The organism is Variovorax sp. 38R (genome assembly GCF_014843395.1).
Classification (GTDB): Bacteria; Pseudomonadota; Gammaproteobacteria; order Burkholderiales; family Burkholderiaceae_C; genus Variovorax; species Variovorax paradoxus_H.
In genome coordinates this window covers 1,250,958-1,306,540 of record NZ_CP062121.1, presented here as the reverse complement: position 1 = coordinate 1,306,540, position 55,583 = coordinate 1,250,958, and the positions used below count along the sequence as shown (strand labels likewise).

The following is a 55,583-nucleotide window of genomic DNA, read 5'->3' as shown; positions in this document are numbered from 1 at the left end:
CTCGGCCAGCCTGCAGAAGCTGCGCCTGGCGAGCCTGCGTGACCAGTTCGAGGTGCGCCGCGCGCTCGAGGTCGAAGCCGCCCGGCTCGCCGCCGTGCGCCACACCGCCAAAGACCTGCGCCGGCTCCACGCCCTGCTCGACAAGCGCGGCCAGCCCGACATGGCCGACAACGGCGCGGCCTTCATCGAGCGCGACCTGGCCTTTCACCTGGCCATCGTCGATGTGTCGGGCAACCTGGCGCTGGTCGAAACCTGCCGCTTCATCACCGGCTACATCAAGGAAACCATTGCCAGCACGCTGAGCGCCAGCCTGCCCGAGCCCGACGAGGCAGCGCACCGCGCCATCGTCGAAGGCATAGCCAGCGGCGACCCCGAGCGCGCCGCCGCCGCCGTGCGCGAGCTGATGGCGCCCACGATGCACGTCCTGGCGCTGGGCACGGCATGAACTCCATGACTTTGCCCACGGGTGCGGCCACCACGGCGCGCACCCAGGCGGCGCCGTCGGGCGCCGAAGAACTGCTGATCGACGCCGAGGTCGACAGCCTGCCCGCACCGCGCCCCACACCGACACCCAGCCGGGGCCGCCGGCTGCTGCTCGGCCTCACGGTGGTGCTCATCGCCTTCAACCTGCGGCCGGTGTTCGCCAGCCTGTCGGTGGTGCTGCCGGAAATCATCCGGGCCACCGGCCTGTCGGCCACCGCCGCCAGCCTGCTGACCACGTTGCCCATCGTCTGCCTGGGCGTGTTCGCGCCGATGGCGCCCTGGCTCGGGCGCCGCTTCGGCACCGAGCGCACGCTGCTGGGCTGCATGGTGCTGATCGGCGTGGGCACGTTGCTGCGCGGCACCGGCAACATCCCGCTGCTGTTCCTGGCCTCGGCCATCGCGGGCAGCGGCATCGCGGTGTCGAACGTGCTGCTGTCGGGCCTGGTGAAGCGCGACTTCGCCAAGCAGGCCGCGCTGATGATGGGCCTGTACACCATGGCGGTGTGCGGCGGCGCCGCCAGTGCCGCGGGCCTCACGGTGCCGCTGGAGCACGCACTGGGCGGCGGCTGGACGCTGGCGCTCGCCATGTGGGCCGTGCCGGCCGCGCTGGTCACGTTCATCTGGGCACCGCAGGCGCTGCCGCTCAAGCCGGTGGCGAGCGAGTCGGGCTTCACCGTGCGCGGCCTGTGGCGCGACCGGCTGGCCTGGCAGGTCACCTTCTTCATGGGGCTGCAATCGGCCCTGGCGTACATCGTGATGGGCTGGCTGGCGCCGATCCTGCGCGAGCGCGGGCTCAGCGGCGAAATGGCCGGCTACGTGGTGTCGCTGTCGGTCATGACGCAGGTCGTGACCTGCCTCGTGGTACCCGCGCTGGCCGTGAAGCTGCGCAACCAGCGCGCGCTGGCGGTGGTGCTGTCGGCGATGACGGTGGCGGCCATGCTGGCCATGCTGTTCGCGCCGCTGGACGCCCCCGGCGGCATGTGGACCTGGGCCGTGGTGCTCGGCATTTCGCAGGGCGGCACCTTCGCGCTGGCGCTCACCATGATCGTGCTGCGCTCGCCCGATTCGCACGTGGCGGCGCACCTGTCGGGCATGGCCCAGGGCGTGGGCTACATGGTGGCGGCCTTCGGCCCGCTGCTGGCCGGGCTGCTGCACGGCTGGACCGGCAGCTTCCACGCCTCGGCCTGGCTGTTCGTCGGCCTGGGCGTGGCGCTGGTCATCGCGGGGCTGGGCGCCGGGCGCACGCTGCATGTGGGCGCGGTGACGGTGCCGCGCCACTGAGCCTCACTGCAGGTAGCTCTCGGCCAGCAGCGCCCAGTAGGCGGCGCCGATCGGCAGGTTGCTGTCGTTGAAGTCGTAGCCGGGGTTGTGCACCATGCAGCCGCCGTGCTCGCCCGTGGCGCCGTTGCCGATGAACAGGTAGCAGCCGGGCTTCTTCTCCAGCATGAAGGCGAAGTCTTCGCTGCCCGTGACGGCCGGGCCCTGCGGCTCGACGTGGGCCTCGCCCACCAGTTCGCGGCCGATGCGGCGCGCGAACTCGGTTTCTTCCGGCGTGTTGACCAGCACCGCATAGCCCTTGCGGTAGTCGATGTGCGCCCGCACGCCGAAGCTCTCGGCCTGCGCGTTCACGATAGCCTTCAGCCGCTTCTCCAGCAGCACGCGCACCTCGCGATCGAGCGAGCGCACGCTGATCTCCAGCGTGCAGGTCTCCGGGATCACGTTGTTGGCCTTGCCGGCATGGATGGCGCCGACGGTGACGATCGACATCTCCTGCGGATCGGCGTTGCGCGAGACGATGGTCTGCAGCGCCATGACGATGCTCGACGCCGCCACGATGGGGTCGGCCGTGCGGTGCGGCATGGCGCCGTGGCCGCCCACGCCGGTGAGCGTGACGGTGGCGTAGTCCGACGAGGCCATGGCCGCGCCTTCGCGGAACACCAGGTCGCCCTGCCTGCGGCCCGGGGAGTTGTGCATGGCGTACACCGCGTCGCACGGGTACTTTTCGAACAGGCCGTCGTCCATCATCTTCACGGCGCCGCCCATGCCCTCTTCGGCCGGCTGGAAGATCAGGTTCAGCGTGCCCGAAAACTCGCCGTGCTGTGCCAGGTACTTGGCCGCGCCCAACAGCATGGCCGTGTGGCCGTCGTGGCCGCAGGCGTGCATGATGCCGGGCCGTCCGCTGCGGTAGGCTAGGCCCGTCTTCTCCTCGATGGGCAACGCGTCCATGTCGGCGCGGATGCCGATGGTGCGCGTGCCGCTGCCGCGCTTCAGGCGGCCGACGAGGCCGGTCACGCCCAGCCCACGCTCGACCTCGTAGCCCCAGGCCGCGAGGCGCTCGGCGACCAGGTCGCTGGTGCCGAATTCCTCGAAGCCGAGCTCGGGGTTCTGGTGGATCTGCTGGCGCACCGTCACGAATTCAGCGGCGTGCTTTCTCATGTACTCGAGGTAGTGCTGTGCGTTCTGAGGCATCGTGTGCTCTGTGTGAGGTGGAAGAAAGAAAAGCGAGCGTTGCTCAAGGCCGCAGCGCCATCGTGGCGGGCAACCGCGTCCACGGCAGGTCGGCCGGGTCGGCGGCCATCGGTCCCGGCGCCTTGGCCACGAGGATGGTGCTGGCGATGGGCGCGAAGTCGGCCCGGAAATGCACCGAGCTCTTGTTGACCAGCACCTTCATCGCCTCGGGTTCGATGCCCAGGTAACGGAAGAACTCGCGGTCGAGCATCTGGCTCTTGCCGCTGGCCACGGCGATGCGCACGCCCTCGATCTCCAGGCAGGCGCTCAGGCCCAGCGACACCGTGCCGCCTCGCGACATCGGCCCCTTGCCCTTCACCTGGCCGTCGCTGAGCGCCGTCACGGTGAACACGCCTTCGACCGGCGCGTCGCTGAACTGGCCGCCCCATGTGGGCACCGAGGTGCCGAGCGCGATGCGGATCTGCGCGCCCACGCCCGCGGCGTGTGCCGCGGCCGCGGCGGCCGGATCGAACATCAGCCCGAGCGCGACCTTGCCTGGAAAACGCTTGCCCGCGCCCTCGGCCAGCAGCGCATGCAGCATGCCGGTGGTGTTGCTGTCGGCGCCCGCGCCGGGGTTGTCCTGCGTGTCGGCGACGACGACCGGCTGGCTCGCGCCCTCGGCCAGTTCGAGCGCGCGCGCCACGGCCACGCGCGGCTCGAGCACGTCGAGCCGCCACTGCGAACGCGGCTGGTCGATGCGCTCGTACAGCGTGGCCACGGCCGCGCCGGCATCGTCACCGTAGCCCCAGACCACCGGGCCGCATTCGGCAATGTCGGCAGCCGGAAAACCGGTGGCAAAACTCAGCACCGCGTCGTGCTGCGCGTCGAGCGCTTTCAGCAGCCCGTACACCGACGCGGCGGGTTCGATCATGGTCGACTGCACATTCAACGGCAGCAGAAAGGTGAAGCGCCGCGCATGCAGCGGCTCGCGCGCGCCGCGCGCCATGCGGCGCTCCAGCAGCGTCGCGGCCAGGCGGCCCGTGTCGGCCATGTCGATGTGCGGGTAGGTGCGGTAGGTGGCCAGCGCATCGGCCTCGGCCAGCATCTGGGCGGTGATGTTGCCGTGCAGGTCCAGGCTCGCGACGATGGGCACGTCAGGGCCCACGAGCGTGCGGATGCGCGCGATCAGCTCGCCCTCGGGGTCTTCCAGGTGTTCGGTCACGGCCGCGCCGTGCAGGTCGAGGTAGACCGCATCGATGCCGCCATCGGCCAGCGCGGCCGCCAGGTCTTCGGTAATGGCGCCCGAGATACGCTCGAAAGCGTCCTCGGTCACGTGCGCCGAAGGCGTGGCGCCGGCCCAGGCCGAAGGCACCAGCGACCAGCCCTTCTCGCGCGCCGCATCGATGAAGCCGCCGACGGGAATGTTGCGGCCCGCGTAGGCCTCGACGATCGCTGCGCCGCGCCGGTACGGCGGAAAGCTGGAGCCCGCATTGAACGCGGCCCAGTCGGCCTTGCTGGGTGCGAAGGTGTTGGTCTCGTGCTGGAAACCGGCGATGAAGACTTTCATGGCATCCTTTTTTTCATTGACGTGGGAACGAAGGAATTTCAGCTGCGTGCAAAGGCAAAGTCGCGACCCGGCGCGGCTGCCAGCAGTTTGCGCGTGTAGTCGTGTTGCGGCGCGAAGAACACGTCGCGCACTGAGCCGCGTTCCACGATTTCACCTTGGCTCATGACGATCACGCTGTCGCAGATCTGACTGGCCACGCGCAGGTCGTGGGTGATGAAGAGAATGCCGATCTTCAGCCGCTGCTGGATCTCGTCGAGCAGCCGCAGGATCTGCGCCTGCACCGACACGTCGAGCGCCGACACCGCCTCGTCGGCGATCAACACCTTGGGGTCGCAGGCCAGCGCGCGTGCAATCGAGATGCGCTGGCGCTGGCCGCCCGAGAACTCGCTCGGGTAGCGGCGCAACGCGTCGGGCGACAGGCGCACCAGACGCATCAGCTCTTCCGCCCGCGCCCAGGCCTGGCCGTGCGGCGTGCCGAAGTTCACCGGCCCTTCGACGATGGAGTCGCCCACGGTCTGGCGCGGGTTGAGCGAGCGGTACGGGTCCTGGAAGATCACCTGCACCGTGCGCCGGAACGGCGACAGCGCGCGCCCCTTGGCATGCGCGACCGACCGGCCATCGGCAAAGATGTCGCCCGAGGTCGGGTCGATCAGCCGCGCGATGCAGCGCGCCACCGTCGACTTGCCCGAGCCCGATTCGCCCACGATGCCCACGGTTTCGCCGGGCCGCACCGCGAGCGACACGTCGCGCGCGGCCTTCACCGTGCGGCGCTTGCCGGGCCAGCTGCCCGTGACGTAGGTCTTGCAGATGTTCACCGCGTTGAGCAGCGGATAAGCGTCCACGACCGGCGGGCGCTTGTGCGCGGAAAGCTCGGGCACCGCATCCAGCAGCATCTTCGTGTAGGGCTCGCGCGGCGCCGTGAGCACCGCCATCTTGTCGCCCTTCTCGATCATGGCGCCGAGCTGCAGCACCACCACCTCGTCGGCAATCTCGGCCACCACGCCGAAGTCGTGCGTGATGAAGAGAACGGCCGTGCCGCTCTCGGTCTGCAGTTCGAGGATGAGCTTGAGGATCTCGGCCTGCGTCGTCACGTCGAGCGCGGTGGTCGGCTCGTCGCAGATCAGGAGCGCGGGCTTGAGGATGAGTGCCATCGCGATCACGATGCGCTGGCGCTGTCCGCCCGAGAGCTGGTGCGGGTACGAGGCGTAGATGCGCTCGGGCTCCGGCAGCCGCACGCGCGCCATGATCGCAAGTATCTTCTGCCGCCGCTCGGCCGCGCCCATGTGCACGTGCTGCGCCAGCATTTCATCGATCTGCGCGCCGCAGGTCATGACGGGGTTGAGCGCGGTCATCGGCTCCTGGAACACCATCGCCATCGACGGGCCGCGCAACTGGCGCAGGCGCGACGTCGGCGCGGTGAGCAGGTTCTCGCCCTGCAATTCGATGGTGCCGCGCACCGGCGCGAGCCCCGCGGGCAGCAGGCCCATCACCGCATTGGCGATGACCGACTTGCCCGAGCCCGATTCGCCGAGCAGGCAGACGATCTTGCCGGGCGGCACGTCGAAGGACACCTTGTCGACCGCATGCGGCCGGTCGCCGCCGCGCGGCAATGCGATGGCAAGGTCGCGAACCGAAAGTACGGGGGTTTGTTGCGTCATGGCTCAGCCTCCGCGCTTGTTGAACTTGGGGTCGAGCGTGTCGCGCAGCCCGTCGCCCAGGATGTTCACGGCCAGCACGGTGAGCGCCAGGAAGATGCCCGGGAACAGCACGTTGTGCGGATACTGGTTGAACTGCGCGCGGCCCTCGGCCATGATGTTTCCCCAGGTCGCCATGTCCGCCGGCAGGCCCACGCCGAGGAACGACAGGATGGCCTCCACCAGGATCGCCGAGGCGCACACATAGGTCGCCTGGATGATCAGCGGTGCAATCGCATTCGGCAGGATGTGCCGCGCAAGAATCTTCCAGGTCGGCGTGTCGAGCGCGATGGCCGCCTCGACGTACGGCTCTTCGCGCACCGTGAGCACCACCGAGCGCACCAGCCGCGCCACGCGCGGAATCTCGGGCACCGCGATGGCGACCACCACGGTGAGCAGGCTGCCGCCGAACAACGCCACGAGGCTGATCGCGAACAGGATGCCGGGGATGGCCATGACGCCGTCCATCAGCCGCATGATCACGCTGTCGATGCGGCGAAAGTAGCCGCCCAGCAGGCCCACGAGCATGCCGAGCACCATGGCGAGCGCGGCCACGGCCACGCCCACCGTGAGCGACACGCGCGCGCCGTACAGCGTGCGGCTCCAGATGTCGCGCCCCAGGCTGTCGGTGCCCATCACGAACAGATGCTCGAAGGTGTCGCCGGCCAGGCTGTTGAACTCGCCGCGCGTGCCGGGCATGAGGTTGCCGCTGCCGGGGTCGATGGCCGTGGGGTCGATGGTGCCGAGCCACGGCGCGGCCAGCGACATCAGCACGAGCAGCAGCAGCACGCTGCCGCCCGCGCGCACCGACCAGTCGGCCAGGATGCGCGTGAGCAGCGAGCGGCGTTGCGGCGGTGCCAGCGGTTCGATGGCGATGTCCGGCACAACTGCTGCGGCTCCGGCTGCTGCGGCGGCCGACATGGAAAGGGTCGAATCGGTCATGGTGTTTCCGTTCACTTCGTTCAGTACCGGATGCGGGGGTCGAACACCAGGTAGCTCAGGTCGATCAGCAGATTGATGAGCACGTAGATGACGGAGAAGAACAGCGTGATGCCCTGGATCAACGGGAAGTCGCGCGACAGCACCGCGTCGACCGTGAGCTGCCCGAGCCCCGGAATGGCGAACACCGTTTCGGTGACCACCACGCCGCCGATCAGCAGCGCAATGCCGATGCCGATGACCGTGACGATGGGAATGGCCGCGTTGGCGAGCGCGTGGCGCATCAGCAGCCGCGTCTCGGAGATGCCCTTGGCGCGCGCGGTGCGGATGTAGTCCTCGGTCATCGCCTCGGCCACGGCCGCACGCGTGACGCGCGCGATCAGCGCCACGTAGATGATCGACAGCGTGATCGACGGCAGGATCAGGTGCTTGAGCCACAGCAAAGGCCCCTGGCTCAGTCGCTGGTAGCCCTGCACCGGCAGCCACTGCAGGTGCAGCGCGAAGATCCAGATGAGCACGTAGCCGATCACGAACGCGGGGATCGAAAAGCCCATGACCGAGAAGCCCATCAGCATGCGGTCGAGCCAGCCGCCGTGGCGCCACGCCGCGAGCACGCCGAGCGGCACCGCGATGAGGATGGTGGCCACCAGCGTCACGGCCGCGAGCGACACCGTGGCCTCGATGCGCTGGCCGATCAGTTCGACCACCGTCTTCTTCATGAAGTACGACTCGCCGAGGTTGCCCTGCAGCAGCTGCGCGCTCCAGTGGAAGAACTGCACGGGCAGCGACTCGTTGAGCCCCAGCTGCTCGCGCACCTTGGCGATGTTCTCGCTGGTGCCGCTGTCGCCCACGATGGCGGCCGCGGGGTCGCCGGGCGCGAGCCGCAGCATCAGGAACACGATGAGCGCGACGATGACGAGCACCGGCACGGTCGAGAGAATGCGGCGTGCAAGAAAAAGCAGCATGGTGACTCCCGGGTCCGGCCGCGTCAGTTCTTCTTCAGGTTCCAGAACACGGCGACCGGCGAGCGCACCACGCCGCTCACCACGCCCTTGCGGTAGGCCGTGAGCGGCTTGTACTCGCCGATGGGTGCGTAGATGCCGGTGTCGTACACGCGCTGCTGGATGGCGGTGGCCAGCTCCTTGCGTTGGGGTTCGTCGCTGCTGGCAAGGAAGTCGGACTTGAGCTGCTCCAGCTTGTCGTCGGTGGCCCAGCCGAACCAGCCCTTCTCGCCATTGCCCGTGAGCGGCGCGAAGAACATCGGGTTCATGTTGTCGGCAATGCCCCAGCCGGTGATGAAGAGGTTCCAGCCGCCCTTGTCGACCGGATCTTTCTTCGCGCGGCGCGTGACCAGCGTGGGCCAGTCCATCGACTGCATGTCGACGTTGAAGCCGGCCTGCTTGAGCAGCTGCGCCATCACCGGCGGAAACTTGTTGAGCACCGCGAAGTCGGCCGGGTACATCAGCACCACGGGCTTGCCGTCATACCCTGCCTCCTTGAGCAGCGCCTTGGCTTTTTCGAACTGCGGCTTGCCGGTGAAGTAGCCCGTCTTGTCGGAGGCGAAGGCCGAGCCGCAGGGGTAGATCGATGCGCAGCCGTTGTACAGCTCCTTGTGCACCAGCTGGGCGCGCATCAGCGCCTCCTGGTTGATGGCCATGAAGGCCGCCTGCGCGATCTTCGGGTTGTCGAAGGGCGGGATCAGGTGGTTCAGGTGCAGCGCGAACGAGCCCTTCGACACGGGGCTGTCGAGCGTGATGGCGGGGTTGTTCTTGAGCGCGGTGTACTGCTCGGAGGGCACCCACTCGATCATGTCGACCTCGCCGTTGGCCAGCGCATTGGCCTGCGTCTGCGCGTCCTTCAGGACGATCCACTCCATGCGGTCGACGTACACGTTCTTGCCACCGGCCGTGCCCGACGGCGCCTCGGTGCGCGGCACGTATTTGGTGTTCTTCAGGTAGACGATCTTTTCGCCGGGGCGGTATTCGTCCTTCTTGAAGATGTAGGGGCCGGAGCCGGTGGCGTCGTCGATTTGCTTGTCGGCCGGTGTGGCCGCCACGCGCGCCGGCATGATGAAGGGCGGGTTCGACGACGGCTTGCTCAGCGCGTCGAGCACCATGCCGAAGGGCTCCTTGAAGACGAACCTGAAGCTGTTGGCATCGACCGCCTCGGTCTTGTCCAGGGCGGTGAACATCTTCTGGCCCAGGCCGTCGCGCTGGCCCCATCGCTTGAGCGATGCGAGCACGTCTTCCGGGGTGACGGGTTTGCCGTCATGGAAGGCCAGGCCCTTGCGCAGCGTGAAGGTCCAGGTCTTGCCGTCGGCGCTGGTCGTGTACTTGTCGACCATCTGCGGCAGCACCTTGCCCTGGGCGTCCACGCCGAAGAGCGTGTCGTACACCATGTAGCCGTGGTTGCGCGTGACGAAGGCGGTGGTCCAGATCGGGTCGAGGATCTTCAGGTCGGACTGCGGCACGAGGCGCAGCACCTTGCCGGTGTCCTGCGCGAAGGAGGAGGCCGCTGCCGCGGCCAGCAAGGCACCTGCGAACAGGGCTTTCAGTTGTCGTGTCTTCAGCATGGGTCAGTTCTCCGGTTGAAAAAAGAGGGGCGCGCGCGCGGGCAACGCCGGGGGCGCGGGCGTCGTGCGGCGGTGCGGGAAACAGGTCATGGAAAAGGCTCCGGAGCGAACACGGACACACCGCGCTCATCGCGCGGCGTGCCCCTGCTGTCCTTTTGCCTGAGAGATTCACCCTGCACGCACATCGCGCAGGGCTTGCCCCTTCGGCGGCTGCCCTCGGTCCCTGCAAGGGGGCCGGTCAGCGCTCTCCAGCGTTAGAAAAATCCAGTCTTGGGACCTGAGCGTTATGGGCTATCGCCTTCGGTAATGCACCAGCTCGACGCATCGAGCCAGGCATTTCTCCTGGATGCTTTCTTCAAAGCAGTTTGCGTGCCACGGAGTGGCATGGGCCGCGGCAGCGGGGTCATCGGGGTTTCTCCGACCGCGCCCGGGCTCGACCGGGCGACAATGGGGGGCTCCGGCGAAAGTCCATTTCGCCCAATGAAATTTCAGCCCTCTCGACAACCCAGAACCTACGGAAGCAAGCGCATGAGCACGAAGCAACCCACCATCGTCTACACCCTCACCGACGAGGCGCCGCTGCTGGCGACCTACGCCTTCCTGCCCATCGTGCGCGCCTTCACCGCGCCGGCCGGCATCAACGTGACGACGAGCGACATCTCGGTGGCCGCCCGCGTCCTGGGCGAATTCCCCGAGTTCCTGAGCGACGACCAGAAGGTGCCCGACAACCTGGCCGAACTGGGCAAGCTCACGCTGCGGCCTGACGCCAACATCATCAAGCTGCCCAACATCAGCGCCTCGGTGTCGCAGCTCAAGTCGGCCATCAAGGAACTGCAGGGCAAGGGCTACAAGATTCCCGACTACCCGGAGAACCCGACCTCGGACGAGGACAAGGACATCCGCACGCGCTACAACAAGTGCACCGGCAGCGCCGTGAACCCCGTGCTGCGTGAAGGCAACTCCGACCGCCGCGCGCCCCGCGCCGTGAAGGAATACGCCCGCAAGAACCCGCACAGCATGGCCGAGTGGAGCCAGGCCTCGCGCTCGCACGTCTCGCACATGCACGGCGGCGACTTCTATCACGGCGAAAAGTCCATGACCCTGGACCGCGCGCGCAACGTCAAGATGGAGCTGATCACCAAGAGTGGCAAGACCATCGTGCTCAAGCCCAAGGTCGCCCTGCTCGACCGCGAGATCATCGACTCCATGTTCATGAGCAAGAAGGCCCTGCTGGCCTTCTATGAAAAGGAAATCGAAGACGCGCACAAGACCGGCGTCATGTTCTCGCTGCACGTGAAGGCGACCATGATGAAGGTCTCGCACCCCATCGTGTTCGGCCACTGCGTGAAGATCTTCTACAAGGAAGCCTTCGAGAAACACGGCAAGCTGTTCGACGAGCTGGGCATCAACGTCAACAACGGCATGGTCGACCTGTACAACAAGATCGCCACGCTGCCCCAGAGCACGCAAGACGAGATCAAGCGCGACCTGCACGCCTGCCACGAAGGCCGCCCCGAGCTGGCTATGGTCGACTCGGCCAAGGGCATCACCAACTTCCACTCGCCCAACGACGTGATCGTCGATGCATCCATGCCCGCCATGATCCGCAACGGCGGCAAGATGTGGGGCGCCGACGGCCGCCTGAAGGACGTCAAGGCCGTGATGCCCGAATCGACCTTCGCCCGCATCTACCAGGAGATCATCAACTTCTGCAAGTGGCACGGCGCCTTCGACCCCAAGACCATGGGCACCGTGCCCAACGTCGGCCTCATGGCCCAGAAGGCCGAAGAGTACGGCTCGCACGACAAGACCTTCGAGATCGCCGAAGACGGCATCGCCAACATCACCGACCTGGACACCGGCGAAGTGCTGATGAGCGAAGACGTCGAAAAGGGCGACATCTGGCGCATGTGCCAGGTCAAGGACGCCGCCATTCGCGACTGGGTGAAGCTGGCCGTCAACCGCGCACGCAACTCCGGCATGCCGGTCGTGTTCTGGCTCGACGCCTACCGTCCGCACGAGGCGCAGCTGATCACCAAGGTCAAGATGTACCTGCACGAGCACGACACCACGGGCTTGGACATCCAGATCATGAGCCAGGTGCGTGCCATGCGTTACACGCTGGAGCGCGTCGTGCGCGGCCTGGACACCATCAGCGCCACCGGCAACATCCTGCGCGACTACCTGACCGACCTGTTCCCCATCATGGAACTGGGTACCTCGGCCAAGATGCTGTCGATCGTGCCCCTGATGGCCGGCGGCGGCATGTATGAAACCGGCGCGGGCGGCTCGGCCCCCAAGCACGTGCAGCAGCTGGTGGAAGAAAACCACCTGCGCTGGGACTCGCTCGGCGAATTCCTCGCGCTGGCCGTGAGCCTGGAGGACCTGGGCCTGAAGACCGGCAACGCGCAAGCCAAGATCCTGTCCAAGACGCTCGACGCGGCCACGGGCCAGCTGCTCGACAACAACAAGAACCCGTCGCCCAAGACCGGTCAGTTGGACAACCGCGGCAGCCAGTTCTACCTGGCCATGTACTGGGCCCAGGAACTCGCCGCGCAGACCGAGGACAAGGACCTGCAAGCCAAGTTCAAGAAGCTCGCCGAGGCGCTCACCGCCAACGAGAAGAAGATCGTCGACGAACTCGCGGCCGTGCAGGGCAAGCCCGTGGACATCGGCGGTTACTACCTGGCCGACCCGAAGAAGTACGAAGCCGTGATGCGCCCGAGCGCCACGCTGAACGCGGTGCTGGCACCGGCGGTCTGATCGCGCTGTGCCTGCGCCTTCCGGGTCTGTGCTGACCCGGAAGCCTTCCTACCAACGGCCTGTTGCTCGCGCGGCAGGCCGTTTGTCTTTGCATCTTCCATCGCACAGCGCGAGACTAGACTGCGATTCCCCGCCCCACTCACTGCAAGAGAAAAGAAAGGCAGGCCCCTCATGAAACTCCGTCTGCTTGCTGCAGCTGCCGCCTCGACCCTGCTCGCGGCCGTTGGCGGCGCCCACGCCCAGAGCAACTGCGACACGCTGCGCGCCGAGATCGAGGCCAAGATCGCCGCGTCGGGCGTCACCAATTTCAGCGTCGTCACCGTCGATGCCGCCGCCACGGCGAGCGGCCAGGTCGTGGGCAGCTGCGACCTCGGCACCAAAAAGATCGTCTATCAGCGCGAAGGCGGTGCGGCCTCGCCGCCCCCGGCCTCCACGTCGGCCCCCGCGCCACGCGGCGCGCCCCTGCTCACCGAGTGCAAGGACGGCTCGGTGTCCATGGGCGGCACCTGCAAGCCCTGAGCGCAGGGCAGCATCCCGTGATCTGGCCCGCCCTGCGCCTCTTCTTCGGCCTGTTGACCCTGTTGGCGATCGGCTGGCAGCTGACGATCCATGTCCGCATGGGCTTCAACGTCGTCAACTTCTTCAGCTTCTTCACCAACCTCTCGAACCTGTTCGCGGCGATCGTGCTGGTGCTCGGCGCGCGCCGCCTCTGGCAGCCAGCGTCTACAGGGCCCGACGAAGGGCTGCGCGCCATGTCGGCCGTGAACATGGTGGTGGTCGGCATCGTCTTCTCGCTGCTGCTGCGCGACGTCGACCTCGGCGCGCTGCGACCGTGGATCAACACGCTGCTGCACCACGTGATGCCGTGTGTCGTGCTGCTCGACTGGCTGCTGCAGCCGCCGCGCACGCGGCTCGGCAGCCGGCAGCTGCTGTGGATACTCGTCGTCCCGATGGTCTACCTGGCCTACACGCTGGCGCGCGGCAGCAGCACCGGCTGGTATCCCTACCCCTTCCTCAACCCCGCCAATGTGGGCGGCTACGGCGGCGTGGCCGTCTATGCGGCAGGCATCGCGCTGACCTTCGGGATGGCGGGATGGGGGTTGTTGGCGTTGGGGAACCGGCTGGGGCAGCGCAGCGCGGAAGGCTGACGGCGCTGTCAGCGCGCTGTGCCGAGGCCCTCGCACAGGCCTTCAATGTCGGCGTGCAACATGCCGAGTGAAGCGATCGCGAACCGCTGAAGCGATGCGCGATCGGTCGCACTGAAGAACGATGCAGCACCAGCCGACGGATGCGCTTCATCGCGTCGATCTTCATCCCACGCGAGCAACTGCATCAACGTGTGCGCGCCCTGCACCACGTCGCGCGCATCGCCGAGGAACACGGCGTACTGCCGCTCCTTGGGGTCGAGTCCCTGCACGGGATCCAGACAAAGGGGTTGAATTGCGCACTGTCATGCGCAGTGCTCGATGACTTGGCCATGTGGGCCCTTCCTCGCATTTTTGCTGTTGCTACAACCGCAACCACGCTGCGAAGCGAGGACGGCGGCTCGAATGCCGCGATTCTTCAGGCTGCTAAACCCGGCCCCGCTCATCACGAGGCGACTGGAATGTAAAGGCGGGGTGGGCTCGCGTCAATCGCTCTTCGAGCGCTGCTCCTCGCATCGCACATCTTGGGTCATGCCAGTGCTGATCCGAAGTTCCAGTTTCCTTCGTTCGGCATTCCATTCAACTGCGGTCTGCTCCGTATCGAGCAGCACGCTCGATGCGACCGAATCGTGGATCCAGCGCGTACTGTCGCTCAGGCCCTGTCCACTGATCAGTTGCGCTTTCGACACCGCGTTCACTTCGGCCAATTCACGTGCCGCAGCGGCCGCAGACATCTTCAATGAATCGACCACCCCTGGAAATCTCGGGTCTGTTGTGGTGATCGCCTCCGAATCCTTGATCGTTCGCTCGAGCATTCCCACGCGACCGCTCGTTAGGCTCCGGATCGTTTCAAGGTTGGACATGACCTCCTCTTGCATGGAGGAATCGACGAGCGCGAAGCAAGCCACGCGCAGATCGATGCGATCCAGCACGACGCCATCGATGGGGCGCATCGCGCGAAACTGGACATGCGCTTGCGCAGTGCCTCGTTCCGCATCGTGGCTCATCAGGGCGACCGAGTTGTCGTCAAGAAAGCGAATCAGCTCCCCCGGCCCCAGGTCGTGAAGACTCACGTCGGCGAGGCGGATGGCGATCGTTCGCTTCTGGCCCAATTGATTGTCCGTAGTCTCTTGGCGCACAGGCACGACGACCCATTCGAGCTGCGTGTCTCGCTGCGCGGCCAATTGATAGTCCAAGTACGTGAAGTCGGGCGCGCTGGGGCGCGAGTGCACCTCTTCGAAATGGATCGCCTCGACACCCGACCGCCCATTGGAGAACGAAGACAGATCGATGTGCTGGACGCGGAGCTTGCCGCGCTCGACAGAAAGCCGGACCAGTTGCGCCTCGCCACACGCCGACTCGCTCACCGCGAGCAACGCCAACACCGACTCGTCCTTGAGAGGGCGAACGTCCGAAATTCGATAGAACGGTGAAAAGCAACGACCGCCCCTCTGAAAGAGCTTCTCGCTGATTTCCTGATCGCCCACACCCCACCCGTTGACCTTCAGCGAAAGCCGTCGCCTGTGTTGCGGACCGCTCTCGGTGCCGTAGCGGGTCAGCGTGCTGATCACCTCCATCTTGCTAGAGCGCCACACGCTGTCTTCGGAATCGCGATTGCCGCACGCGTTCAGCAGGAAGGTCGAAAACAAAAGAACTGCAAACAGCAAGGCCGGAATTCGCATGAAGAGATCCTAAGGTCTGCGCCGCTCGATGCTTGCCGGCCCACCGGCATCTTTTCGCAGGATCAGGCAAAAACCTCGTTCGATCCGGATACCGCCTCCGGCCCCTTCGCCCCGAGACTCCTCTGCATGCCCGGCGCACCCTTCGCGCCATGGCGCATCGACCCGCATGAGGAGTTTTGTATGAGTGCAATCCAGGACACAGTGGTTCTCGTCACCGGCGCCAGCAGCGGCATCGGCGAGGCGACGGCGCGGCGGCTCGCGCGGCGCGGCGCCCATGTGGTGCTCGGCGCGCGCCGCACCGAACGGCTGGCCGCGCTGGCGGCCGAGATCAACGCGACCGGCGGCTCGGCGAGCTTCCGGCGGCTGGACGTGACGCACCGGCCCGACATGGAGGCCTTTGCCGAGTTCGCCCTCGACACGCACGACCGCATCGACGTGCTGGTGAACGCCGCCGGCGTGATGCCGCTGTCGCCGCTGTGGCAGCGCAAGATCGAAGAGTGGGAGCTGATGATCGACGTCAACCTGCGCGGCATGCTACTGGGCGTGGCGGCCGTGCTGCCGACGATGCAGGAGCAGGGCTGGGGCCACATCGTCAACGTCGCGCCGGTGGCCATGGGCGGCGCCACGCCCGACTCGGCCGTGTACCACGGCACGCAGTACGCGGTGCAGGCGATTTCCGAAGGGCTGCGGCGGGAACACGCGGGGCGCCTGCACGTCGCGCTCGTGAGCCCCGACGTGGCCGAGGCCGCCGACCCGCTGGCCGAGCGCATCGCCGCGAGCTACACCTTCGAACGCATGTGCACGCGGCGGCGGTTGACGACGCCCGTCGAGGGCGTGGCGCGTGCCATTGCCGGAGCGATCGAAGGCGCGAGCTACGGCATGGCGGGCCCGGGCTGGCGCTCGGCCCCGACGCCGCGGCCGAAGCCTGCGACGCCGGTGTACTGACGCAACCCCGCCTCAGGAGCTCTTGTACGGCAGGAACTTGCCCGACAGCACCACGTTGACGCGGTCGCCCTTCGGGTCGGCCTGGCGCTGGATGTCCATGCTGAAGTCGATGGCGCTCATGATGCCGTCGCCGAACTCCTCGTGGATCAGTTCCTTGATGGTGGTGCCGTACACGCTCACCACCTCGTACCAGCGGTAGATCAGCGGATCGGTCGGCACCGGCGTGGGCAGCGAGCCCTTGTAGGGCACGACCTTGAGCCACTTCTGCTCCTCGGGCGTGAGGCCGAAGATCTTGCCGATGATCTTTGCCTGCTTGTCGTCGAGCGTCATCTGGCCGAGGCAGGCGGCGGTGGTCCATTCTTTCGAGAGGCCGACCTTCTTGGCCACGTCGGCCCACTGGATGCCCTTGGACACCTTCACGGTGATGATCTTCTCGGTGACGTCGTTGCGGTTCATGCGGCTTGGCTCCTGGGGTTGAAATGGATGCAACAGGACAAGCAACAGACATGCCCGTCCCCGTCTTTCTCCCTCCTCCGCTGGGGGAGGGCGAGGGTGGGGGCAGGCGGACTCCGAGAAAGCATGGCGCCTGTTCGAAGGCCTGCCCCCATCCCCGCCTTCCCCCGGAAGGGGAAGGAGCAAGACCGGCTCAGCGCTCCCAGCGGAACTTGCGCTCCGACTCCGCGATGGGCTGGTCGTTGATGCTCGCAAAGCGCCTCTGCATCAACCCGTTCTCCGCAAACTCCCAGTTCTCATTGCCATGGCTGCGAAACCACTGGCCCGCGGCGTCGTGCCATTCGTACTCGAAGCGCACCGCGATGCGGTTGTCCATGAAGGCCCACAGCGTCTTCTTCAGGCGGTAGTCGTGCTCGCGCTCCCACTTGCGCGAGAGGAACTCGACCGCCTGCGCGCGGCCGTTGACGAAGTCGGCACGGTTGCGCCATTCGGTATCGGGCGTGTAGGCCAGGCTCACGCGAACCGGGTCGCGTGAGTTCCAGGCGTCTTCGGCGGCCTGGACTTTCTGGGTCGCAGATTCGAGGGTGAAGGGTGGCAGCGGCGGGCGGGATTCCATGGCGGGCTTTCAGTCAAAGAAATGAAGTGATGAAGGCCCGCAATGTGCCACGAGTAGACAGACCTGTCTACATGCCTACAATCGCCGCATGGACATCTCTGCACTGCCCGCACGCGAGCGCATCCTGCTCACGGCGCACGAGCTCTTCTATGCCGACGGCATCCGCGCCACCGGCATCGACCGCGTGATCGCCGCGTCGGGCGTCACCAAGGTCACCTTCTACCGGCACTTCCCGTCGAAGGACGACCTGGTGCGCGCCTTTCTCGACCACCGACACGGCGTGTGGATGGCCTGGTTCGTCGATGCGCTGGGCCGCCGCGACGCGCAGCAGCGCATCGCGCAGGGGCAGGCGCTGCCGGTGCTGGCTGACGTGATGGCCGAGTGGTTCGCCGACCCGGTCTTTCGGGGCTGTGCCTTCATCAACTCGGTGGTGGAAGTGGGTGCGAGCGTGGCCGGCGCCGCCGACATCGCGCGCGAGCACAAGCGCGAGATGGTCGAGGTGATCGCCGGCCTGCTCCCCGACGGCCCGCAGCGCATGGCCATCGCGCAGGCGGCCGCGCTGGGCGTCGATGGCACCATCGTCAAGGCGCAGATGGGCGATGCGGCCCTGGCGCGCGAGGCGGTCGACGACCTGCGGCGGCTGCTCGATGCGCTCGTCGCCCTTCGATAACATCGCATCGCTCACTCTCTTCCCCAAAAAACACATGGCATCGACGCGACTCCCCTCGACCCAGGGCCTGCAGGCCTTCGAGGCCGTTGCGCGGCTGCGCAGCGTGAACGTCGCGGCCGAGGAGCTCAGCGTCACGCCCAGCGCGGTCAGCCACCGCATCCGGCAGCTCGAGACGCAGCTCGAGCTCAAGCTCTTCACGGGCAACGACTTCGGCCTGAGCGCCGACGGCGTGGCCTACCTGGCGCGCGTGCGCGAGGCCATTGCGGCGCTGCAGCAGGTGCCGGGGCGCGAGCCCGCGTCGCAGGTGCGGCGGCTGCGCGTGGCGGTCACGCCCACCTTCTCGCGCCAGATGCTGCTGCCCCGGCTGGCCGAGTTCCGCGACGCCTACCCGACCATCGAGCTGATGCTGCAGGTGACCATGCCGGTGCGCAACTTCACCGCCGAAGACGCCGACATCGAGCTGCGCTTCGGCACCGGCCCGTTCCACGACCGCGAGTTCTGCCAGCTGCTGGCCGACGACGTCTCGCCCGTGTGCAGCCCGGCCTACCTGGAACGCCACGGTCCCTTCGACGAGCACTTCTCGACCGACGCCGAGGTGGCGCGCGTGCAGCTGCTGCGCACGCCGCTGGAGTCGTGGCGCATCTGGTTCAAGGCCTGCGGCATCGGCCTGCCCGAGCCGGCCGTGGGCCATCAGTTCAACGACCTGGGCCTGGCGCTCGACGCCGCGGCCGAAGACTTCGGCGTGGTGCTCATGCACCTGCGGCTGGGCCGCGCCTGGATCGACAACGGCCGGCTCGTGCGCCTGTCGCCGCACAGCGCGCCCTCGCCCAACGCCTACTTCCTGTGCTGGCGCCCGGGCACCATGGAGCGCTGGGAATGCGCCACCTTCGTCGAATGGCTGCGCCAGGCGCTGCGCGAGCCGGGCTGAATAATTTTCAGACGGGGTGCGGGCTTTTTTCAGGTGGCCGGCGCGTTTCCCCTGCAGACTCGACCCCCGGCGCCGCCGTGGCCTGCGTAGCCGGCCCGCCTTGACCCCCATAACACCAGCCTGGAGACTTCCCCTTGCCCGACCTTTCCAAGATCACCTGCATCGAAGACCTGCGGGCGATCGCCCAGCGGCGCGTGCCGAAGATGTTCTACGACTACGCCGACTCCGGCGCCTGGACCGAGGGCACCTACCGCGCCAACGAGAGCGACTTCCAGAAGATCAAGCTGCGCCAGCGCGTGGCCGTGAACATGGAAGGCCGCTCCACCCGCACCACCATGATCGGCCAGGAAGTCGCCATGCCCGTGGCCATCGCGCCCACGGGCCTGACCGGCATGCAACACGCCGACGGCGAAATCCTCGGGGCCCGCGCGGCCAAGGCCTTCGGCATCCCGTTCACGCTCTCGACCATGAGCATCTGCTCGCTGGAAGACATTGCCGAGAACACCGACCGCCACCCCTTCTGGTTCCAGCTCTACGTGATGAAGGACCGCGACTTCATCGAGCGCCTGATCGACCGCGCCAAGGCCGCCAACGTGTCGGCGCTGCAGCTCACGCTCGACCTGCAGATCCTCGGCCAGCGCCACAAGGACATCAAGAACGGCTTGTCCACGCCGCCCAAGCCCACCATCAAGAACCTCATCAACCTGGCGACCAAGCCGCGCTGGTGCATGGGCATGCTGGGCACCAAGCGCCGCACCTTCGGCAACATCGCCGGCCACGCCAAGGGCGTGAAAGACCTGTCATCGCTGTCGTCGTGGACCGCCGAGCAGTTCGACCCGGCCCTGAGCTGGGCGGACGTCGAATGGATCAAGAAGCGCTGGGGCGGCAAGCTGATCCTCAAGGGCATCATGGACGCCGAAGACGCACGCCTGGCAGTGAACAGCGGCGCCGACGCGCTCATCGTCTCCAACCACGGCGGTCGCCAGCTCGACGGCGCGCCCTCCTCCATCGCGGCCCTGCCGGCCATCGCCGACGCCGTGGGCAGCCAGATCGAGGTGTGGATGGACGGCGGCGTGCGCAGCGGGCAAGACGTGCTCAAGGCCCGTGCGCTCGGCGCACGCGGCACGCTCATCGGCCGCAGCTTCCTGTACGGCCTGGGCGCCTACGGCCAGGAAGGCGTGACGCGCGCGCTGCAGATCATCCACAAGGAACTGGACATCACGATGGCCTTCTGCGGTCGCACGCAGATCGACGACGTGAAGTCGGACATCCTGTTGCCGGGGACGTTCTGAGGGGCGGCTGAAGACCTCGCCGGGAGCAGGTTGCGGCGGTTGAAAACCTCGTTCCCGGGCACTGAAGCGTGCTGGTGAACAGCGTGTTCTCGAACTCCGGCTTCGATGGCGCTCATGGCGCCCTCCTCGATGCACGCAAACCTTCGCAAGCCTCGCTCTTTCCCTTGCCGCGGGTGTAGTACGCGGTGAGGTCCTTGCGGGTTTCCCAAGGGGCCTTGTCAGCCTCGGGAAAAACACTGCAAGGGCTCTCGATGCCGAATCTGGAAACCAGCAACTTGACACGGTGGTTCGCGTAGAAGTGGACTTGCACGGTGCCGAAACTCTCGCGGGAGTATTTCGGTACTTCCACTTCTGCCTCCTGCGGCGGCGGCGCAGGCCGCGAGCCCGGCGGGCCGCTGCCATAGGCCCACGTCACGCGCGCCTTCATTCCAGGCTGCCAGTCCTTTGGGATCTTGACGCAGCAATTGAAACTGGTGCCCCCGGATTGGGGCGCCATGTTGGGACCGCTGGCACCATTGACCGTGAACCCGATGATGCTTTCGTCGCTCATGTGGTTGTAGCCGGTCACCTCTACGGGGATCTTGTCCTCGCCGCAGGCGGACATCAGCACGCAACCGCTCAACCCCAAAAGCACCCGCAGGCGCGTCCACGGCAGCCCTGAGGCAGTCAACAGGCGCACGATCGCACGCACGATATCCAACGAATGCCGACGGGCATGTTCCGGCCCGGGCGTTGCGTCCGGGTCAAAGGTCGATTCATTCGTGCTCATGGCTCTTTCACTCGTGGGCCGCTGTGGCCGATAGACACTGGCCCCGAGGGCTGCCAACGGGGCCTTCGCGCGCTTGTGTGACTTATTCCCCAACCAAGAAAGGTCAACTGCAAACCAAATACACACCTCGTTCGAACGAACAAGATCGCCCGCCAATATTCGGCCCTCAACAACAGGGAGGAATCTTGAAAAAAGCACGTTCTAACAACATCTCGCGCGCGCGAATGCTTGCCATTGTTGCCGCAGTCGCAGCGATCTCCGCGTGCGGCGGTGGCGGAGACGGTGGTGGCGCTCCCGCCTTTCCCATCTTGCCCATCGCGGAGCCCGCCCCGCCGCCGCCCGCACCAGCGCCCGTGTCGGACAGTTCGGGCCCTTGCTTCAATGAGGCCGACTTCCGCGAAGGCACGGTTGTGGAATTCGAGGCAGCCAAGCCAGGAACAGATCCAGCGACTCCCTCCTTCCGCAGAAAAGCAGTGACCGAGGGCCGCGAGGCATTCGGCGGCGCGAACCCGATCGCGGTGAACGTGGGCTCGGAAAGCATCACCTATCCGGCGTTTCAGCAAATCACCGTCAAGAAGGAATACAAGGACCTCGTGAACGGCAGCTTCCTGCTCTACGGGAAATCGGCCACGTACAAGAACACGATCGATCCGACGTTCGCGCCTTCGCTTCCTCCGGGCTATCCGCTGGTGAATGTCAGCACGGTGTCCCAGGTCTTCACGCCGCCGTTCGCATTCCCGGTCGACATGACGCCGGGCCAGGTCGTCAGCCAACAATCCACAGTGGCGAAGACGCCGGTTCTCAACGGCAGCAGTGGCACAACGGTTTCGCTGCCCGCGAGTGGCGAGCTCACCTACCACGGCCGCGAGCAGTTGGACACGCCACTGGGCACGTTCAACACCTGCAAGCTCTCGCTCAAGATCACTGTGGGTGCATCGGTGATCACCAAGGAAGCCACGAGAGAGTTCTGGCTCGCCGCCGAAGGCCCGTATCGCGGCCAGCTGCTGAAGGGCGGCGATACGAAGACGTCGATGGTTGTGACGAAGATGACCTACTCGCCCAAGTAACGCGGGTTTCAGTCTCTGGCCACGGACCCTTCGGGGTCCGTTTTCATTGCAGCGAACCCTTGTTGCACCGCAGCGCCTCTCGATCGGCTCAGCGCGACGCCAGGCGTTCCATGTAGACGCAGAACATGTCCGCCATCGCATCCGCCCACGCCTCGATCTCGGCGTCGGTGCGGGGGCTTTCGGAAAACTCTTTTCCCACGGCGCTGAGCGTCGCCACGATCAGGTCGCCCGCCATCTCACGCGTGGCATCGGATGCCGCGGGCAGCGCCTGCTGCATGAACACGCGGACGATGTCGTCGCCGGCAGCGCGCACTTCCTGTGCCTCGGGTGCGTCGCGATAGAACGGCGCGGCGTCGCCAAGCGCCGTTCGCACGTCAGCCTCTTCGCACTCGGAGCGGACGAAGGCATGCGTGAGCAGGCGAAGGCGTTCAAGCGCGGGCCGCTGCGTGTCCCCGAGGATGCCGCGCATCATCTCCGTCGTCCGCCGCCATTCATCGCTCTGCAGACGGAACAAAATCGACGCCTTGTTCGGGAAGTATTGGTAGACCGATCCGACGCTCACGCCCGCTCTTTCGGCGACACGCGTCGTCGTGAAACGGCGCACGCCTTCTTTCGCCAAAACCTGAATAGCTGCCTGAAGAATGGCCCCAAGAAGGTCGGCCGAGCGCGCCTGTTGGGGCTTCTTGCGAGAGGAGATCGGGGTGTTTCGACGGTCGGTCATGGGAGCGCTGCGGAACGCGAATGGAAAACATGAAGGGTTCTTCATAGTATTTCGCATCTGCTTTTCACACGAAAGAACCCCGTGACAACCTTGACCACTGCACCCCTCGCGCCCTTGCTGGACCGCCTGTTCCAGGAGGCCAGCGCAGCCACCAGTCCCGCCGTCGCCAGCATCAGCCCGGAAGAGCGCCAACGGCTGATGCACAGCAAGACTGAATACCTCGACCTCTACAGCCGACTCAAGGACCTGTGGCTGCCCGTGTCGCGCAACACCGGCGTACTGCTGTACCAGCTGGCGCGCAGCACCAACGCGCGCCACATCATCGAGTTCGGCACCTCCTTCGGCCTGTCCACGCTGTACATGGCCGCGGCGCTGCGCGACAACGGCGACGGGCGCCTGATCAGCAGCGAGTTCGAGCCCTCGAAAGTCGCCAGGGCCCGCGAGCACTTGAACGAAGGCGGCTTGGCCGACCTCGTCGAGATCCGCGAAGGCGATGCGCTGAAGACGCTGTCGGCCGACCTGCCGCAGTCCATCGACCTGCTGCTGCTCGATGGCGCCAAGGCGCTCTACCCCGACGTGCTGGCGCTGGTCGAAAGCCGCCTGCGGCCGGGCGCGTTGATCGTGGCGGACAACGCCGACCACAGCCCGGAGTACCTGGCGCGCGTGCGCGCTGCGGACAGTGGGTATCTGTCGGTGCCGTTTGCCGATGACGTGGAGTTGTCGATACGGCTGGGTTGAAGCGTTCACGATCGGTTTGCGATTGCAACGGCTCGCAAGCCACTTGCGTCACGGTCATTGCTGATTCCCGCGCGACCTGCCGCATGTGCATGAGACAGCTCTCCCTATGATTTTGAGGAGGCCACAACGGTCCAACAGGGAGAGAAAAATGACAGTACAGAACTCAGCCAGCGCAGCGGGCGCGGCAAAAGCAACACGCGGGCATCCGTCAAACATCAGCGATCCTTCGGTCGCCCAGGCACAGCACTCGGAGCCAACCGTCACGCTGTATGGGCGGATCGCCGCAGGTGGGGTCGGGTATGTCAGTTGGCCTGATCCGCCTGATCTGCACTTCTCGATCATCATCGACGACGCCTACAGCGGCATCACACTTCTCGACGGCCAGCCGACGATGATGGAAGCTGGTATTCGCAACATGGCCTTGATCAAGACCAACAGGCAGGACAACACACTTCCAAGCGGGATCAGAGTCAGAATTCCATTGCAGCCACCGCAAGGAATGAGTCGACAGGAATTCGCGCATCGGATCATCGTCAGCTCGCAAAGATTTGTGAGCTACGTCGCCCCCTACTCGGCGCCGAAGAACATCCGTGGGTCGCAGATGCGGCCCGGCGAATACAACAGCAGCTCGTATGTCGCGGGTCTGCTGCAGAGCGTGATGGGCTGCGTGCCTTCGATCTCCGCCCCCGGATTCCAGACACCAGAATGGGAGAACCCCATTCCTGGGCACTTCTTCAAGGGCGAGGCCATCCGATGAGTGCCGGCTCGCGGCTGGTGCTGAGCGTGCTGTCGTGGGCCGCTTCGATCCCGGTCCTCAATGTCCTGCTCGGCGGCCTTGAGCGACGGCGGGTCCTGACATTGACGGGGCCCATGGTCGCACTCGTTGCCGGCGCCCTGCTCTTGTGGGCCGGGTTGATCTACTGGCGGCAGGTTCCAGCCACCCGCAGCATCGCAAGGCGCATCACGTACTTCATTGCATACCTCACCGTCATGGCCCTGCTGGGCCTGATTGGCGTGTGGGCCGCCTTTTGGGCCACGGTCGCCATCCACGGGCTCTGAGTGCGATGGACGCGGAATCTACAAACAGAAGATCCGCTCCATCCCCACCCACTTCTCCCCTTCCGGCGTCCAAGGCGTAGGCGCCTGGAACTTCCACATCAGTTCCTCCCACGCCCGAATCTTCGGGTCGCTGTGCGATGCCGCCGCCATCGCCTCCGCGTCATACCGCGCATCGTCCGTCTCCATCAGCATCACCATCCGCGTACCGAGCCGGTAGATCTCCATGCCCGTCACGCCGTGCGCGTGCAGGTGCGCGCGCACCTCGGGCCAGATGTCGCGGTGGTACGCCTCGTATTCCGCGATCAGTGCGGGGTCGTCTTTCAGGTCGAGGGCAAGGCAGTGGCGCATGGGTCGTCGTCCGATCAGGTCAAGGCCCGGTCCAGGTGGGTGTAGCCGCCGTCGACGAACACCCACTGCCCGGTCGTGTGCGAGGCCTGGTCGGACAACAGGAACACGACGCTGTTGGCGATTTCCTGCGAGGTGGTCATCCGGCGGCCCAGGGGGATCTTGTCGGTGATGGTCGCAAGCTTTTTGTCGGGTTCGTCGAAGCCGGAGATCCAGCGCTGGTACAGCGGTGTCATCACTTCGGCGGGGATCACGGCGTTGACGCGCACGCCGTCTTCGAGCAGCGACGCGGCCCACTCGCGCGTGAGCGACAGCTGCGCGCCCTTGGCAGCGGTGTAGCCGCTGGTGTTGCCCTGCCCCGTCACCGCCGTCTTCGACGAGATGTTGACGATGGCGCCTTTGCTGGCCTTCAGGTGCGGCAGGCAGAAATGCGCCATGACGTAGCAGTGCACGAGGTTGCGCTCCAGCGAGGTCACGAAAGCCTCGCGGCCCGCTTCGAGCCCGACGCTGTCGTTCACGCCCGCGTTGTTGACGAGCCCGTCGATGCGGCCGAACTCGGCCACCGTGGCATCGATGGCTTTCGCGCACGCGGCCTCTTCCATGAGGTCGAGCTGCATGAAGCGCGCACGCGGCTGCAGCGCGCGCAGCTCGTGCTCGAACGGCGCGTCGAGCGGGCTCTTGCCGAAGATCACCGGCACTGCGCCTTCGCGTGCGAGGGTGAGTGAAATGGCCGCGCCGATGCCGCTGCCGCCGCCGGTCACGATGACCACCTTGTCTTTCAGATGCAGGTCCATGAGGGGCCGATGCCTTTGCTGGGGGTGTTTCTGTTCATGCGCGGAAGCGATAGCGTTCGAGCGACGCCGGCTTCATGGTGATGGAGAAGCCCGCGCCTTTCGGCGGCATGTAGGCCGCGCCGCGGATCTCGCAGGGTTCGACGAAGTGTTCGTGCAGGTGGTCGACGTACTCGATCACACGCCCTTCGCGCGTGCCCGAGATGCACAGGTAGTCGATCATCGACAGGTGCTGCACGTACTCGCACAGCCCCACCCCGCCGGCGTGCGGGCACACGGGCAGCTTGTACTTCGCGGCCATCAGCATCACCGCCAGAATTTCGTTCACGCCGCCGAGGCGGCACGAATCGATCTGCACCACGTCGATGGCGCCGCGCATGATGAACTGCTTGAACATGATGCGGTTCTGGCACATCTCGCCCGTGGCCACCTTCACCACCGGCGCAATGCCTTCGCGGATCTTGCGGTGGCCCTCCACGTCGTCGGGGCTGGTCGGCTCTTCGATGAACCAGGGCTTGGCAAAGGCGAGCTGCTTCACCCAGTCGATCGCCTGGTCGACCTCCCAGACCTGATTGGCGTCGATCATCAAGTGGCGGTCGGGCCCGAGCACCTCGCGCGCCACGGTCAGGCGGCGGATGTCGTCCTGCAGGTCGCGCCCCACCTTGAGCTTGATGTGGTTGAAGCCCGCATCGACCGCCTCTTGCGCAAGCCGGCGCAGCTTCTCGTCGGAGTAGCCAAGCCAGCCGGCCGAGGTGGTGTAGCAGGGGTAGCCCTCGGCCTTCAGCGTGGCGATGCGTTCGGCCTTGCCGACAGCCGCATCGCGCAGCAACACCAGCGCTTCTTCGGGCGTGATGCAGTCGGTGATGTAGCGAAAGTCGATGCAGCGCACCAACTCTTCCGGGCTCATGTCCGCCACGAGTTGCCACACCGGCTTGCCTTCGGACTTGGCCCACAGGTCCCACATCGCATTGACCACCGCACCGGTCGCCAGGTGAATGGCGCCCTTGTCGGGGCCGATCCAGCGCAGCTGGCTGTCGGAGGTGATGTGCCGCCAGAAGCGGCCCATGTCCTGCGCCACCCACTGCAGGTCGAGCCCGACGACCAGGTGCCGCATCGCCTCGATGGCCGCGCAGCAGATCTCGTTGCCGCGCCCGATGGTGAAGGTCAGGCCGTGGCCTTCGAGCCCCGGCTGGTCGGTCTCCAGCACGACGTACGCCGCGGAGTAGTCCGGGTCGGGGTTCATCGCGTCGGAGCCGTCGAGCTGCTGCGAAGTGGGAAAGCGCACGTCCAGTACGCGCATGGATCGAACGATGGTCATGAACGGGGTCTTCGCAAAGAGATGAATCAGTCGTAGAGCACAGCGGCGATCTTGGGATCGGTGATGTTGGTCTTGTCGTACCAGAAGAACCCGGTGTCGACCACCTTGGGCAGCTTCTCGCCCTTGATCGCCTTCACCGCCATCTCCACGGTCTTGTAGCCCATGCCCACGGGGTTCTGCGTGATGGCGCCGGCCATGCTGCCGTCGACGATGGCGTTCTTCTGCTGCTTGCCGGAGTCGTAGCCGATGATCACGACCTTGCCGTTGCGCTTCATCTCCTTCACGCCGTTGACCACGCCGATGGCGGAGCCCTCGTTGGCGCCGAAGATGCCCTTGATGTTGGGCGAGGCCTGCAGGATCGACTTGGTGATCTCGGTCGACTTCAGCTGGTCGCCGCCGCCGTACTGCACGCTCACGATCTTGATGTTCGGGTAGGTCGACTTGATGCGGTTCACGAAGCCATCGCGCCGGTCCACGCCGGTGCGGCTGGTCTGGTCGTGCACCACGAGCGCGACCTCGCCGGCCTTGCCGATCAGCTCGGCCATCTTGTCGGCGGCCAACGCCGCAGCGGCCTTGTTGTCGGTGGTGGTCGTGGTCACGGGAATGTCGCTGTCCACGCCCGAGTCGAAAGCCACCACGGGAATCTTCGCGGCCTGCGCCTTCTTCAGCAGCGGAATGGCGGCCTGGCTGTCGAGCGCGGCAAAGCCGATGGCCTGCGGCTTCTTGGCGAGCGCGGCCGAGAGCATGTCGATCTGCTTGTCGACCATCGATTCCGACTCGGGGCCCTCGAAGCTGACCTTCACCTTCAGGTCTTTCGCGGCCTGGTCGGCGCCCGACTTCACGGCCTGCCAGAACTGGTGCTGGAAGCCCTTGGACACGAGCGGAATGTAGATTTCCGTGGGCTGCTGCGCCTGCGCAAGGCCCGACAGGCCGATGAGCGCCGCGCCGAACGTGGCCGTGAGGGTTCTTCTGTGGATCATGCAAGTCTCCTGTTGTGTGTGGAAAGAAAAAGGGGAAGTCGCTCAGTGCGTGGCGGCACTGCGGCGGCGCAGGATGTCCGCGTACACGGCAAGAATGATGATCACGCCGGTGATCACCGTCTGCCACTCCTGCGCCACCGACAGAATGCGCAGCCCGTTGATGAGCACGCTCATGATGAAGGCGCCGATGATCGTGCCGACGATGGTGCCGGTGCCGCCGCTGAGCGACGTACCGCCGATGACCACGGCCGCAATCGCATCGAGCTCATAGCCCTGCCCCAGCGCAGGCTGCGCGGAGTTCAGGCGCGAGGCAATGAGCAAACCTGCGATGCCGCAGATGCCGCCGCTCACCGTGTAGACCACGACCTTCCAGAAGTCGGTGTTCACGCCCGACAGGCGCACGGCCTCTTCGTTGCTGCCGAGCGCGAAGGTGTAGCGCCCGAGAATGGTCTTGTTGAGCAAGATGCTCGCGGCCACCGCCACCAGGAACAGGATCAGCACCGCGTTGGGAATCGGCAGCGACGGAATGAAGTAGCCGATCAGCGAGTCTTGCGAAATGGCCGGGAAGTTCGGCGTGTCGTTGAAGTAGATCGGCTTGGTGCCCGAGATCACGAGCGACAGGCCCTTGAGCAGCATCATCATCCCGAGCGTGGCGATGAAAGGTGGAATCTTGAGCTTGGCGATCAGCACGCCCGACACAAACCCGGCCAGCGCGCCGAAGAGAATCGCCGCCGCAATGCCCAGCGCCAGCGGCATGCCCATGTAGGTGAGCACCACGCCAGCCATGACGGCGCAGAAGGTCATGAGCGTGCCCACCGACAGGTCGATGCCCGCGGTGATGATGACGAAGGTGCAGGCAATCGCCAGCACGCCGTTCACCGCGGTCGACTGCAGGATGCTCACGAGGTTGTCGGTCTGCAAGAACTGCGGCGAGGCAAAACTGAAGAACACCATCAGCGCGATGAGGCTGGCAAAAGCCAGCAGTTTCTGCCGCGTGGCGGGGCGAAAGAGCCGTGCCTTCAGCGAGAAGCCAGGCGTGGCGGCGGTTGCAGCGGTAGGGGTGGTCAAGGGGGTGTCTCCAATCGTCATGCGGTGGCAGCTGCTTCGCGCCGGGTGGCGAGCTGCATGATCTTTTCCTGCGAGGCCTCGCGCCCCGTCAGTTCGCCGGTGATGCGGCCTTCGCACATCACCAGCACGCGGTGGCTCACGCGCAATATCTCGGGCAGTTCCGACGAGATGATCACGATGGCCTTGCCCTGCGCGGCCAGCTCGTTGAGCAGGCGATAGATCTCGGCCTTGGCGCCCACGTCGATGCCGCGCGTGGGCTCGTCGAAGAAGAGCACGCTGCAGTCGCGCAGCAGCCACTTGGCGATCACGATCTTCTGCTGGTTGCCGCCCGAGAGCAGCCGCACCTGCTGGCGCACCGAGGGCGTCTTGATGCTGAGCTGCTTCACGTAGTGCTTGCCGGCCGCCTCGATGGCGGCCTGGTCGATGAACACGCCCATCGACACGAACTTCTTCATGCTCGGCAGCGCGATGTTGGTTTCCACGTCCATGCCGGTGGCCAGGCCGAAGTGCTTGCGGTCTTCGGAGAGGTAGCCGATGCCGTGTCGCACGGCGTCTTCGGGCGACCGGATCGACACCTTCTTGCCGTGCACGAAGACCTCGCCCGCATCGATGGGGTCGGCACCGAACACCGCGCGCGCCAGCTCGGTGCGGCCCGCGCCCATGAGGCCGGCAAAGCCCAGGATCTCGCCCTTGCGCAGCACGAAGCTGGCATTGCGCACCATCGCGCCGCGCGTGATGCCGCGTGCTTCGAGCACGATGGCGTTGCCCGCGGTGTCGGGAAAATCGTTCTCCACCTCGGTGAGCTGGCGGCCCACCATCATGGCGATGAGCGAGTCCATCGGCGTGTCGGCCATCGACACGGTGGCGATGTACTGGCCGTCGCGCATCACGGTCACGCGGTCTGCGATGCGCTTGAGCTCGTCCATCTTGTGCGAGATGTAGACGATGGCCACGCCCTGCGACTTCAGCTGTCCGATGATGCGGAACAGGTCGGCCACCTCCTCGTTGTTGAGCGCGGCGGTGGGCTCGTCCATGATGAGCACGCGCGAGTCGAACGAGAGCGCCTTGGCGATCTCGACCATCTGTTGCTTGGCCACCGTGAGTTCGCCGACCGGCGTGTGCGGGTCGAGCCGCAGGTTCATGCGATCGAAGATGCGCTGTGTGTCGACGCGCATCGCCTCCTCGTCGATGAACAGGCCCAGGCGCCCGCGCGGCTCGCGGCCGATGAAGATGTTCTGCGCGGCGCTCAGGTGGTTCATCAGGTTGAGTTCCTGGTGAATGATCCCGATGCCCAGCGCCTGCGCGGCGCGGGGGCTCGCGATGTCCACGGACTGGCCGTCGAACAGCACCTCGCCCGAATCCTTGGTGTAGACGCCGGCGAGCACCTTCATGAGCGTGGACTTGCCCGCGCCGTTCTCGCCCATGAGCGCATGCACCTCGCCGGGCTGCAGCTCGAACTGCGCCTTGTCGAGGGCACGCACACCGGCAAAGGATTTGCACAGGTCGCGGAGGGAGACGATGGGTTGCATGGGGGCGCGTTCAGTTCGTCGGGAGGCCATAGAAGCGTTGCGCGGTGCCGCGCCAGAGGTGGGCCTGTTCGCCGGCCGACAGGCTGCCGATGCAGGCCTCGCTGACCGCGATCCAGCCCGCGTAGTCGCCGGTCAGGGTGAGCACCGGCCAGTCGCTGCCCCACATGAGGCGCGCGGGGCCGAAGCTCTCGAGCAGGTGCTCCCACACGGGGCGCACGGCCTGCACCGCGGCATCGACGTCGTGGTGCACCGCCCGCGGCGCCTCGCCCCAGAGGCCGGAGAACTTGCAGCAGACCTGCGGCAATGCGGCAAGCATGGTCATGTGTCGGCGCCAGGTGGCGAAGGCCTCGCTGTCGTGCGCGCCCACTGGTGGCTTCGCGGCGTGGTCGATCACCACGGAAAGCTGCGGCCAGTCTTGGAGAAAGCGCAGCAGCGACGGCAGGTGCCGGGGCATCACCAGCGCATCGAAGCACAGGCCCCGGCGCACGAGCGCCTGGAGGGCATCGGGGCGCGGCATGCGGGCGATCCAGTTGTCGTCGGGCAGGTCTTGCAGCATCGGCCGCACGCCCTTGAACTTCGGATGCCGCGCCATGCGCTCGATCGAGGCCACGGCGTCGGGGCTGGCGAGGTCGACCCAGCCGACCACGCCACCGATCACGTCGTGCGCGGTGGCCAGCTCGAGCATGAAGTCGGTTTCGGCTTCCGCGTCGGCGGCCTGCACGAGCACGGTCTGCTGCACGCCATGCGCTTGCAGCAGCGGTGCGAGGTGTTCAGGAAGAAAGTCGCGCACCAGCGGCGCCAGCGCGGGCACGTCGGCGCGCAGCCACGTGTAGTCGCCGCGCGCGGGCCGCCAGAAATGCTGATGCGAGTCGATGCGTGGGGTCATGCGGGGAGGCACCATCCGTCGCGTCAGATCGTCACGCCGCCATCGACGAGCACCACCTGACCCGTGACGAAGCGCGACTCGTCGCTGAGCAGGTAGACCACCTGCGGCGCGATGTCGTCGGCCACCGCGAGGCGGCCCATGGGCTGGCGCGCAATGAAGTCGCGCTCGGCCTGCGCCGGATCGGGGGCGGCGGCAATGCGTTCGCGCAGCGAAGGCGTGTCCACGGTGCCGGGGCACAGCGCATTGCAGCGCAGCCCCTGCTTGACGTGGTCGGCCGCCAGCGCCTTCGTCATGCCGATCACCGCGGCCTTGGAGGCGCCATATGCGAAGCGGTTCGGGAAGCCCTTCACCGACGACGCCATCGACGCCATGTTGACGATCGAAGCGCCGCTGCCTTCACGCGCCGCCTTGTCGAGCATGCCCGGCAGGAAGGCACGCACCATGCGGTACATGCTCTTCACGTTGAGGTCGAAGCTGAAGTCCCACGCGGCCTCGTCGCATTCGAGCACGCTGCCGTGGTGCACGTAGCCCGCGCAGTTGAAGAGGCCGTCGAGCGGCGGCAACTCGGCAGCGAGTGCGGCAATGGCGTCCGCACTGCGCACGTCGAGCACCGCGGTGCGGATGCCGGGCGATGCATGCCCGAGCTTCTCAAGCAGCGCGGCGTTGATGTCGGTCGCGATCACCTGCGCGCCTTCGCGTGCGCAGGCCAGCGCGGTGGCCAGGCCGATGCCCTGCGCCGCCGCGGTGATGAGGATCGTCTTGTTCTGCAGTCGTGTCGAAGTCATTCGAAATGTTCAATGGTTCGCGTGGCGGGCCAGGCTTAGAACGTATGGCTGATGCCGAAGTACGTGCCCGACTGCTTGCCGCCCATGGGCGGGTTGTTGTTGGTGGCTTCCACCGAGAAGTTGGCGTTGGCGCTGTTGTAGACCTTGCCCACCGATGCGTAAAGCAGCGTGCGCTTCGAGAGCACGTAGTTCGCGCCCAGCATGTACAGGTTGGCGCTGCCGGCGTTGCGGTTCTGCTCGACGCGGAACATCGAGCCGATGAGCGTGAGCCAGGGCGTGAGCTTGTAGTTGGCGCCGACCCAGTAGTGGTTGGCCTTGCTCGGTGCGTTGAGCGGCGCGTCGGGTGCCGACAGGCGCTGGTAGCCGACGAACATCTTCAGGTCTTCAAAGAGCGTGGCGGTGCCGCCGAGCGTGAGTTCCTTCGACGTGTTGAACAGCTCGGTGTACTTGCCGTTCTTGTCGCGCGCCACGTCGTAGATGGCGCGCACCTCGAACGAAGGCGCGGTGTACGACAGCGAGATGCCATCCTTGCGCAGCTTGGTGAAACCGTCGAGCTGCTCGCCCAGGCCGGTCTGCACAGTGGCGCTGAAGCCGCCCCAGTTGGGCGTCGTGTACTCGATGCCGTTGTCGTTGCCCTGCCAGCTGCGCCCGCGCACCAGCGTGGCGGTGCCGATGAACTGCTGGCCCGTGGGGTCGAGGTACCAGACGTCGTTGGCGATCGACAGATTCTTGCCGAGCACGAGCTTGCCCCAGTAGTCTTCCAGGCCCACGTACGAGCGCCGGTTGACCAAGAGGTCTGCGCCGTTGGGCTTGGCCGCGGGCAGGTCGAAGCCGCCTTCGAGCACGAAGAACGCGCGCATGCCGCCGCCCAGGTCTTCGCTGCCCTTCACGCCCAGCAGGCTGGTACCCCACTGGTTGCCCGCATGGCGCCACAAGTGGCCGCGGCCCTTGCCGTCGGGGTTAGCGATGTTGTTCTGGTAATCGGCGCCCGCCACGGCCCGGCCGTAGAGGGTGACGCTGCTCTGGGCCTGCGCGCCCGCTGCAGCAATGCAGAGGCAGAAGGTGGCCGTGGCAGCCTGGAAACCGTACTTCATCTTTCTTCCTTGTCTCTTGTGTTGTTGTCGATGCGAAGGGCGGCCGATCCGGGCCGTGCGGCTGGGGAAACGGGGCGGCCTACGTGGGCACGACGGTGGTGTCGACGCCGTTCACGCGCACGACGATCGGGTTCTTGTTCGGCGCGCGGTCGGCCGTGATGGCGTACGCGCTCACCTGCCCGTTGGCCCAGGTGCAGTCGACGCGGTAGCCGCCGCGTGCGCGCAGCCCGCTGAAGGAGCCGCTGGCGCGCCAGTGCACGGGCAGCGCCGGCAGCAGCACGATCTTTCCCTCGTGGCTGTGCAGCAGCAGCTCCGCGATGGCGCCCGAGATGCCGAAGTTGCCATCGAGCTGGAACGGCGGGTGGTCGCAGAACAGGTTGTCGAGCGTGTTGAACGCGAGCAGGCCCTTGAGCATTTCGCCGGCGCGGGCGCCGTCGCCCAGGCGGCCGAACAGCGCGCAGCGCCAGGGCCAGGTCCACGAGCGGCGGCTGTCGCCCACCACGTCGGAGGCGACGAAGGCGTGCGCCGTGCTTTCGTTGCAGCGCGCCTTGAGCGAGACCAGCGCGGCATCGGCAAAGGCTGGCGTGGCGGTGCGCGTGATCTGGCGGCCCGGGTACACGGCGAACAGGTGCGAGGTGTGGCGGTGCCGGTCGCCCGCGTCGTCCCTGTCGGTCTGCCACTCCTGCAGCTGGCCCCAGCTGCCGATCTTGTTGGGCGCGAGCGCGGCCTGCCGGGCCTGCACGTCGGCCGCATAGGCGGTGTCCTGCCCGAGCCGGGCCGCGGCGTCGCGGTAGTTCTGGAACAGGTCCCAGATGATCTGCTGGTCGTACATCACGCCGTCTTCGACCGGTCCGTGCTCCGGCGACCAGCCGTTGGGCGACACGTACAGGCCGTCGGTCCGGCGCTTGAGGCGGGCCATCCAGAACTGCACGACCTCCTTGATGAGCGGGTAGGCCACGTCGCGCAGGTAAGGCACGTCTTGCGTGAACGCGAAGTGCTCCCACAGGTGCTGCGCATACCAGGCGCTGGAGACGACGTTCCAGTCCCATGCGGAGCTGCCGAAAATGTTCTGGCTGGTGCGGGCGGTCCACCCCGGCGTGCTGGCGCCGAACGCGGCGCGCGTCGCGATGCGCAGCGGCGCCGCCTGTGCCTGCACGTAGGCCACCAGCGCCTGGTGCGAGTCGCCGAGATCGGTGGTCTCGGCGCCCCAGTAGTTCATCTGGACGTTGATGTTGTTGTGATAGTCGCTGGCCCACGCGGGGTCGTTGCTGTCGTTCCACAGCCCCTGCAGGTTGGCCGGCAGGCCGCCCGGACGCGACGAACTGGCGAGCAGGTAGCGGCTGTAGTCGAACATGACCTGCTCGAGCCCCGCATCGGCCATGGCGGTCTTGAACGACTTCAGCCGCAGGTTGATCGGCAGCGCGCGCAGCGACGACGCGGCCTCGGCGCCCCAGGTCGCCTGAACGCGCACCATGCGCGCCGCGAAATCGTCCGCGTGCCGGGCCACCAGCGTCTCCAGGCTGCGGGCCGCGGCGGCGGCCACGCGCTGGCGGATGGCGGGCATCGGGTCACTGCCGGTGCGCCAGCCGGCGTCGTACGACGGCGCGTAGTCGGTGCCCGCATCGAGCACCAGCAGCAGGCCGTTGCAGTTGGCGAAGCGCAGTTCGTTGCCGACGCTCGACAGCGTGCCGCCGGTAGGGATAGCGCGCAGCACCGCGCCGCTGCGCAGCCCGTTGCCCAGCGTTGATGTGAGTTCCAGCGAACTGCCCGTGGGCGCGGTGATGCTGCCCGCCGACTGCCCGCTCGTGAGCGCGATGCGCCCCGAGAGGCCGCCCGCCTGCGTGGCCTCGTAGAAGCACACCACCACGTCGTCGATGCGCGACGCGAAGGCCAGGCGCGCCTGGCGCTGGCCCTGGCGCCGGAAGCCGACGCCGTGCACGCCGCGGCGCAGGTCGAGGCTGCGCTCGTAGTTGGCGAGCACGTCGAGGCCGTCGCTGGTGTAGCCCGGCCCGCGCAGCACGATGTTGGCCACCTGGAAGTGCGACACGGCCACGTCGCGCGCAAACACGAAGCGGAAGTAGCGGAAGGCCGTGCCGTTGCTGAACGAGAAGTCGCGCACCTGGTTGCGCTGCGCGAAGGGCCCGCCGAGGTTGCGCGTGTCGAGCGTGGTCCAGCCGATACCGTCGGCGGAGCCCTGCAGTTGCCAGCTCTGCGGATCGCGCGCCGGCACGTCGCCGGCGCTCGTGAGCGCGCAGGCGTTGACGACCACCGGCGTGCGGTTGTCCAGCAGCCAGACGACCTCGGCATCGCGCGTCTCGACGCACCACTTGGTGTCGACCCGGCCGTCGACGGAGCGCGAGATGTCTTCGTTGGCCGACACGTTGTCTTCGCCGCCATGGCCGCTCGGCGACGACAGGCAGGGCTGCACCGACGGACTGGCGAAGACCACGCCGTCGAGCGCAATTTCCGAGAGCTGGAAATGCGGCGTGGCCGTGTCGTGCGTGAACGCCAGCCGGTAGCGGCTGTACGACGCGCTGTTGGCAAAGCTGAAGCTCTTGGTCTGCAGGCGCGACTCGAAGGAACCGGGCAGGCTCACGGTGTCGAGCAGCACCCAGGTCGTGCCGTCGTTGGAGCCCGAGAGCGTCCACTGGCGCGGATCGCGCGCGGGCACGTCGTTGGCGCTCGTGATCGTGTAGCGCGACACCACGGCCGGCGCCGCCAGCGTCGCCTGCCACTCGATGCGGCTGCTGACCGGCGTCACGCACCACTTGGTGGCCGAGGTGCCGTCGACCGATTTTTCGACCTCTTCCCCGCTGCTGCCCAGATGGCCGGTGGGGCTGCTCACGCGGTTGCCGCTGTCGAATTCGACCAGCAGCTCGCCGAACTTCTTGTAGGTGCCAAAGGCCTGGTCGGACAGGTCGTAATTGCCGCTGTCGAAGTTGTTGCCGCCGGTCCACAGGCTGTTCTCGTTGAACTGGAGGCGGTCGGACGACACGCCCGCATAGAGCATGGCGCCGAGCCGCCCGTTGCCCAGCGGCAGGGCTTCCAGCCAGGTCGACGCGGGGGCCGCGTACCACATGCGCCGGCCACCGCTGGTGGCCACGTCGGGCACCGCGGTCTTGGCGGCGGCAGGCGCCGGTGCGGGCGGCTGCGCGCCGGCCACCGAGGGAAACGCCGAGCCCGTACCGTCGCTGGCGCCACCGCAGGCGGACAGCAGGGGCAAGGTGGCGAAGGCGCCCAGCGCGCCGAACAGCGTGCGGCGGCGGATGTCGATCGCGGGCGATGCCTCGCCGGCGATGGACACGGTCTCCCCGGTGGATTTCAAGCGCATGTGTACCCTTTCTGGATGGCAGGACCTCGATGCAGGCAGGTGCCATCTGGTCAAGCCAATTCGCTTAAAACCATCTGGTCGGGCCAATTTGAGCAGCACTTGGAATTGGCCTTACCAGAACAAACCCTATGACAGCCTTTGTTTTCATAGGCCACGCTTCCCTCTGGAATGCCGCTGGCTTAGGATGCTTAAATTGGCCTGACCAAGCCCCCTCGCCTCTTTTTTCCGCCGGAGCCGCATGCTTCTTTCCGCCAAGTCCCCGCCCGCCCGCCGGCTCTACCAGCAGGTCGCCGACCGCATCCGCGCCTTCATCCGCGATGGCCGGTTGAGCGCGGGCACGCGCCTGCCGCCCGAGCGCGAGCTGGCGCTGCAACTGGGCGTGTCGCGCCCTTCCCTGCGCGAGGCGCTGATCGCGCTGGAAATTGATGGCACGGTGGAAATCCGCATGGGCTCGGGCGTGTACGTCTGCTCGCCGCAGGCCATGCTGGAGGGCGAGACGCCCGCGCTGGGCGAGAGCCCGTCAGAGCTGATGCAGGTGCGCTCGATGCTCGAGAGCTCGGCCGCCACGCTGGCCGCGGCCCGGGTCGGCCGCCAGCAGCTGGAGCGCGTGAAGGAGTGCCTGGAAGCGATGCGCCAGGACGGCCTGAGCGGACGCACCATGGTCGAGAACGACCGCCGCTTTCACCTCGCGATTGCCGAGATGACGGGCAACTCGATCCTGATCCGGCTCATCGGCGATCTGTTCGACGACCGGCACAGCCCGATCTCGTCGCGCATGAGCGAACGCACCGAAAACCCGCAGGCCTGGAAGGCCGCGTTCGTGGAGCACGAGGCGATTTATCTCGCGCTGGTGGCGCGCGATCCGCAGGTGGCAGCCGCGGCCATGCTGCACCATCTGCAGGCGTCGCACGCACGGTGGAGCGGAGAGTCCGTCGCACCGGGCGGCTGACGCCGGATTGCAAGGTCAGTCGGCGTAGACGCCCGCCGCCTTGATGATCGGGCTCCACTTCGCAATCTCCGCCGCCACGAACTTCTTGTGGCCTTCGGGTTCGATGCGCCCGTCAGTGGCGACCACGGCGCCCAGCGCTTCCTCGCGCTTGATGAAGTCGGCGTCTTTCAGTGCCTGCTTCAGCGCATCGCTGATCTTCTTGAGCACCGGCGCGGGCGTGCCCTTGGGCGCGTACAGGCCGTGCCAGATCGTCACCTGGAAGTTCTTCAGGCCGGCCTCGTCGAGCGTGGGCAGGTCTTTCAAGAGCGGGGTGGTCAGGCGCTTGGGCGTGGTCACGGCATAGGCCTTGACCTTCTTGGCCTCGATCTGCGGCGAGGTGTTGGTGCTCTGATCGCACAGCAGGTCGATCTGGCCGCCGATGAGGTCGGTGATGGCCGGTGCCGTGCCCTTGTAGGGCACGGGCGTCATCTCGGTCTTCATGGCGCTCTGGTAGAGCAAACCGCACAGGTGCGAGGCCGAGCCGATGCCCGCGTTGCCCAGGTTGATCTTGCCCTTGTTGGCAGCAATCCAGGCCGTCAGTTCCTTGTAGTTGGTGGCCGGCAGGCTGGGCTTGGCGATGAGCGTCATGGGCACGTCGTTGACGATGCCCAGGTACTCGAAGTCGGTCTCGACCTTGAACGGCACGTTGCGCACCAGCGTCGGCACGGTCGCCATCGCGATGTGGTTGAGCAGCAGCGTGTAGCCGTCGGGGTTGGCGCGCGCCACCTTGGCCGCGCCGATGGAGCTGCCCGCGCCGGGCACGTTGTCGATGATGACGCTGGCGCCGCCCAGCGGCTTGCGCAGCGCCTCGGCGAGGTCGCGCGCCACGCGGTCGGTCGGGCCGCCGGCCGCGAAGGGCACGACGATGGTCACGGGCTTGCCCGCGGGAAAGTCTTGCGCGTGGGCGCACACGGCAAGAGTCACCGCCGCGAGGGCGAACAGTTTTTTCATCAGAGTCTCCGTCAAGGTCAAAAGGAAAATTCAGGGCGCGCGCGAAGGCACGCGGCTTTCGAGCGTCGGGGGTTGCCACTCGGGCTGGATGTGGCAGCCGTTCTTGCCGTCGGTGTCGTAGCGCGGCTTGAGCGATGCGCAGCGTTGCGCGAGGCTCTGGGGCGTGGGCTTCTCGCCGGTGTCGATCCAGTCGAGCAGCGCGCCGAAGAGCGCGGGGTATTCCGAATCGCTGAGGTAGCTGTGCTCGCGCTCGGCGCTGAAGCTCTGCACCAGATGCCCGCCGGTGCCGGCCGCGTCGCGGATGCGGCGGTAGGCGTTCTCGAGTTCGACGAACGCGGTGGGGTCGTCGATGGCATGCAGGCCGACGGTGGGCAGTGACGTGCGGCCCGTGGGCTGGCTGTCGGCCGCGAGCGCGCCTTGCGCCTGCGGGTCGGCTGCGTAGCGCAGCACGCCCGCGTTGAGCGCTGCATCGTCGGTCGAGCCGCTGTAGACCACGCCGATGTTGCCGAAGGGGTTGCGGCCGTTCAGACGCTGCTGCACGAGGTCCTGGAACAGCCACGTCGCCCAGTTGAGATGGCCGACCAGCGAGCGCTCGGGGATCTTCACGACCGACAGGATGGTCTTCAGCCGCGCCGCCTGTTCGGGCGTGCGCTGCGCGGCCGGCGTGCCGACGCCGGTGCAGTCCTTGACGCGCGCGGCGAGATCGGCGCGTGTGAGCTTCGCGTCCATCGGCAGGCCCATCCACAGCGGGTACTGCGGCTCGTCGGGCTTCGGGTGGTTGCGGCAGACGTACTGGTAGACCACGCGCAGGTCCAGCCGGAAGTCGTAGGCGCTGTTGCCGCCACCGAGCACGCCGCTGGTGAGCAGCAGGCCGTCGTAGGGCGACTTCGCATCGCCCACCGGCGCATAGAGTTCGGCCGCCTTCGCCGCCACGCCCGCGCCGTAGCTCTGCCCGTGCAGCAGCGTGCGCTTGGGCGTGCCGAAGTGGCGCACGACGATCTGGCGCAGCCGCTCGGTGTCTTCGGCCGCCATCGTCACGCCGTAGCCGCCGCGCCGGTAGGTGGAGCCGGCCCAGGCGTAGCCGGCCTTCACGGTGATGGCCCAGCGCTTCAGGTCTTCCTCGCTGCGCGCGAGCTTGGGCGCGCCCGTCTCGGGCCCGCCGTGCGCATGCATCACGAGCACGCCGCGCTGCCAGTCTTTGGGGATGGCGATCCAGTAGAACGCGCCCGTGCCGTCTTCACCGGTGTAGCAGCGTGCGGTCTCCGGCACGGGCGACGGGCAGGCCGTGGACTTGGGCGCAGTGGCGGGCGCCGCGTGCGCGGACAGCAGCGGCGCCGCCCCCAGCAAAGCGAAGGCGGCAAGTTGCGAGAGGTATTTTTTCAATGGCGTACTCCGAGGTCCAGCGCGGCGTTCGTTCCGTCGGTGGAGACGAACGCCATCACGCCGCTGTTGAAGATGAAATGGCCCGGGCGGCCGGCGCCGGCCTGCACCACGCCGAGCACCGGCGTGTCGTAGCCCAGCGTGGTGGCCGCGCCGCCGAGGTTGAAGGCGGTGCCGACCACGGTGGCTTCGCGACTCTCGCCCTTCACGCTGGCCATGGCATAGCTGCCGTCGGCCGCGCCAGGCATGAGCGTCTGCTGCACCGCCAGCAGGCGCAGGCCCGGCTGGATGACGGTCGCCACGCCGGCGCTGGTGTCGGCCGCCGGCACGGCGGTGGCCACGCGGCGCAGGTACAGCGGCGTGGACACGCCGTTGACCAGCCCGATCACCACCGAGCCGGTGAGCGTGCCGCCCGTGGTCTCGGCGGTGCCGCTCGACGAGGTCGAGGTCGTGTACATGTCGAAGGCGCCGCGCGCCGTGCTGTAGCTGAGGTAGCCCTTCTCGGTGTTCTTGCAGGTCTGGTCGTAGGTCATGAAGCTGTTCGACGCCGGGCTGCGACAGAACTGGAAGGTGCCCGCATTGCGCAGGCGCCCCGCCGACGAGAACGCCGCCGTGGCCCCCGCGCCGAGCTGTTCCACGCCGGCCGCATTGAAGATCAACGACACCGTGCGGAAGTCCGTCGACGGCGACACGTTCTGGAAGGTGTTCTGGAACGCCATCAGCGGCGAGAAGCCGGTGCCGCTCGGCGGATTCACGCCGCCCAGCAGCACGCCGCCGGCGCCGAAGCTGAACACCGCCCCGCTCTCGCCGCTCGTGTAGCTGCAACTGCCCTGCGACACGAGCGAACCACTGCGCTGCGTGCCGACCCGCGTGGGTTCATGGCTCGCATCGATGGTCACGGTGTAGGCCATGGTGGCCGGGTCGATCTGCACCTGCAGTTCCTCGCCGAAGCTGTTGCCGCCTTTGTAGCGCGTTGCGCTCGCCGGCAGGTTCGGACAAGCGAGGGGGTCGCCGACCTCGGTCACGCAGCTGTAGTTGACGGCCGCATCGAGGCTGCCGCTGCCGCGGTACTTGGGCCACGACGGAAACTGGCACAGCGGGCGCGTGCGGCCGTAGCTGCCGGCCACGGCGTCCACCGCCACCGGCGTGGCGGGCGCCAGGCCACCCTCGACCCAGCCTTCGAGCGCCGCGAGCGAGTCCCAGTTGGGAATGAAGCTGCCGGTGCCGTGGCCCATGCCGGGCACGGTGTAGAAGCGCACGCTCTGCGTGACCGCGGCCTGGCCCAGCGTGGCGACGAGCTGCTGGTAGTAGTCGATGGTCGAGTTGGGGCTGATCACCTCGTCGGCCAGGCCGTGCAGCATGAGCAGCTTGCCGCCGCGCGCGAAGAACGGCGCGAGGTTCGGGTCGGTCGCATCGGTGAGCTTCGACACCTCGGTCACGCGCGCGACATACGTGCCCGGGTTCTGCGGATCGAAGGTCAGCGTGTTGAAGTCGGCATCGCGCGTGACGAAGAACTTCACCCACTGGTCACCGGTGACGTACATGTTGGCGTCGGCCGAAGTGGCGGGGTTGCCCGGCACCTTGCGCGTGCCGAGGTCGCGCGTGGTGTACGGGCCCGCCACCAGAGCACCTTCGAGCAGGTTGTAGCCGCCCGCGCGCTTCACGCCGTTGGCGAGTGAATAGCGCGTGAACTCCAGTGGCGACTCGATGGCGTGCACCGTGTCGATCTGCGCGTCCGACAGGCAGGTGTCCGCCGTGTCGGCGCCGTTGGGGCAGCGCAGCGAGGCGAGGATCTGCGTGTTCAGCTGGCGGCAGCTTTCGACGTTGCTCACGAGGTTGTCGAGGGCGCCGTCGAGCTTGTCGCAGGCCTGCATCGCGGCCTTCTGCACCAGCAGCGTCTCGGTGAGGTTGAGCCAGCCTGCCGCTCCGTTGTTGTACAGCGCACGCCCCACCGCCACGTTCAACAGCCGCGTGCCGGTGTAGTTGAGCGCGGGCTCGTTGGCGATCACGCCGTCGTAGTCCTGCGGCCAGCGCTGGATGTAGCCGAGCGCGTCGCGCCCGCCGGTCGAGGTGCCGAGAAAGTAGGCGTGCTTGGGCTTCTCGGCATAGCGCGCGAACACGAGCGCCTGCGCCACGTCGCGCGTCTTCTTGAGCGACTGGCCGCCGTAGTTGGCCAGCTGCTCGTCGTTGGCCGCGAACTTGCCGTCGGTGATGCTGCTCGACTGGTGGCCCGAATCGTCGCCGTAGGTGGCGTAGCCCAGCGCCAGCGGCGCGGGCTTGCCCGCAGGGCCGAAGCGGATGACTTCGGTGCCGTCGATCAGCACGCCGTCGAAGCCGCCGCCGCCGAAGTGGATGGTCTTCTGGTTCCACTGCTCGGGCAGGTTGACCGCGAAGTTGATGAGCTGCGAGGCCGGATCGACCGGCGCGATGGTGCCGCGCACGCGGCAGTAGTCGCCCAGCGTGTTGCCCGCGTCGCCGGCGGCCACGGGCGTGGCGCTGGTGACGGTGGCGCCCTGCGTGGGCAGGCTGATGAGCGCGGCGGGCAGGCTTTTACCGGCGAGGTCGGCGCAGGCCACGACGGGCACCACGGGCGGGGGCGCCGTGCCGGGCGGGTCCTCGGCGGGCGGGGTGTTGCCGCTGGCAGGCGGCGGGGTCGGCAGGAAGAAGCCGGGCCCCCCTCCTCCACCTCCGCTGCCGCCACCACAGGCGGCCAGGACCAACGAGGCGCCGATCAGCGCAACGACGACACGAAACTTCGAGGCAGGGCGCGGTGTGCGCATGGATTTGTCTCCGGCATGCAGCCTCGGTGGGCTGCTTTTTGAATAGGCGGCCGGACGATAGATTCCGTGTGACCTAGGGTCAAATAAAATAACAAGGCCTATTCAATACAAAAAACATATGGACATACGCGCCCTGAGGTACTTCGTGGCCGTGGCCGGCACCGGCCACATGACGCGCGCCGCCGAGCAGCTGGGCATCCAGCAGCCGCCGCTGAGCCTGCAGATCAAGGCGCTGGAGCGCGAGCTGGGCGTGCTGCTGTTCAAGCGCCACCCGCGCGGCGTGGCGCTCACCGACGCCGGCCGGCTGTTCCAGGCCGAGGCGCTGCGCATGCTGCAGGACATGGAGGCCATGAAGCAGCGCATGGCGCGCGTGGCCCAGGGCCAGACCGGCACGCTCGCGGTCGGCTTCACCAGCTCGGCCGCGGCGCACCGCTTCATGCCCGAGGCGCTGCGCGCGTTCCGCCGCGCTCACCCCGGCGTGGAGCTGCAGCTGCGCGAAGACAACGCCGCCGAACTCACCGAGGCGTTGGCCGCGGGCCGGCTGCACTGCGGCCTGCTGCGCGTGCCGGTGGCGCGACCTGAAGGGCTGGTGTTCGAGACGCTGCTGCGCGAGCCGGTGTGGGTCGCGATGCCGAGCGATCACCGCTTCGCACCTACAAGTGGCAAGAAGCCGGCGAAGCCACTGTCGCTGTCGAAGCTCTGCGAAGAAGGCATCATCCTCGTGCGCCGCCCGGGCGCGCCCGGCCTCTATGCAGAGCTGCTCGCGCTGTGCCACGCGCAGGGCCTGCGCCCGCGCGTGGTGGCCGAAGTCGATCGCATGATGACCAACCTGAACCTCGTGGCCGCGGGCGTCGGCCTGTCGGTGGTGCCGACCTCGATGACCGGCGTGCACGCGCACGCCATCGCCTACACGCGGCTGGCCGATGGCGGCCAGCTCGACGCGCCGCTCACGCTGGTGTCGCGTGCGGACGAAGACAACCTGCCGGCGCGGCACTTCGCGGCGCTGCTGCGCGGACTGGCCGAGGGGAAGCCCGTCGCATGACCCAGCCGCTGTTGCGCCGCCATTTCCTGCAACGCATCGGCTTCACGGCTGCGTGCGCGTTGCCGCATCTGTCGCACTCGGGCTCGTCGCCCTGGCCCAGCCGCCCCGTGCGCCTGATCGTGGTCTACCCACCGGGCGGCGTGAGCGACGGCATGGCGCGCGCGCTGGCCGAGCCGCTGGCGCAGTCGCTGGGCGTGCCGGTGCTCATCGAACACCGCGCCGGCGCGGGCGGCAGCCTGGGCATGGACGCGCTCGCACGCGCCACGCCCGACGGCCACACGCTGGCCTTTTCCGCCATCAGCCCGCTGACCCTGCACCCGCTGCTCGCGCGCGCGCCCTACGACCCGCTGCGCGCCTTCGCGCCCGTGGCGAGCGTCATGCGCACGCCGGTGCTCGTGGTCGGCACGCCGGCCTTCGCGGGCCGCGGCTTTGCAGAGCTGATCGCACTGGCGCGCCGCCAGCCCGGCGCGGTGCGCTGGGCCACCTCGGGCGTCGCGACCATCGGCCACATGGTGCTGGCGCAGGTGCGCATGCAAAGCCGCACCGACATCACGCACATCCCCTACCAGGGCGGCGGCCCGCAGCTCAACGACGCGCTCGGCGGGCAGTTCGAAGTGCTGTCGACCAACGTCGCGGCGCAGCAGCTGCAGTACATCGAGAGCGGTCGCCTGCAGGCGCTGGCCGTCGGCGCACCCGCGCGCATCGAGGCGCTGCCTGCGGTGCCCACGCTCGCGGAGCTGGGCTACGAGAAGGCGAACCGCGATTCGCTGTTCGGCATCTTCGCGCCCGCGCGCACACCGGCAGCGGTGGTGCAGCGCCTCAACGCCGAGATCAACCGGCTGCTGCAAGGTGACGCGCTGCGTGCGCGCCTGCGCGAGGCCTACAACCTGCCGGCCGGAGGGAGCATCGACGACTTCGCGCAGGAGATTGCGGCCGACCGGCGGCGCAACCGCGCGCTGGTGGCGGGGGCGCGGGCGCAGTTCGATTAGGGCGGTGCCGCCGTCCAGCCAAAGCCCGCGTACCAGGGGCTGAAGCGCGACGGGTGCTGTTCGATGTCGACCTGCCTCACCGCGCTGGCCAGCGCCGGCGACACGTTGCGCAACGCCGTCACGGTCCATGCGCGGTCGAGCTGCTTGAGCAGGCGGGCCTCGCAGCCGGGGCTCTCTCGCAGGCCGACCGGCGCCAGGCCCAGCTGCACTGCGACGTGCCCCTGGGCGGCCGCCCGTTCCCAGAGCACGCGCCGGCGCTCGGAGCCCAGCAGTGTCAGCTGGCGCAGTTCGTACTCGCCGGCCGGCAGCACGCCGGGCACGGCGTTCACCTGCAGGCGCACGTCCTTGCCCAGGCCGTTCCGGTCGGCGTCGAAGAGCCACTCGAAGTGATCGGTGGGCACCTGCGCCTGGATCGCCATCAGGCAGGGCGCGGGCAAGGGTTGCGTGCCCTGCAGCGTCTGGCGCGTGAGCACCATCAGCTCGGCGGTCTTCGACACCAGCGACAGCGGGACCGGTTCGTGGTCGCCCGCCACGATCTGCGCGTCGACCGCGGCAGGCAGCGCCGGCACGGTGGCGGCGTTGGCCGCATGCGCCAGCACCTGCGGGAACAGCGGGGGCAGCGTCTTGCCGTTGCCGAAGCTCTCGCCCGTGGCGATCTCCAGGCGATCGGCGGTCAGGCGGTAGTAGCTCGGCAGCGTCGCCTTCACGCCGTAGCCGCCGCGGCGCGTGGTGACGCGTTGGTAGAACTCGCGCGATGTGCTCGTCAGCAGCGGCTGCAGTGCGCGCACCAGTTCCTGGCGCTGCGCGTCGCTGACATCGTTCAGGTCGATGCGGATGCGGTTCGACGGGTAGGTGAAGAGCTTGGCCATGCCCCGCTCGAGTTCCGCGGGGTCCGGCGCGCGCGTCACGTAGAGAACGAAGCCGCCCACGAGCGCGGCCACGCAGGTCGCCAGCGTGAAGTAGCCCGTGAACTTGAAGAAACGCCCGGCCGCCCGGGAGCTCATCCGCCGCTCCAGCGCCCCGAAGACCCGCAGCAGGACGACGCCGACGATCACGACGCCGACCATCAGCAGCACCACGGTGGCTGCGTTGAAGACGAAACTCAGAAAGCCCATGCCGCTGCGTTCAGGCGCAGCGCCCGATGACTCCCAACAACGCGTCAGTCCTCCGCGCGCCAGAGCCGCGGATAGTCGCTCACGAAGCCGTCCGCCGTGACGGCCAGCACCTCCGCATAGTCGAAGCGCTTGGCCTCGTACGCGTACGTGCTCTCGCTGCGCCGCTCGTAGCGCTGCATCAGCTCGCTGAGCCCGCCGTCTTCGATATCGACCCAGGCCGCCGGCGCATCGGCGCTTTCGCCGGCCGCGAGGTTCAGCCGGCGCAGTTGCAGCAGGTTGGTGGCGGGCGTGAAGCCCAGGTCGAGGTCGACGCAGTGCGACATGTCGGACACAGCTTCGTCGTTGAGCTTCCAGTGGCCGCGCGCGTCGCGCGTGATCGACAGGTCGATGGCCGACTCGCCGAGCCAGCCGCGCACGGTGCCCCATTGCGTGTGCCAGAGCAGGTCGCAGCGCACGCGGTAGTGCAGTTGCGCGATGCGCCCGCCTTCGGTGCGGAACACCGCCGCGCCGTCGAGCTGCCAGGCCGAGGCGTTGCGTTCGAGGCGACAGGCATCGTGGCCCGGTGCATCGAGCCTGCGCCAGAGGATGGAGGCGACGGTTTGCATATGCCGCGGATCATGGCACCGGCATGCCGCGGGGCGCAAGCGGCATCCAGCAAAATGCCCTGCATGTCGAAAGCCCTTTATCCGTTGCTGTCTACCCTTCTTGCCCTTCTGACAGCGAGCGCCGGCCACGCGGCCACCGCCTTGAAAGACGGCGACATCATCTTCCACACCTCGCGCTCGGCGCAAAGCGTCGCCGTGCAGCGCGCCACCGGCTCGCGCTACAGCCACATGGGCATCGTGCTGCTGCGAGAGGGCAAACCCTACGTATTCGAGGCCGTCTCGACGGTGCGCTACACGCCGCTGGCGCAATGGACGGCGCGCGGCAACGGCGGGCGCTACGTGGTCAAGCGGCTGCGCGACGCCGACACGCGGCTCACGCCCGGCGCCGTGGCGCGCCTGCATGCGCGCACCTCCGACTTCGCGGGCCGCCCGTACGACCTGACCTTCGAGTGGTCGGATTCGCGCATCTACTGCTCGGAACTGGTGTGGAAGCTCTACGACCGCGCACTGGGCGTGCGCATCGGCGAGCTGCAGAAGATCCGCAGCTTCAACCTCGCCGACCCGGCCGTGCGCGCCAAGATGCGCGAGCGCTACGGCGACACCGTACCGATGGACGAGCCGGTGATCTCGCCGGTGGCGATGTTCGACTCGCCGCTGCTGGTGACGGTCGAATCGCGCTGAACCGCTGCGTCTTTTCGCTACGGCGCCTGCGAACCCCAGGCCGGGCTGAACGGCGCGGCCCGCTCTTCCAGCACCGCATAGCCGATCGCGCACAGGTGCGAGTGAACGCGCTGCAGCTCGCTGATCAGGTCCAGGTGCAGCCCGCTCGTGTCCACGCTTTCGCGGGTGTTGCCCGCGTAGCGCACGAGGTGCGTGTTCGCAAAGGCGCGCTCGAGTTCGCGAAAACGCTGCTCTTCATCGACCAGTTCGCGCGCATCGCGTTGCTGCCGGCCGAGGAACACGCCCAGGCTCAGGCTGAGGGTGGTCATCAACCGCGCATGCAGTTCGTTCACCTCGGTGAGGCCGGCTGCGGACATGCGCCGGCCCGGCCGGATCTTGCGCTCCTCGACATCCAGCAGCACGCGTTCCGCGATGTCGGCCACCTGTTCCATGTTGATCGCGAACGCCAAAATTTCTCCGCGCCGGCGCTGCTCGTCGAGGCTGAGGGCTTCCGGCGCCAGGCGGGCCAGGTAAGCCTTGATCGCCGAGCAGAGGGTGTCGACCGTGTCGTCCAGTGCCCGCAGGCGCTCTGGCAGCCCGAGGTCGTTGTCCTGCAGCGCGGCCGGAATGCCGCGCAGCATGGTCTCCACCACATCGGCCTGGTACACCGCCTCGCGCACCGCGCACGACAGTGCCAGGTGCGGCGTCGGCAGCGCGCTCGCGGCAAGGTGCGGGGTGCGCGCGCCTTCCTTCGGCGCGGTGGGAGAAGGCAGGCACCGCTCGACGAATGCCGACACCTGCGTGGTGAGGCCGATGAACACCAGCGCCACCACGACGTTGAACGCGAGGTGAAAGCCCAGGATGTGCGCCGCGGCATCGGAGCCCGCGGCCTCGGCCCACGCCAGCAGCGCGGGCACGAAGGGCGTGACCAGCGCCACGCCGCCCAGCTTGAACACCAGGTTGCCCAGCGGCACGCGGCGCGCTTCGAGCTTGGCCGTGGCCGTGGTCAGCACGCCCAGCAGCCCGCTGCCCACGTTGGCACCGAGCACCAGGCCCAGCGCGGCGCTCGCCGGCAGCAGATCGGCGGTCGCGAGCACGGCGGTGAGCAGCACGATGGCCAGGCTGGAATAGGCCACCAGCGCCAACGCGGCGCCGACCGTGAGGGCCAGTGCCACGTCGCCGCCCAGGCCGGTGAGCATGCCTTGCAGCGCGCTCATGTGCGTGAGCTCCATCGTCGAGGCGCGCACCAGCTTGAGCGCCAGCATGACGAGCCCCAGGCCCACGAAGATGCGCCCCATCTCGCTCTGGCGCCGGGCCACCGTCATCACCACGCCCACCAGGATGCACAGCGGCGACAGCCACGACAGGTCGAGCGACAGCGCGAGCGCGACCAGGCTGGTGCCGATGTCGGCGCCCAGCATCATCGCCAGTGCCAGCGGCAGCGCGAGCACGCGTTCGGCCACGAAGGACGCGGCCATCAGCGAGGTCGCCGTGCTCGACTGCACGACCGCCGTCACGCCCAGGCCCGCCGTCAGGGCGGCAAAGCGGTTGCCGACGGCGCGCGCGAGCAGGTAGCGCAGGTTCGCGCCGAACGCCAGCAGCACGCCGGCGCGCACGAGCTGGGTGCCCCACACCAGCAACGCGATGGCTGCAACGAGCTCAAGCAGTCGGGTCATCGTGCGTTGCGCCCCTCAATCGACCTTGACACCGGCGTTCTTGACGACCGCGCCCCAGGCCTTGAGCTCGTCGCTCATGAAGCTGGCGAACTCGGCCGGTGTGCCGCCACCGGGTTCGGCGCCGTCGGCGGCGAGCGTGGCACGCAGCGCGGGACTGGCGAGCGCAGACTTCGTGGCCTCCGAAAGCTTGGCCAGCACGTCCTTCGGCGTGCCTGCCGGCGCGAGCAACCCAGCCCATGAGGTCACCGGAAAGCCCTTGATGCCGGCGTCCTGCATGGTGGGGAGTTCGGGCGATGCCGACGAGCGTGCGCCCGAGGTCACGGCCAGCCCCTTGAGCTTGCCGCTGCGCGCATGGCCGATGGCGCTGGGAATGGTCTCGAAGCCGAACTGCACTTCGTTGGACATGAGCGCCAGCATGGCGGGCCCGCCGCCCTTGTAGGGCACATGGCTGGCGTCGATCGATGCGCCGGCGCGAAAGATCTCGCCGGCCAGGTGCGCCGGCGAACCGCTGCCCGACGACGCGAAATAGGTCTTGCCCGGGTTGGCCTTGGCATAGGCCACCAGCTCCTGCACGGTCGACACCTGCAGCTGCGGCGCCACGACCAGCAGCAAGGGGTACTTGGCGACCAGCGCGACCGGCTCGAAGCTCTTGACCGGATCGAACCTCAGCTTGGGATACAGGTGCGGGTTGATCGCCTGGCTGCTCACCGTGCCGAGAAACAGCGTGTAGCCGTCCGGCGCCGCGGCGGCGACGGTCTCCGCCGCGATGTTGCCTGCCGCGCCGGGCCGGTTGTCGATGACGACCGACTGCCCCAGCAGCTCGGTCATGCGCTGCGCCAGCACGCGTGCCAGCTTGTCGGTCGATCCGCCGGGCGCGAATCCCACCACCAGCCGCACGGGCTTGGTCGGATAGGACTGGGCCGCCGCGGGCAACGCGGCCCCCGCCAACAACGCGACCGGCAGGAACGCGAGGGTGCGCCGACGAATGAAATTGAGCATGCGTGTCTCCTTGTATTTATGTGAGCGATCCGGCTCTCGGTGCTGTCGTGGGTCAGCACCGCGGATGGGGGCGGCGCGCCGGCTAGCGCACGTGGTTCAGCGCGAGCGAGAACACGTCGAAATTGCGCAGGCGGCCCGGGGGCACGTCGTGCAACACGCGGTTGAACAACAGCGGCACGCGCTGCTCGGACAACCCGCCGTGCGAACGCAGCGGCACGGTGAGACCCGACAAGTCGTGCTTGGCGGCGGACGTGCCGAGCACCGAGAGCCGGTGCCCGAGCACCACGAGGTCGCCGATGCGGTCGGACGGCAGCTCGAAGCGCTCGCACGCGGCCTGGCGGTCGAGCACCTCCTCGACGCCGTTCAGCGCCGCAATGAGGCGCGCCACCTGCGCGGGGTCGGCACCGTCGCCCAGGTAGACCGTGGCGAACGAGCCCAGCGCACCGTGATGCACGACGTAGGGGTCGGTGATGGGCAACAGCACCCGCGCCGCGCCGGCGCCCAGCTCGCGGTCGAGTTCGTCCTGCAGGAACACGATGTTCGGCACGCCGAGCGAATCGGTCTTGGCGTTCATGCCGTGGTCGGCCGTGATGCCGATCACCGCGCCGCCCTCGTCCAGGCGAGACAGGTAGCGGTCCATCATGGCGTAGAAGCTGTTGGCGCCCTCGGTGCCGGGGGCGAACTTGTGCTGGATGTAGTCGGTGGTCGACAGGTACATCAGGTCGGGACGCTCCGACTCCATGAGCACGACGCCGGCGGCGAACACGAACTCCGACAGTTCGGCGCTGTACATCGACGGCAGCGGCATGCCCACCTTGCGCAGCAGGTCGTCGATGCCGTTGTCGGCCAGGGTCGCGGTGTCGGCCTTCTCGGCCGAGAAGCAGATGCCCTGCAGGCGATGGCCGAGCAGGGAACGCAGCTTGTCCTTCGCGGTGACCACGGCCACCTTGGCGCCCGCGATGGCGGCCTCGGCGAGCAGGGTCGGGGCGCGCAGGTAGCGCGCGTCGTTCATCAGCACTTCGGCGTTCTGCTGGGCATCGAAGAAGTAGTTGCCGCAGATGCCGTGCACGCTGGGCGGCGCGCCGGTCACGATCGACAGGTTGTTCGGGTTGGTGAAGGACGGCATCACGCAGTCGCCCGACAGCACGGTGCCCTTGCGGGCCAGCGACGCAAAGAACGGCGCCACGCCGGCCTGCACGGCCTGGTTGAGGTAGTCCTGCTCGCACCCGACGATGCAGACGATGACGGTGGGCGTGCGGGGCAGCGTGTAGCTGCGTTGGTTGACGGTGATGATGGGTTGGCGGATCATGGATTGCAGCGTATCGTGTGAAAACTGCTGACACAATCGATAAAAAGTCGCGGATACGTGACGAAAGCTCACACCAATGCCCCATCACCTGCCCCCGCTCAACGCCCTGCGCGTCTTCGAAGTCACGGCCCGCGCGGGCAGCTTCACGGAGGCGGCCAAGGAACTCAACCTGACACACGGCGCCGTGAGCCGCCAGATCCAGCGCCTCGAAGCGGCGCTTGGCCAGACGCTGTTCCGCAAGGAGGGCCAGCGCATGGTGGCCACGGTGCATGCCAAGGCCTTCGCGCGCGAGATCAGCGCGGCCTTCGATCACATCGGCGACGCGGCGCGCCGCTACGGCCGGGCCGCAACGAGCAAGGTGATCCGCATCAACGCGCCGGCCACCTTCGCCATGCGGTGGCTGATCCCGCGCCTCGCGGCGTTTCGCGAGCGCCAGCCCGGCACCGAGGTGCGGGTGTCCACGGCGCTGAGCAGCGACCCGATGTTCCAGGGCGGCTTCGACCTGTCGATCCGGCGCGCACCGGGCGACCAGACCCAGTTCGAGGTGATGCCGCTGTTCGCGGAAACGAGCACCGTCATCGCCAGCCCGACGCTGCTCGCGAAGAACAGGCCGCGCCGGCCGGCCGATCTGCTGAAGACCGTGCTGCTGTCCACCGAGACGCGGCCGGGCGACTGGGAAGCGTGGCTGGCGGCGGCCGGGTGCGGCGACCTGCGGCCCCTGCAGCAGTTGCGCTTCGACCACTTCTTCGTCACGCTGCAGGCGGTGGTCGATGGCATGGGCATGGGCATCGGCACCTTTCCGACGCTGTCATCGGACGAGCGGCTGGGCCGCATCGCGCGCGTCTTTCCCGAGCTGGAGATTCCGGGCGGCACCTACTTCGCGCTCTTGCCGCTGGACTCCGACAAGCCGAAGCACCTGCTCGAGTTCCTGAAGTGGCTGCTCGAGTGCGCGGCGCAGGACCCGTGAGTCTGCAGCGCGGACCCGCCCGCTACTGCACCGCAGCCAGCACGCTGTCGAGAAACTGCTTCGCCGGCGTGCCGAAATCTTCAGGCACGTAGTCGCGCGAAAAGTCGCGCGCAAACGCCGTTTCAATGTCCTCGTGGGAACCGAGGTAGTCCGCAATCTCGGCACGCAGCGCGGCCAGTTCGGCCGGGGTGCTCGACTCGCGGTAGGACGCCATGATCTCGGCGCCGGTTTCGCCGAAGAGGATGTCGGCGTCCTGGCCGAAATAAACCTTGGTGAGGTGGTCGATCAGTTCGAATCGCATCGTGGGTCGTTGTGGGGGAGAAATGGTCAGAACGGATGGGCGGTGAGGATGTAGAACGGCTTGCCGTTGTACGTGCGCATGTTCAGCGTCACGCGCACCTTGGTGAGCTGGCTCACGGCGGTGCTGCCGCGTTGCACGCCGATGCCGACCACAGCGCCGATGTCGTGCTCGAAGGCCACGGGCTTGGAGCCCACCGCCGCGGAGCGCGACCACGCGCGAATGGCCCGGGCGTTGGCACGCACGGTCTGGCTGATGGCCGACTCGGCCGTGGCGAGGTCGAAGAACGACGACGAGCGCTGCAGGCTGGGCTTCTTCGCGAAGCGGTCGAACAGCTCTTGCGCCGACTTGCCCACGTGCTCGCGGATGGTGTGGCCGCCGGCCTTGGAGCCCGCGATGCCCTCGTGCTCGATGAGGCGCACGGGCTCGAGCTTGAAGCGGCTCGCGCGCACCGCAATCACGCGCGACACCGCCACCCCGCCCGCCACGAAGAGCGGCACCGCCACATCGACCGCGAGCCCGACCTGCGCGCCCGTTTCGGGCGAGGCGCCCAGCGCCTGCGCGGTGGCATCGGCCGTGAGTGCGGTGGCAGTGCGTTGGGTCTGGCCGGTCCAGATCTGGCGCGCGGCCGTGGCGGTGACGTCGCTGCCATGCGCGCCCAGCACCACGCAGCCGACCTTGCTGGCCATGGTGGGCTCGGGTGCGACGCACAGCACGCCGGCGCCGACCAGTTCGATCACGCCACCGATCAGCGCCGCCGTGCCCCAGAGCCGGTTGCTGAGGCTGGCCGACTCGGGCACGTCTTCGCCGCCGAGCACCGCCGCCATCTGCACCGGCGTCAGCGCGACCGACAGGCCGCCTTCCACCTCGTCGTCGTCACCCATCGTGCATTCCTTTCCGTTCGCCACCTGCGTGGGGATTGAAATTCCGCCGCATTCTTGCACGCGACACGGGCGCGGGCGAACATGCGGCGAGAGCGAGACAATTGTCACCGTGAGTTCCCAGCCAGCGCCCCCCGCCCCTCCGATCCGCCGCATCGCCCACCTCGACATGGACGCGTTCTACGCGTCGGTCGAGCTGCTGCGCTATCCGCAGCTCAAGGGGCTGCCGGTGGTGATCGGCGGCGGCCGGCGCCGCGTCGACGAGGCGATCCGCGAGCTGCCCGAGGGCGCCACGCTGGCCGACATTCCCATCGAGGCCTTTCCGCGCCTGAAGGACTACACGGGGCGCGGCGTGATCACCACCGCCACCTACCCCGCACGGCAGTTCGGCATCGGCTCGGCCATGGGGCTCATGAAGGCCGCCAAGCTGTGCCCGCAGGCACTCATCCTGCCGGTCGATTTCGACGAGTACCGGCGCTTCTCGCGCACCTTCAAGCAGGTCATTCTGGAGGTCGCGCCGCTCATGGAAGACCGCGGCGTGGACGAGGTGTACATCGACTTCACCGACGTGCCCGGCGGCCAGCGCGACGGCGGGCGCTCGCTGGCGCGGCTGATCCAGAAAGCCATCTTCGACGCCACAGGCCTGACCTGTTCGATCGGCGTGGCGCCCAACAAGCTCATCGCAAAAATGGCCAGCGAGTTCGAGAAGCCCAACGGCATCTCGGTGGTCTACGAGCACGACCTCGAAACCCGCATCTGGCCCCTGCCCTGCCGCAAGGTGAACGGCATCGGGCCGAAGGCCGACGAAAAGCTCAAGCGCTTCGGCATCGAGACGGTGGGGCAGCTCGCGGCGCGCGAGCGCGGCTGGCTCATCGACACCTTCGGCAAGGCCACCGGTGCGTGGATGCACGAAGTGGCCTGGGGCCGCGACAACCGCCCCGTGGTGACCGAGAGCGAGCCCGTGTCGATGAGCCGCGAGACCACCTTCGAACGCGACCTGCACGCGGTGCGCGACCGCGCCGAGCTGGGCGCGATCTTCACGCACCTGTGCGAGAAGCTGGCCGAAGACCTGCAGCGCAAGGGCTACGTCGGCAAGACCATCGGCATCAAGCTGCGCTACGACGACTTCAAGATCGCCACGCGCGACCAGACCATCGACCGCTTCACCGACGACGGCAAGACCATCCGCCAGATCGGCGGCCAGTGCCTCAAGCGCGTGCCGCTGGAAAGGCCGCTGCGCCTCTTGGGCGTGCGCGTGGGCGCACTGGCCAAGGCGGGCAGCCCCGAGGCGCTGGCGCCCGCCGGAAGCGCACGCAGCGCGGAGCCGGTGGCGACCACGGCGTCGCTCTTCTGATCGCTTCCCCGATGATCCGACGCTGGCTGCGACGCATCGCCCTCACCCTGCTGGGGCTGCTGCTCGCGATCACGCTGTATGTGGCCGTGGCCTGCGCGCTGGTCTTCTTGCCGGCGAACGCGAAACCACCGGTCGAGCCTGCGGCCGTCGAGGCCTGGGTGCTGAGCAATGGCGTGCACACCGACCTGGTGTTTCCGGTCCGTTCGGCCACGGTCGACTGGCTGCAGCTCTTTCCGCTGTCCGACTTCAAGTCGCCGCCGCCCGATGCCGAGTTCGTCGCCATCGGCTGGGGCGACCGCGAGTTCTATCTGCACACACCGACCTGGGCCGACCTCACGGCCGCGCGCGCCTTCGGGGCGCTGTCAGGCGGCAATCGCTCGCTGCTGCACGTGACTTACCTGCAGCGCACGCAGCTGCGGCGCGGGGCCTACAAGTTGCCGCTCACGCAGGCGCAGTACGCGCAGCTCGTAGCCCACGTGCGCGCCACGCTGCCCTCAGGCCGCGCGGTGCCGATCGCGGGCGCGCACTACGCGAGCGACGATGCCTTCTACGAAGCGAAAGGCAGCTACCACCTGTTCGAGACCTGCAACACCTGGACTGGGCGCGGCCTGCGGCAGGCGGGCGTCACGGTGAGCCGCTGGACGCCGTTCGACTTCAACGTGACGTGGCATCTGCAGCCGGTGCTGCAGCGCTGACGATCTTCAGGGCTTGGGCACGCCCGTCGACCACGTGGGCCAGTTCTTCACGATGTGATCGACCACGCGCGTGCCCACCAGCGCGATGTTCTCCACCGTCTCGGCAAAGCCGCCCGCCGTCTCGCCTGGTGCCGGGTCCAGGTGCTGCAGCGTGGTTTCCTTCGGGTTGCCCTGGTCGAAGTTGACCGCGCCGCGCAGGCTCATCACGCGGTCGGT

The 55,583-nt window shown here is 67.5% G+C and carries 53 protein-coding genes and 1 riboswitch (2 of these 54 cut by a window edge); of the genes, 20 read left to right on the top strand and 33 right to left on the bottom strand.

Annotated elements, in window-relative coordinates; genetic code table 11:
* Together IG196_RS05825 and IG196_RS05820 are read left to right on the top strand one after the other, a co-directional pair.
* Positions 1–445, top strand: partial view of a FadR/GntR family transcriptional regulator gene (locus IG196_RS05825; RefSeq protein WP_192195384.1) — the 3' portion only. The gene continues 236 nt to the left of window position 1, outside the view; the window shows 445 of its 681 coding nt (coding positions 237–681); its start codon lies beyond the left edge, outside the window; it ends in the stop codon at positions 443–445.
* 5 nt (positions 446–450) lie between these two features.
* Positions 451–1,764 carry a CynX/NimT family MFS transporter gene (locus tag IG196_RS05820; RefSeq protein ID WP_192196927.1) on the top strand — a complete coding sequence of 438 codons (1,314 nt, stop codon included), beginning with the start codon at positions 451–453 and terminating at the stop codon, positions 1,762–1,764.
* Between the two features lie 3 nt (positions 1,765–1,767).
* On the opposite strand, the gene IG196_RS05815 is transcribed toward IG196_RS05820, so the two are convergent.
* From IG196_RS05815 to IG196_RS05790, 6 genes are read right to left on the bottom strand one after another with little or no spacing between them, the layout of a single operon-like run.
* A complete protein-coding gene (locus IG196_RS05815; RefSeq protein ID WP_101493243.1) occupies positions 1,768–2,952 on the bottom strand; it encodes a M20 aminoacylase family protein in 1,185 nt (394 codons plus the stop codon).
* A 43-nt stretch (positions 2,953–2,995) separates the two neighbouring features.
* Positions 2,996–4,498 (bottom strand): M81 family metallopeptidase, encoded by a 1,503-nt coding sequence (locus IG196_RS05810; protein WP_192195383.1) that lies wholly within the window; start codon positions 4,496–4,498, stop codon positions 2,996–2,998.
* A gap of 38 nt (positions 4,499–4,536) precedes the next feature.
* Complete coding sequence (locus IG196_RS05805; protein WP_192195382.1) at positions 4,537–6,156, bottom strand: dipeptide ABC transporter ATP-binding protein; 1,620 nt, start codon at positions 6,154–6,156, stop codon at positions 4,537–4,539.
* 3 nt (positions 6,157–6,159) lie between these two features.
* Positions 6,160–7,134, bottom strand: coding sequence for an ABC transporter permease (locus IG196_RS05800; protein ID WP_192195381.1), 975 nt, complete (start codon positions 7,132–7,134; stop codon positions 6,160–6,162).
* A gap of 20 nt (positions 7,135–7,154) precedes the next feature.
* Positions 7,155–8,096, bottom strand: a complete 942-nt coding sequence (locus tag IG196_RS05795; RefSeq protein WP_192195380.1) for an ABC transporter permease — start codon at positions 8,094–8,096, stop codon at positions 7,155–7,157.
* 23 nt (positions 8,097–8,119) lie between these two features.
* Entirely contained in the window at positions 8,120–9,703 is a 1,584-nt protein-coding gene (locus IG196_RS05790; RefSeq protein WP_192195379.1) for an ABC transporter substrate-binding protein, read from the bottom strand.
* 137 nt (positions 9,704–9,840) lie between these two features.
* Positions 9,841–9,965, bottom strand: a riboswitch (glycine riboswitch).
* A gap of 266 nt (positions 9,966–10,231) precedes the next feature.
* Between IG196_RS05790 and IG196_RS05785 the strand changes: the two genes are divergently transcribed.
* From IG196_RS05785 to IG196_RS05775, 3 genes are all read left to right on the top strand, one after another.
* A complete protein-coding gene (locus IG196_RS05785; RefSeq protein WP_192195378.1) occupies positions 10,232–12,466 on the top strand; it encodes an NADP-dependent isocitrate dehydrogenase in 2,235 nt (744 codons plus the stop codon).
* Positions 12,467–12,637: 171 nt separating this feature from the next.
* The gene (locus IG196_RS05780; protein ID WP_192195377.1) at positions 12,638–12,985 is read left to right on the top strand and encodes a DUF1161 domain-containing protein; all 348 of its coding nucleotides are present in this window, start codon (positions 12,638–12,640) and stop codon (positions 12,983–12,985) included.
* Between the two features lie 17 nt (positions 12,986–13,002).
* Complete coding sequence (locus tag IG196_RS05775; RefSeq protein WP_225616936.1) at positions 13,003–13,614, top strand: Pr6Pr family membrane protein; 612 nt, start codon at positions 13,003–13,005, stop codon at positions 13,612–13,614.
* Between the two features lie 8 nt (positions 13,615–13,622).
* On the opposite strand, the gene IG196_RS05770 is transcribed toward IG196_RS05775, so the two are convergent.
* Entirely contained in the window at positions 13,623–13,883 is a 261-nt protein-coding gene (locus IG196_RS05770) for a hypothetical protein (protein ID WP_225616935.1), read from the bottom strand.
* Positions 13,884–14,096: 213 nt separating this feature from the next.
* The gene (locus IG196_RS05765; RefSeq protein ID WP_192195376.1) at positions 14,097–15,293 is read right to left on the bottom strand and encodes a hypothetical protein; all 1,197 of its coding nucleotides are present in this window, start codon (positions 15,291–15,293) and stop codon (positions 14,097–14,099) included.
* Positions 15,294–15,473: 180 nt separating this feature from the next.
* Between IG196_RS05765 and IG196_RS05760 the strand changes: the two genes are divergently transcribed.
* Positions 15,474–16,238 carry an SDR family oxidoreductase gene (locus tag IG196_RS05760; RefSeq protein WP_192195375.1) on the top strand — a complete coding sequence of 255 codons (765 nt, stop codon included), beginning with the start codon at positions 15,474–15,476 and terminating at the stop codon, positions 16,236–16,238.
* A 12-nt stretch (positions 16,239–16,250) separates the two neighbouring features.
* Here IG196_RS05760 and cynS read toward each other — a convergent pair whose 3' ends face one another.
* Positions 16,251–16,694, bottom strand: coding sequence for a cyanase (cynS, locus tag IG196_RS05755; protein ID WP_192195374.1), 444 nt, complete (start codon positions 16,692–16,694; stop codon positions 16,251–16,253).
* Positions 16,695–16,884: 190 nt separating this feature from the next.
* The gene (locus tag IG196_RS05750; protein ID WP_192195373.1) at positions 16,885–17,307 is read right to left on the bottom strand and encodes a DUF1348 family protein; all 423 of its coding nucleotides are present in this window, start codon (positions 17,305–17,307) and stop codon (positions 16,885–16,887) included.
* Between the two features lie 88 nt (positions 17,308–17,395).
* Between IG196_RS05750 and IG196_RS05745 the strand changes: the two genes are divergently transcribed.
* From IG196_RS05745 to IG196_RS05735, 3 genes are all read left to right on the top strand, one after another.
* A complete protein-coding gene (locus tag IG196_RS05745; RefSeq protein ID WP_101493232.1) occupies positions 17,396–17,977 on the top strand; it encodes a TetR/AcrR family transcriptional regulator in 582 nt (193 codons plus the stop codon).
* 34 nt (positions 17,978–18,011) lie between these two features.
* On the top strand, positions 18,012–18,905 hold the full coding sequence (locus tag IG196_RS05740; RefSeq protein WP_099795492.1) for a LysR substrate-binding domain-containing protein: 894 nt from the start codon (positions 18,012–18,014) through the stop codon (positions 18,903–18,905).
* A 134-nt stretch (positions 18,906–19,039) separates the two neighbouring features.
* Positions 19,040–20,197, top strand: coding sequence for an alpha-hydroxy acid oxidase (locus tag IG196_RS05735; protein ID WP_192195372.1), 1,158 nt, complete (start codon positions 19,040–19,042; stop codon positions 20,195–20,197).
* Positions 20,198–20,309: 112 nt separating this feature from the next.
* Here the strand turns inward: IG196_RS05735 and IG196_RS05730 are convergent, their stop codons facing one another.
* Positions 20,310–20,966 carry a DUF3304 domain-containing protein gene (locus IG196_RS05730; RefSeq protein ID WP_192195371.1) on the bottom strand — a complete coding sequence of 219 codons (657 nt, stop codon included), beginning with the start codon at positions 20,964–20,966 and terminating at the stop codon, positions 20,310–20,312.
* 185 nt (positions 20,967–21,151) lie between these two features.
* Here IG196_RS05730 and IG196_RS05725 point away from each other — a divergent pair, with 185 nt between their 5' ends.
* Positions 21,152–22,033: a hypothetical protein gene (locus IG196_RS05725; protein WP_192195370.1), complete on the top strand. Its 882-nt coding sequence runs from the start codon at positions 21,152–21,154 to the stop codon at positions 22,031–22,033.
* A gap of 88 nt (positions 22,034–22,121) precedes the next feature.
* Here IG196_RS05725 and IG196_RS05720 read toward each other — a convergent pair whose 3' ends face one another.
* The gene (locus IG196_RS05720; RefSeq protein ID WP_192195369.1) at positions 22,122–22,754 is read right to left on the bottom strand and encodes a TetR family transcriptional regulator; all 633 of its coding nucleotides are present in this window, start codon (positions 22,752–22,754) and stop codon (positions 22,122–22,124) included.
* A gap of 81 nt (positions 22,755–22,835) precedes the next feature.
* Between IG196_RS05720 and IG196_RS05715 the strand changes: the two genes are divergently transcribed.
* The 3 genes from IG196_RS05715 to IG196_RS05705 all read left to right on the top strand — a co-directional run bounded on the left by IG196_RS05715 (position 22,836) and on the right by IG196_RS05705 (position 24,551).
* Positions 22,836–23,492, top strand: coding sequence for an O-methyltransferase (locus IG196_RS05715; protein ID WP_192195368.1), 657 nt, complete (start codon positions 22,836–22,838; stop codon positions 23,490–23,492).
* 148 nt (positions 23,493–23,640) lie between these two features.
* Positions 23,641–24,249: a hypothetical protein gene (locus IG196_RS05710; RefSeq protein ID WP_192195367.1), complete on the top strand. Its 609-nt coding sequence runs from the start codon at positions 23,641–23,643 to the stop codon at positions 24,247–24,249.
* On the top strand, positions 24,246–24,551 hold the full coding sequence (locus IG196_RS05705; RefSeq protein ID WP_192195366.1) for a hypothetical protein: 306 nt from the start codon (positions 24,246–24,248) through the stop codon (positions 24,549–24,551). Before IG196_RS05710 ends, IG196_RS05705 begins: the two co-directional genes overlap by 4 nt.
* Positions 24,552–24,569: 18 nt before the next feature.
* Here IG196_RS05705 and IG196_RS05700 read toward each other — a convergent pair whose 3' ends face one another.
* From IG196_RS05700 to IG196_RS05655, 10 genes are all read right to left on the bottom strand, one after another.
* Complete coding sequence (locus IG196_RS05700; RefSeq protein WP_192195365.1) at positions 24,570–24,899, bottom strand: L-rhamnose mutarotase; 330 nt, start codon at positions 24,897–24,899, stop codon at positions 24,570–24,572.
* Positions 24,900–24,913: 14 nt separating this feature from the next.
* Entirely contained in the window at positions 24,914–25,690 is a 777-nt protein-coding gene (locus IG196_RS05695; protein ID WP_101493224.1) for an SDR family oxidoreductase, read from the bottom strand.
* A gap of 34 nt (positions 25,691–25,724) precedes the next feature.
* Positions 25,725–27,005: an L-fuconate dehydratase gene (locus tag IG196_RS05690; protein ID WP_192195364.1), complete on the bottom strand. Its 1,281-nt coding sequence runs from the start codon at positions 27,003–27,005 to the stop codon at positions 25,725–25,727.
* Positions 27,006–27,031: 26 nt separating this feature from the next.
* The gene (locus tag IG196_RS05685; RefSeq protein ID WP_192195363.1) at positions 27,032–27,985 is read right to left on the bottom strand and encodes an ABC transporter substrate-binding protein; all 954 of its coding nucleotides are present in this window, start codon (positions 27,983–27,985) and stop codon (positions 27,032–27,034) included.
* A gap of 42 nt (positions 27,986–28,027) precedes the next feature.
* A complete protein-coding gene (locus IG196_RS05680) occupies positions 28,028–29,053 on the bottom strand; it encodes an ABC transporter permease (protein ID WP_192195362.1) in 1,026 nt (341 codons plus the stop codon).
* Between the two features lie 17 nt (positions 29,054–29,070).
* Positions 29,071–30,582 (bottom strand): sugar ABC transporter ATP-binding protein, encoded by a 1,512-nt coding sequence (locus tag IG196_RS05675; protein WP_192195361.1) that lies wholly within the window; start codon positions 30,580–30,582, stop codon positions 29,071–29,073.
* Between the two features lie 10 nt (positions 30,583–30,592).
* Positions 30,593–31,468 carry an amidohydrolase family protein gene (locus IG196_RS05670; RefSeq protein WP_192195360.1) on the bottom strand — a complete coding sequence of 292 codons (876 nt, stop codon included), beginning with the start codon at positions 31,466–31,468 and terminating at the stop codon, positions 30,593–30,595.
* A 23-nt stretch (positions 31,469–31,491) separates the two neighbouring features.
* Positions 31,492–32,253 (bottom strand): SDR family oxidoreductase, encoded by a 762-nt coding sequence (locus IG196_RS05665; RefSeq protein ID WP_192195359.1) that lies wholly within the window; start codon positions 32,251–32,253, stop codon positions 31,492–31,494.
* 35 nt (positions 32,254–32,288) lie between these two features.
* Positions 32,289–33,347, bottom strand: coding sequence for a porin (locus tag IG196_RS05660; protein ID WP_192195358.1), 1,059 nt, complete (start codon positions 33,345–33,347; stop codon positions 32,289–32,291).
* A 79-nt stretch (positions 33,348–33,426) separates the two neighbouring features.
* A complete protein-coding gene (locus tag IG196_RS05655; protein ID WP_192195357.1) occupies positions 33,427–36,678 on the bottom strand; it encodes a glycosyl hydrolase family 95 catalytic domain-containing protein in 3,252 nt (1,083 codons plus the stop codon).
* A gap of 238 nt (positions 36,679–36,916) precedes the next feature.
* Between IG196_RS05655 and IG196_RS05650 the strand changes: the two genes are divergently transcribed.
* On the top strand, positions 36,917–37,627 hold the full coding sequence (locus IG196_RS05650; RefSeq protein ID WP_101493215.1) for a FadR/GntR family transcriptional regulator: 711 nt from the start codon (positions 36,917–36,919) through the stop codon (positions 37,625–37,627).
* A gap of 15 nt (positions 37,628–37,642) precedes the next feature.
* On the opposite strand, the gene IG196_RS05645 is transcribed toward IG196_RS05650, so the two are convergent.
* From IG196_RS05645 to IG196_RS05635, 3 genes are read right to left on the bottom strand one after another with little or no spacing between them, the layout of a single operon-like run.
* Positions 37,643–38,617: a tripartite tricarboxylate transporter substrate-binding protein gene (locus IG196_RS05645; RefSeq protein ID WP_192195356.1), complete on the bottom strand. Its 975-nt coding sequence runs from the start codon at positions 38,615–38,617 to the stop codon at positions 37,643–37,645.
* A 30-nt stretch (positions 38,618–38,647) separates the two neighbouring features.
* Positions 38,648–40,000 carry an alpha/beta hydrolase family protein gene (locus IG196_RS05640; protein WP_192195355.1) on the bottom strand — a complete coding sequence of 451 codons (1,353 nt, stop codon included), beginning with the start codon at positions 39,998–40,000 and terminating at the stop codon, positions 38,648–38,650.
* Positions 39,997–42,777, bottom strand: a complete 2,781-nt coding sequence (locus IG196_RS05635) for a tannase/feruloyl esterase family alpha/beta hydrolase (RefSeq protein WP_192195354.1) — start codon at positions 42,775–42,777, stop codon at positions 39,997–39,999. Before IG196_RS05635 ends, IG196_RS05640 begins: the two co-directional genes overlap by 4 nt.
* 118 nt (positions 42,778–42,895) lie before the next feature.
* On the opposite strand from IG196_RS05635, the gene IG196_RS05630 reads away from it, so the two are divergent.
* Positions 42,896–43,819: a LysR family transcriptional regulator gene (locus tag IG196_RS05630; protein ID WP_192195353.1), complete on the top strand. Its 924-nt coding sequence runs from the start codon at positions 42,896–42,898 to the stop codon at positions 43,817–43,819.
* Positions 43,816–44,808, top strand: a complete 993-nt coding sequence (locus tag IG196_RS05625) for a Bug family tripartite tricarboxylate transporter substrate binding protein (protein ID WP_192195352.1) — start codon at positions 43,816–43,818, stop codon at positions 44,806–44,808. The genes IG196_RS05630 and IG196_RS05625 overlap by 4 nt, the downstream gene beginning before the upstream one ends.
* Here the strand turns inward: IG196_RS05625 and IG196_RS05620 are convergent.
* Both IG196_RS05620 and IG196_RS05615 read right to left on the bottom strand, forming a co-directional pair.
* Positions 44,805–45,923, bottom strand: a complete 1,119-nt coding sequence (locus IG196_RS05620; protein ID WP_192195351.1) for a hypothetical protein — start codon at positions 45,921–45,923, stop codon at positions 44,805–44,807. The genes IG196_RS05625 and IG196_RS05620 overlap by 4 nt on opposite strands.
* Positions 45,924–45,967: 44 nt before the next feature.
* On the bottom strand, positions 45,968–46,528 hold the full coding sequence (locus IG196_RS05615; RefSeq protein ID WP_192195350.1) for a putative glycolipid-binding domain-containing protein: 561 nt from the start codon (positions 46,526–46,528) through the stop codon (positions 45,968–45,970).
* Positions 46,529–46,591: 63 nt separating this feature from the next.
* Between IG196_RS05615 and IG196_RS05610 the strand changes: the two genes are divergently transcribed.
* Entirely contained in the window at positions 46,592–47,209 is a 618-nt protein-coding gene (locus IG196_RS05610; protein ID WP_225616934.1) for a YiiX family permuted papain-like enzyme, read from the top strand.
* 17 nt (positions 47,210–47,226) lie between these two features.
* Here the strand turns inward: IG196_RS05610 and IG196_RS05605 are convergent, their stop codons facing one another.
* From IG196_RS05605 to phnA, 3 genes are all read right to left on the bottom strand, one after another.
* Entirely contained in the window at positions 47,227–48,864 is a 1,638-nt protein-coding gene (locus IG196_RS05605) for a Na/Pi cotransporter family protein (RefSeq protein ID WP_192195348.1), read from the bottom strand.
* Positions 48,865–48,879: 15 nt separating this feature from the next.
* On the bottom strand, positions 48,880–49,863 hold the full coding sequence (locus IG196_RS05600) for a Bug family tripartite tricarboxylate transporter substrate binding protein (RefSeq protein ID WP_192195347.1): 984 nt from the start codon (positions 49,861–49,863) through the stop codon (positions 48,880–48,882).
* Positions 49,864–49,945: 82 nt separating this feature from the next.
* Positions 49,946–51,172, bottom strand: a complete 1,227-nt coding sequence (phnA, locus tag IG196_RS05595) for a phosphonoacetate hydrolase (RefSeq protein ID WP_192195346.1) — start codon at positions 51,170–51,172, stop codon at positions 49,946–49,948.
* A gap of 76 nt (positions 51,173–51,248) precedes the next feature.
* Here phnA and IG196_RS05590 point away from each other — a divergent pair, with 76 nt between their 5' ends.
* Positions 51,249–52,139: a LysR substrate-binding domain-containing protein gene (locus IG196_RS05590; RefSeq protein WP_192195345.1), complete on the top strand. Its 891-nt coding sequence runs from the start codon at positions 51,249–51,251 to the stop codon at positions 52,137–52,139.
* A gap of 22 nt (positions 52,140–52,161) precedes the next feature.
* Here IG196_RS05590 and IG196_RS05585 read toward each other — a convergent pair whose 3' ends face one another.
* The gene (locus tag IG196_RS05585; protein WP_192195344.1) at positions 52,162–52,440 is read right to left on the bottom strand and encodes a contact-dependent growth inhibition system immunity protein; all 279 of its coding nucleotides are present in this window, start codon (positions 52,438–52,440) and stop codon (positions 52,162–52,164) included.
* 26 nt (positions 52,441–52,466) lie between these two features.
* Positions 52,467–53,321, bottom strand: coding sequence for an RNase A-like domain-containing protein (locus IG196_RS05580; RefSeq protein ID WP_192195343.1), 855 nt, complete (start codon positions 53,319–53,321; stop codon positions 52,467–52,469).
* 166 nt (positions 53,322–53,487) lie between these two features.
* Here IG196_RS05580 and dinB point away from each other — a divergent pair, with 166 nt between their 5' ends.
* Both dinB and IG196_RS05570 read left to right on the top strand, forming a co-directional pair.
* Complete coding sequence (dinB, locus tag IG196_RS05575) at positions 53,488–54,672, top strand: DNA polymerase IV (protein ID WP_192196925.1); 1,185 nt, start codon at positions 53,488–53,490, stop codon at positions 54,670–54,672.
* 11 nt (positions 54,673–54,683) lie between these two features.
* Positions 54,684–55,367, top strand: a complete 684-nt coding sequence (locus IG196_RS05570) for a TIGR02117 family protein (protein WP_192195342.1) — start codon at positions 54,684–54,686, stop codon at positions 55,365–55,367.
* A 6-nt stretch (positions 55,368–55,373) separates the two neighbouring features.
* On the opposite strand, the gene IG196_RS05565 is transcribed toward IG196_RS05570, so the two are convergent.
* Positions 55,374–55,583, bottom strand: the end of a protein-coding gene (locus tag IG196_RS05565; protein WP_192195341.1) for a purine-nucleoside phosphorylase. Its footprint extends 855 nt past the window's final position; only the last 210 of its 1,065 coding nucleotides appear in the window; its start codon lies off the right edge, out of view; it ends in the stop codon at positions 55,374–55,376.

Excerpts from the sequence above, each read along its gene's own strand:
- IG196_RS05820 (WP_192196927.1), top strand. The coding sequence starts at position 451 with ATGACTTTGCCCACGGGTGCGGCCACCACGGCGCGCACCCAGGCGGCG.
- IG196_RS05815 (WP_101493243.1), bottom strand. The coding sequence starts at position 2,952 with ATGCCTCAGAACGCACAGCACTACCTCGAGTACATGAGAAAGCACGCC.
- IG196_RS05810 (WP_192195383.1), bottom strand. The coding sequence starts at position 4,498 with ATGAAAGTCTTCATCGCCGGTTTCCAGCACGAGACCAACACCTTCGCA.
- IG196_RS05805 (WP_192195382.1), bottom strand. The coding sequence starts at position 6,156 with ATGACGCAACAAACCCCCGTACTTTCGGTTCGCGACCTTGCCATCGCA.
- IG196_RS05800 (WP_192195381.1), bottom strand. The coding sequence starts at position 7,134 with ATGACCGATTCGACCCTTTCCATGTCGGCCGCCGCAGCAGCCGGAGCC.
- IG196_RS05795 (WP_192195380.1), bottom strand. The coding sequence starts at position 8,096 with ATGCTGCTTTTTCTTGCACGCCGCATTCTCTCGACCGTGCCGGTGCTC.
- IG196_RS05790 (WP_192195379.1), bottom strand. The coding sequence starts at position 9,703 with ATGCTGAAGACACGACAACTGAAAGCCCTGTTCGCAGGTGCCTTGCTG.
- IG196_RS05785 (WP_192195378.1), top strand. The coding sequence starts at position 10,232 with ATGAGCACGAAGCAACCCACCATCGTCTACACCCTCACCGACGAGGCG.
- IG196_RS05780 (WP_192195377.1), top strand. The coding sequence starts at position 12,638 with ATGAAACTCCGTCTGCTTGCTGCAGCTGCCGCCTCGACCCTGCTCGCG.
- IG196_RS05765 (WP_192195376.1), bottom strand. The coding sequence starts at position 15,293 with ATGCGAATTCCGGCCTTGCTGTTTGCAGTTCTTTTGTTTTCGACCTTC.
- IG196_RS05760 (WP_192195375.1), top strand. The coding sequence starts at position 15,474 with ATGAGTGCAATCCAGGACACAGTGGTTCTCGTCACCGGCGCCAGCAGC.
- cynS (WP_192195374.1), bottom strand. The coding sequence starts at position 16,694 with ATGAACCGCAACGACGTCACCGAGAAGATCATCACCGTGAAGGTGTCC.
- IG196_RS05750 (WP_192195373.1), bottom strand. The coding sequence starts at position 17,307 with ATGGAATCCCGCCCGCCGCTGCCACCCTTCACCCTCGAATCTGCGACC.
- IG196_RS05745 (WP_101493232.1), top strand. The coding sequence starts at position 17,396 with ATGGACATCTCTGCACTGCCCGCACGCGAGCGCATCCTGCTCACGGCG.
- IG196_RS05740 (WP_099795492.1), top strand. The coding sequence starts at position 18,012 with ATGGCATCGACGCGACTCCCCTCGACCCAGGGCCTGCAGGCCTTCGAG.
- IG196_RS05730 (WP_192195371.1), bottom strand. The coding sequence starts at position 20,966 with ATGAGCACGAATGAATCGACCTTTGACCCGGACGCAACGCCCGGGCCG.
- IG196_RS05720 (WP_192195369.1), bottom strand. The coding sequence starts at position 22,754 with ATGACCGACCGTCGAAACACCCCGATCTCCTCTCGCAAGAAGCCCCAA.
- IG196_RS05710 (WP_192195367.1), top strand. The coding sequence starts at position 23,641 with ATGACAGTACAGAACTCAGCCAGCGCAGCGGGCGCGGCAAAAGCAACA.
- IG196_RS05705 (WP_192195366.1), top strand. The coding sequence starts at position 24,246 with ATGAGTGCCGGCTCGCGGCTGGTGCTGAGCGTGCTGTCGTGGGCCGCT.
- IG196_RS05700 (WP_192195365.1), bottom strand. The coding sequence starts at position 24,899 with ATGCGCCACTGCCTTGCCCTCGACCTGAAAGACGACCCCGCACTGATC.
- IG196_RS05695 (WP_101493224.1), bottom strand. The coding sequence starts at position 25,690 with ATGGACCTGCATCTGAAAGACAAGGTGGTCATCGTGACCGGCGGCGGC.
- IG196_RS05690 (WP_192195364.1), bottom strand. The coding sequence starts at position 27,005 with ATGACCATCGTTCGATCCATGCGCGTACTGGACGTGCGCTTTCCCACT.
- IG196_RS05685 (WP_192195363.1), bottom strand. The coding sequence starts at position 27,985 with ATGATCCACAGAAGAACCCTCACGGCCACGTTCGGCGCGGCGCTCATC.
- IG196_RS05675 (WP_192195361.1), bottom strand. The coding sequence starts at position 30,582 with ATGCAACCCATCGTCTCCCTCCGCGACCTGTGCAAATCCTTTGCCGGT.
- IG196_RS05670 (WP_192195360.1), bottom strand. The coding sequence starts at position 31,468 with ATGACCCCACGCATCGACTCGCATCAGCATTTCTGGCGGCCCGCGCGC.
- IG196_RS05665 (WP_192195359.1), bottom strand. The coding sequence starts at position 32,253 with ATGACTTCGACACGACTGCAGAACAAGACGATCCTCATCACCGCGGCG.
- IG196_RS05660 (WP_192195358.1), bottom strand. The coding sequence starts at position 33,347 with ATGAAGTACGGTTTCCAGGCTGCCACGGCCACCTTCTGCCTCTGCATT.
- IG196_RS05655 (WP_192195357.1), bottom strand. The coding sequence starts at position 36,678 with ATGCGCTTGAAATCCACCGGGGAGACCGTGTCCATCGCCGGCGAGGCA.
- IG196_RS05650 (WP_101493215.1), top strand. The coding sequence starts at position 36,917 with ATGCTTCTTTCCGCCAAGTCCCCGCCCGCCCGCCGGCTCTACCAGCAG.
- IG196_RS05645 (WP_192195356.1), bottom strand. The coding sequence starts at position 38,617 with ATGAAAAAACTGTTCGCCCTCGCGGCGGTGACTCTTGCCGTGTGCGCC.
- IG196_RS05635 (WP_192195354.1), bottom strand. The coding sequence starts at position 42,777 with ATGCGCACACCGCGCCCTGCCTCGAAGTTTCGTGTCGTCGTTGCGCTG.
- IG196_RS05630 (WP_192195353.1), top strand. The coding sequence starts at position 42,896 with ATGGACATACGCGCCCTGAGGTACTTCGTGGCCGTGGCCGGCACCGGC.
- IG196_RS05625 (WP_192195352.1), top strand. The coding sequence starts at position 43,816 with ATGACCCAGCCGCTGTTGCGCCGCCATTTCCTGCAACGCATCGGCTTC.
- IG196_RS05620 (WP_192195351.1), bottom strand. The coding sequence starts at position 45,923 with ATGGGCTTTCTGAGTTTCGTCTTCAACGCAGCCACCGTGGTGCTGCTG.
- IG196_RS05615 (WP_192195350.1), bottom strand. The coding sequence starts at position 46,528 with ATGCAAACCGTCGCCTCCATCCTCTGGCGCAGGCTCGATGCACCGGGC.
- IG196_RS05610 (WP_225616934.1), top strand. The coding sequence starts at position 46,592 with ATGTCGAAAGCCCTTTATCCGTTGCTGTCTACCCTTCTTGCCCTTCTG.
- IG196_RS05605 (WP_192195348.1), bottom strand. The coding sequence starts at position 48,864 with ATGACCCGACTGCTTGAGCTCGTTGCAGCCATCGCGTTGCTGGTGTGG.
- IG196_RS05600 (WP_192195347.1), bottom strand. The coding sequence starts at position 49,863 with ATGCTCAATTTCATTCGTCGGCGCACCCTCGCGTTCCTGCCGGTCGCG.
- phnA (WP_192195346.1), bottom strand. The coding sequence starts at position 51,172 with ATGATCCGCCAACCCATCATCACCGTCAACCAACGCAGCTACACGCTG.
- IG196_RS05590 (WP_192195345.1), top strand. The coding sequence starts at position 51,249 with ATGCCCCATCACCTGCCCCCGCTCAACGCCCTGCGCGTCTTCGAAGTC.
- IG196_RS05585 (WP_192195344.1), bottom strand. The coding sequence starts at position 52,440 with ATGCGATTCGAACTGATCGACCACCTCACCAAGGTTTATTTCGGCCAG.
- IG196_RS05580 (WP_192195343.1), bottom strand. The coding sequence starts at position 53,321 with ATGGGTGACGACGACGAGGTGGAAGGCGGCCTGTCGGTCGCGCTGACG.
- dinB (WP_192196925.1), top strand. The coding sequence starts at position 53,488 with ATGGACGCGTTCTACGCGTCGGTCGAGCTGCTGCGCTATCCGCAGCTC.
- IG196_RS05570 (WP_192195342.1), top strand. The coding sequence starts at position 54,684 with ATGATCCGACGCTGGCTGCGACGCATCGCCCTCACCCTGCTGGGGCTG.